This is a genomic window from Nocardioides thalensis (assembly GCF_013410655.1).
Taxonomy (GTDB): Bacteria; Actinomycetota; Actinomycetes; order Propionibacteriales; family Nocardioidaceae; genus Nocardioides; species Nocardioides thalensis.
In genome coordinates this window covers 2,884,196-2,938,710 of record NZ_JACCFP010000001.1, presented here as the reverse complement: position 1 = coordinate 2,938,710, position 54,515 = coordinate 2,884,196, and the positions used below count along the sequence as shown (strand labels likewise).

Here is a 54,515-nt window from a genome sequence, read left to right as displayed (position 1 = left end):
CGCGGTCTACGTCGCGACGCTCGGGACCGACGGGTGGCTCGGCTTCGTCAACGCCGGCGCGGAGGCGTCGATGGTGGGCGCCATCGCGGACTGGTTCGCGGTGACGGCGCTGTTCAAGCACCCGCTGGGGCTGCCCATCCCGCACACGGCCCTGATCCCCAAGCGCAAGGACGACCTGGGCAGGGGCCTGGAGGAGTTCGTCGGCGAGAACTTCCTCCAGGAGGACATCATCCGCGAACGCATCGACGCGGTCGGCATCTCCTCGCGGGTCGCCGGCTGGCTCGCCGTACCCGCGAACGCGCAGCGGGTCGTCGACGAGGTCGCCGACATCGCCGCGCTCGCGCTCGGGAAGGTGCGCGAGGACCACATCGCCTCCCTCGTCACCGACGCGCTGGTGCCCCGCTTCCGCGAGGAGCCGATCGCCCCGCTGCTGGGCGGGATGCTGGCCGAGGCGCTGGCCGACGACCTCCACCACGGCCTGGTCGACCTGACGCTGGAGGAACTGCACGGCTGGCTGATCGCCAACCCCGAGACCGTGCACGAGGTGCTGGGGGAGCGGGCGCCGTGGTGGGCGCCGCAGAGCGTCAACGAGTACGTCATCAACAAGGCGCACATCGAGATGGTGCGGTGGGTCGGCGAGATCCGTGTCGACCCGCACCACCGCGCCCGCAAGGCGCTCGACTCGATGCTGCACAAGCTGTCCGACGACCTGCTGTCCAACGGGCCGACGCAGGAGCGGGCCGAGCGGCTCAAGGAGCGGCTCCTCGACCACCCCGCCGTCATCAACACCGCGATCACGCTCTGGAACGCGCTGCGGCGCGCGCTCGAGGGGTCGCTCTCCGACCCGCAGGGGGCGGTCCACCGGCGGCTGATGGTCGAGGTCGAGGCCGCCACCGCGCGGCTCCAGACCGACGCCGCGCTGCGGGCGCGGCTCGACAAGGCCGCGGCGGACGCGGCCGTCTTCGCCGTCGACCGCTACGGCGCCGAGGTCACCGCGGTGATCACGCACACGATCGAGCGCTGGGACGGCAAGGAGGCCGCACGCCGGATCGAGCTGCACGTCGGCCGCGACCTCCAGTTCATCCGGATCAACGGCACCATCGTCGGCGGCCTCGTCGGCGTGCTCATCCACGCGATCTCGGTGCTGATCCACTGAATAGGCTGGGGCCATGCCCGAGCCCGTGGACGTCCCGATCAGCGACGACGTGATCCGCCTGGGTCAGTTCCTCAAGCTCGCCAACCTGATCGAGACCGGCTCGGAGGCCAAGCCGCTCATCCAGTCCGGGATGGTCCGAGTCAACGGCGAGGTCGAGACCCGCCGGGGGCGCCAGCTCCGCGAGGGCGACGTGGTGGAACTGGCCGGGCAGGCCGCCCGGGTCGCGCATGGCGACGTACCCGACGACCTGCCCTGGTGACTAGCTGACTCCGAGCAGGTCCACCACGAAGATGAGGGTCTCGCCGCCCTTGATGACACCGCCGGCGCCGCGGTCGCCGTAGCCCAGGTGGGGCGGGATCACGAGCTGGCGGCGGCCGCCGACCTTCATGCCCTGCACGCCCTGGTCCCAGCCGGAGATGACCTGGCCGACGCCGAGCTGGAACTTGAGCGGGGCGCCGCGGTTGTAGGACGCGTCGAACTCCTCGCCCGTCGAGTGGGCGACGCCGACGTAGTGCACCGAGACAGTGCTGCCGGCGGTCGCCTCCGCGCCGTCGCCGACGGTGACGTCGGTGACCACGAGGTCGGTGGGCGGGGTGGGGTCGACGAAGTCGATCTCTGGTTTCTCAGCCATGCCCGCAGCCTATGACGGGGCCGGGCAGGCCAGCTCCTCGCCCGGCCACGGCTCGACGCCGAGGTGCTCGGCGGCCAGGGCCCGGCCGAGGTTCCATTCCAGCCAGTCCTCGTCGGCCTCGGTGCGGCCCACGAGCAGGCAGTCGCGGATCTCCTCGGGTGCGTCGACGAGCGCCGGGACCGCGTCGTCGGAGAGCCCGTTGAGGTAGCCGGTGTCGATCTTGCCGGTCTCCGCGTAGCGGTCGAGGTTGCGCTCGGCCACCCACGCCTCCGGGTTGAGCGCGACGACGCCGAGGAACGCGACGGCGCCGGAGATCAGCGCGAAGCGTGGCAGCCACGTCGCCCGCAGCCGCCAGCCGGCGACGGCGACGGCCAGGACGAGCAGGCCGAGCCAGCCCTCGAAGACGTCGACCAGGAGCCGGAGCTCGGTGAAGCCGTAGGCCTCCTGGTAGACGTGCATCCGGTGGAGCGCGGACGCCACCACGACGAGGGTCTGGGCGCACAGCACGCCGAGCGCCGCCCGCAACCAGGCGCGGTCGGCGTACGTCGCCCGCGGTGCCTTGCGAGCGGCCGACCACACCACCAGCAGGGTGAGGGCCGTCGCGATCGTGAGCTGGCCGAAGCCCTGGTGCACGTAGTCGGCGTACGTCAGCCCGGTGGTGCGCTCGAGGTAGTCGTGGCCGCCGAAGATCACCGCCGCCTGGGCGATGAGGAACGCCGCGAACACCAGGTCGACGACCACCACCGGCGCCAGCCACTCGAAGCGGTGCGCGACCGGCCGTGGCTCACCCGGCGCGCGGTCGACGCGCGGCGGGTTCAGGGCGAGGTACGCCGCCGCGAGCACCACGCCGCCGACCGCGATCGTGATGAACGCGCGCAGCACGAAGGAGTCGAGGTCAGCGTCGGGCACGAGCGCGCCCGCCCACTCCGCGAACAGCGCGTCGGCCGAGGCGAAGAGGAGGCCGAAGACCAGCAGGCCGACCACCGACAGGACCACGGTGCGCAGCAGCGCGGCACCGTGGCCGAGACCCGTGAGCAGGGCGAGCGTGCGCCCGAGCCAGGGCAGCCCGCGGAGGCCGGCCAGCGGCCAGGACAGCCCGGCCACGACGAACCCGGGGAGGGTGCGGCCGCGGGTGACGCCGGCGACCATGAGGGTCCCGCCGGCGAGCAGCGACAGCGGGGTGAGCCACTCCGCCGCGCGGACCACCGGCACCAGCGCGAGCAGCCCGCACAGCCCGGCACACGCCAGCGTGAACGGATCACGGCGGTCGCGCGCCGCGCCGAGCACGACGGCGCCCGCGGCGAGGACCAGCAGCGTCCAGCCGAGGCCGACGTTGCGCTCGGGCAGCACGATCGCCGCCAGCAGGCCGACGCCGAGCGAGCCGGCGAGGAGCGAGAGCCGGCCCGGGGTGCCGTCGGGCCAGAAGCCGCCGAACAGGTCGTCGGAGATCGGGGGAGCGGGCGGGGACGGCCGGATCGCCGTCGCCGGTCCCTCGGGCACGGTCGTGGTCACGGGTGCCTCCTTCGGGGCGGGGCGGACGGGTGGCGTGAGGGGCAGCACGACGCGGGCGCGCGCGCCGGTCGCGCCGGGCGCCGGGTCGACGAAGCTGATCGAGCCGCCGTGCAGGTCGGTCACCCACCGGGCGATGGCCAGGCCGAGCCCGGTGCCGCCGCCGTCGGTCGCGCCGACGGTGCCGAACCGCTCGAAGACCCGCTCGCGGTCGGCCGGTGCTATGCCCTCGCCCTGGTCGGCGACCTCGAGCACGTAGTGGTTCGCGCCGCCGGGCTCACGCAGGGCACGCACGGTGACAGTGCCGCCGGCAGGGCTGTGCCGAGAGGCGTTGTCGAGCAGGTTGGCGACCAGCTGGTGGAGCCGGCCGGGGTCGGCGCTCACCACGAGGCCCGGCTCGACGTCGAGGTCGTAGCGCACGTCGCGACCGGTCGCCTCGGCGTCGGCGACGACGTCGGCGAGGAAGCCCGCCAGCGCGACGTCGGACGTCGCGAGCGGGGCCTTGCCGGCGTCGACCCGGGCGAGGTCGAGGAGGTCCTCGACGAGCTGCGAGAGCCGCTCCGCCTGCCGCACGGCGAGGTCGAGGCCGTCGGCGCCGCCGATGCCGTCGGCGAGGTTCTCCAGCACCGCACGCTGGGCCGCGAGCGGCGTGCGCAGCTCGTGGCTGACGGTCGCGACGAGCTCGCGCCGCTGCGCGTCGACGGTCGCGAGGTCGCGGGACATCGTCGTGAACGCCCGGGTCAGCTCCCCGACCTCGTCCCGCGACGTCGGCGTGATCCGCACGTCGTAGTCGCCCTGCGCCATCCGCCGGGCGGCTGCGGTCATCTCGCGCAGCGGGGCGGTCATCCCGAGCGCCAGCAGCTGCGTGACCGCGAGCGCCAGCGCGAGGGTGACCGGGAGCGTCAGCCACACCGACGCGCCCGCGGACCGGCCGGCGAGCGCGACGATCGCGGCGACGGTGGTGCTCGCCGCGACGAGCAGCCCGAGCTTGACCTTCAGGGAGCGGACGGCGGCGAGCGGCCTCGTCGTCACGGTCCGGTCCCGGGCTCGAGGGCGTAGCCGACGCCGTGGACCGTGCGGACGCGGTCGGCCCCGATCTTCGCGCGCAGGCCCTTCACGTGGCTGTCGACGGTGCGGGTGCCCGAACCGCCCGGCCAGCCCCAGACGTCGGCGAGCAGCCGCTCGCGGGTGACGACCGTGCCCGGCGCCTCGGCCAGGCACGCGAGCAGGTCGAACTCGGTGGGGGTCAGCCGCACCTCGTCGTCGTCGACCCAGACCCGCCGGGCCGCGGCGTCGATGCGCAGGCCGGCGACGTCGAGCGGCCGCCTGCCGTTGAGCTCGGCGGCACGGTCGACCCGCCGGAGCAGGGCGGCGACACGGGCGACCAGCTCGCGCATCCGGAACGGCTTGGTCAGGTAGTCGTCGGCGCCGACCCCGAGCCCGACGAGGATGTCGGTCTCCTCGGTGCGGGCGGTCAGCATCAGCACCGGCACCGGGCGCTCGGCCTGGATCCTGCGGCACACCTCGTGCCCGTCGAAACCGGGCAGCATCACGTCGAGCACCACCAGGTCGGGGGAGTGCTCGCCGAACGCGGCGACCGCGCCCGGTCCGTCGTACGCCGTGCGGACGTCGTAGCCCTCCGCGGTCAGCCGGTCGGCCACCATCTTGTTGATGACCGGCTCGTCCTCGACGACGAGGACCCGGCGGCTGCTGCTCATGTCAGCAGCGTAGGAGCGGTCTCCTGCGGATTCGGGGCGCGACCTGTGGAGGTTCTGTGCAGATCACATCTGGTGCACGTAGGAGTCGAGCTGGTCGCGCTCGAACTGCAGCTGGTCGATCTTGTGCTTCACCAGGTCGCCGATGCTGACGATGCCGACGAGCGCGTCGTCGGCGTCGCACACGGGGATGTGCCGAAACCGGCCCTGCGTCATCACGTGCATCACCTCGTCGAGCGAGTCGTCGGGCGAGCAGGTCTTCACGACGTCGGTCATGATCGCGCCGACCGTGTTGTTGATGACGGTGCCGTCGTGGTGGAGGTGCCGCACCACGTCGCGCTCGCTCACGATGCCGTCGAGGGAGGTGCCGTCGGCGCTCACGATCAGCGCACCGATGTTGTGGTCGGCGAGGGTGGCGATCAGCTCCTTGACCCCGGCGTCGGGCGCGATGGTGACCACGTCTTTGATGGCCTTGGCCTGCAGCACGTCTGCGATCCGCATGTGAGGCAGGTTACTCCGAGCGGACCGGCGGGTGCCAGGATCTCAGTCGTCGGTGGGACGGCGGTGGGCGCGCAGGTCGGACACCGTGCCCGGTCCGCTGGACGGCCAGTCGGGGTCGTCGCCACCGTCCGGGAGCGAGCCGATGAACGAGAGCGCGGCCTCGTGGAGGTGGCCGTTGGAGGCGAGCGCGTTGCCGCCCCACGGGCCGTCGGCGCCGTCGAGCGAGGTGAACCGGCCGCCCGCCTCGCGGACGATGATGTCGAGCGCGGCCATGTCGTAGACCTCGAGCTCGGGCTCCGCGGCCAGGTCAACGGCACCCTCGGCCACCAGCATGTAGGACCAGAAGTCGCCGTACGCACGGGTGCGCCAGCAACGGCGCATCAGCGCGAGGAAGTCCTCGCCGAGGCCGCGGTCCTCCCAGCCCGACAGCGACGCGTAGGACAGCGAGGCGTCCTCGAGCCGGCGGACGTCGGAGACCTCGCACCGGGTGGACTTCAGCAGCGACTTGCCGGTCCACGTGCCCTGGCCGACCGAGGCCCACCAGCGGCGCCCGAGCAGGGGCGCGGACACCACGCTGAGCACGACCTCGTCCTCGACCGCCAGTGCGATCAGCGTCGCCCAGACGGGCACGCCGCGCACGAAGTTCTTGGTGCCGTCGATGGGGTCGACGATCCAGCGGCGCTGCGAGTGGCCGGTGGTGCCCTCCTCCTCGCCGGTCACGGCGTCGCGGCTCCGGGCCCGCGAGAGGGTGCGCCGGATGCTCTCCTCGACCGCCTTGTCGGCGTCCGTGACCGGGGTCAGGTCGGGCTTGCTCATCACGTGCAGGTCGAGCGCCTTGAAGCGGGCCTGGGTGAGCGAGTCGGCGTCATCGGCCAGCAGGTGGGCCAGGCGCAGGTCGTCGGTGTAGTCGGAGGCCACGGGCTCACCCTAGAGCCCGCCGGCGATCGAGGGGCGAGCCCGCCTGCGACCGGCCTCGAAACCCCGAGCGATTTGGTGCACTCTTCAACCATGGAGATCAACGGCCTCCCCCTCCACCCGCTGGCGGTGCACAGCGCCGTCGTGCTCGCCCCGCTCGCGGCCCTCCTCGCGATCGCGTACGCCGTGCCGCCCTGGCGCGACAGGCTGCGGTGGCCGCTCTTCGCCGGTGCGTTGCTCGCGCTCGGCGCGGTGGTGCTCGCCTACTTGTCGGGCGACAGCTTCCGGGAGGCCAACGCCTTCTTCAACGATCCCGCGCTGCCCACGACCGAGAAGATCGACGACCACGAGGACTACGGCTGGATCCTGCTGTGGGTGACCGTCGGGTTCTCGGCGGTCGCCCTGCTCAACGTCGCGCTGCACAAGGTGGAGTCGCGGTGGATCAAGGTGCTGCTCGGCCTGGTCCTCGTCGCCGACGCGATCGCCGTGCTCGTGCTGGTCTACCTCACCGGCGAGGCCGGCGCGGACGCCGTGTGGGGAGAGGGGTACGCCGGCTGAGCCTGGCGTTCCCGCGACTGCCGGTGGCTCAGCCCGGGTCGCTCGCCGTCGCGAACACCTCACCGGTGAGGCCGTCGACCAGCTGCGTGCCCGCCGCGGCCGACTCGAGCGCCTGGAGCGCCACGGAACGCCGGTCGAAGGACCGGGCCTCGTCCTCAGGGTCGGGACCGAGGAGGAGCCAGCGCCGGGCGGCGGGAGCGCCGCGGGCGGGCCGGCCGGGATCGGGCTCACGGTCGGCAGGCTCGACGTACCTGGCGTGCAGCGCCTCCGCGAGTCGGGCCGCGCGAACCTTGCCGATGCCGGGGTGGCTCCGCACTCCCTCGGGCGCCGCGGCCGCCACCGCGGCGAGGCTGCCGTAGGCGGAGAGCAGGCTGCGGGCCATGGTCGTGCTGATCCCCGGGACGACCGACAGCATCGCCTCGGCCTGCGCCGACGGGTGCCGAGGTGCGCGGCGGGGGCCGTAGGCGGGGGCCGTCGGCCCGGCGCGCCGGGCCCGCTTCGCGAGCCGGGCGATCCACGCGGCGCTGTCGTCGGCGTCGAGGCTGTGCACGACGGTGAACCCGTCCTCGATCAGGCGGCACACCGCGCCCCGCCACGCGTCCTGGGCCATCCGGGGCTCGCCCTCCACGACGAGCACCGCCTGGGGGAACGCGGACTGCAGCCGCACCGCCTGGTCGAAGATCCGTCCGTCGCGGATCGACGCCCCGAGGTCGCTCGGCCCCTTGCGCTCGACCGCCAGGCCGGGCCCGAGCACGTAGTCGCCCACCGGCAGGTCGGTCAGTCGTACGTCGAGCCCGGCGGCGACCAGCGCCGCCGGGATCGTGCTCTGCCGCTCGCGGTGGTCGACCAGGACCGGACCTTCGTTCCCCACACGTCGACGCTACGTCGGCCCTGATGACGCCGCGGCGTCGAGGCGCCGGCTCAGTGGTCGACGGCCACCCGCACGCCGAGCGCGATCAGCACGACGCCCGTGAACCGCTCGACCAGCACCCGGACCCGCTCGCGGGACAGGAACCGGCCGAGCGCGCCGACGGCGAGCGAGAACACGCGCCACCACAGGATCGCGATCGCGAGGAACGTGCCGGCGAGGACGCTCGTCGTCGCGAACGGCTGCTCGCCCGACGACACGAACTGGGGGATGAGCGTCAGGAAGATGAGCGCGATCTTCGGGTTGAGGAGGTTGCTCATGAGGCCCTGCCGGAACGCCTTCTCCCGGCTCAGTGCTGGACCCGGCTCTGCTGCAGGCGCGGCCGCGTCGGGTGCCGGTCGGCGCGCGTGCAGCAGGGCCATGACGCCGAGGTACACCAGGTACGCCGCGCCGGCCAGCTTGATCACCGTGAACGCCGTGGCGGACGTCGCCAGCACCGCGGCCAGACCGATCGCGGACGCGGCGGCGTACCCGGCGATCCCGGTGCAGCACCCGAGGCCGGTCCACCACGCCAGCGATGCGCCGCCGCGGATGCCGTTGCGCAGCACCAGCGCCATGTCGGGTCCGGGCGTGAGCGTGAGCAGCAGGACGACGGCGAGGAACGGCACGAACTGGTCAGGCACGCCCCGACGGTAGCCCGCCCTGGAGCTTCAGTAGTCCGTGACCGACCGCGCCTCGAGCAGCCGCCGGAACGACGCCACCCGCTCCGGGTCGGCCTCGCCCTCGGCCACCGCCTCGTCGAGGCCGCACTCGGGCTCGTCGGCGGCGTGGGTGCAGCCGCGCGGGCAGGTCTCGGTCATCTCGTCGAGGTCGGGGAACGCCTCGATGAGGTTCTCCGGCTCGACGTGCGCGAGCCCGAACGACCGGATGCCGGGGGTGTCGACGATCCAGCCCGCGCCGTCGGGCAGCTCGAGCATGATCGCCGACGTCGAGGTGTGACGCCCGCGGCCGGTGACCGCGTTGACATGGCCGGTCTCGCGCCCCGCGTCGGGCACGAGCGCGTTGACGAGCGTCGACTTGCCCACGCCGCTGTGGCCGACGAGCACGGTCGTGTGACTCGCGAGCGCGTCGCGGACCTCCGCCAGGTCGCCGCCGCGCTGCGTGACCACCCACTTCACGCCGAGCGACCGGTAGGTCACCAGCAGCGTCTCGGGGTCGGCGAGGTCGGACTTCGTCAGCACCAGCAGGGGAGCGAGGCCCGCGTCGAACGCGGCCACGAGCGCGCGGTCGATGAGCCGCGGCCGCGGCTCGGGGTCGGCGAGTGCGGTGACCACGGCGAGCTGGGTGGCGTTGGCGACGATCGGCCGCTCGACGGGGTCGTCGTCGTCCGCCGTACGGCGCAGCATCGTGGTGCGCTCGCGGACCTCGACGATCCGCGCGAGCGAGCCCTCGTCGCCGGAGACGTCGCCGACGACCCGCACCCGGTCGCCGACGACCACGCCCTTGCGGCCGAGCGGGCGCGCCTTCATCGCGGTCACCACCCGGTCGTCGACGAGCAGCGTGAACCGGCCCCGGTCGACGGTGGTGACGAGGCCGTCGACGGCGTCGTCGTGGGAGGGGCGGTCCTTCGTCCGGGGGCGGGTACGGCGCCGCGGGCGCTCGTAGTGCTCGACGTCGTGCTCGCCGTACCTACCCGTCGGACGGCTCACAGGAGGCCGCTCCAGAAGGCGGCGAAGTCGGGGAACGTCTTGCTGGTCGTCGCGACGTTCTCGACGAGCACCCCCGGCACGGCGGCGCCGACGATGACGCCGGCGTGGGCCATCCGGTGGTCGGCGTAGGTGTGGAACACGCCGCCGGTCAGGGCGGCGGGCCGTAGCGACAGCCCGTCGGGGTGCTCGACGACGTCGGCGCCGATGCCGCCGAGCTCCTTCGCGAGCGCCGCCAGGCGGTCGGTCTCGTGGCCGCGGATGTGGGCGATCCCGCGCAGGTGCGACGGCGTCGAGGCGAGGGCGCACAGGGCGGCGACGGCCGGGGTGAGCTCGCCGACGTCGTGGAGGTCGGCGTCGAGGCCGACGAGGCCGCGATGACCGTCGGCCGGTCCGGTGACCCGGAGGCCCTCGGCGAGACGCTCGACCCGGCAGCCCATCTGCGCGAGCAGGTCGCGCAGCGCGTCGCCCGGCTGGGTGGTCGACGTCGGCCAGTCGCGCACGGTGACGGAGCCACCGGAGACCGCGGCCAGCGCCAGGAACGGCGCGGCGTTCGACAGGTCGGGCTCGATGGCCTCGTCGCGCGCCGCGATGGCGCCCGGAGCGACCGCCCAGCGGTTGGCGTCGCTGTCGTCGACGGCCACGCCGCGGTCGCGCAGCATCGCGATGGTCATCTCGACGTGGGGGAGCGACGGGACCGGCTTGCCGTCGTGGCGCACGTCGACCCCGTGCTCGAAGCGCGCGCCCGCGAGCAGCAGCGCCGAGACGAACTGCGACGACGCCGACGCGTCGATCACGACCGTGCCGCCCGGCACCGTGCCGGTGCCGTGGACCGTGAACGGCAGCGAGCCGCGCCCGCCGTCGTCGATGCGTACGCCGAGCGCGACCAGCGCCGCGAGCACCTCTCCGACCGGCCGGTTGCGCATGTGCGGGTCGCCGTCGAACGCGACGTCACCGTCCACCAGCCCGGCGACCGGCGGCACGAACCGCATCACGGTGCCCGCGAGCCCGCAGTCGACCTCGACCCGGTCCGCGGCCGCCGTCGACAATGGCGTCACGGCCCAGTCGTCGCCGGACGTGTCGACGTGAGCACCCATCGACGTGAGCGCGCGCGCCATCAGCTCGGTGTCGCGCGAGCGCAGCGCGCGGCGTACGACCGAGGGGCCGTCGGCCAGTGCCGCCAGCACCAGTGCCCGGTTGGTCAGGGACTTGCTGCCCGGCAGCGAGACCACCGCGTCGACAGGCTCGGTCGCGACGGGGGCGGGCCAGGGGTCGGCGGCAGCAGTACTCATCTCCTGCCGCATTCTGCCACCCTGAGCGCATGGGCACGCTCCGCCCGGACCCCGGCTTCGTCGGCCGCGGCGACGAGGTCGCCCGGTTGGCGGAGGTGCTGCGGGCGGCGCGCGAGGGCGGATCACCGCTCGCGCTGGTCCTCGGCGAGGCCGGGATCGGCAAGTCGCGGCTGGTCGGCCGGGTCGCCGCCGACGCGCGGGCGCAGGGCTACGACGTGCTGTGGACCGAGGCGGAGGAGGACGGCGGCCCGTTCTCCGCGCTGGCCGGCCTGAGGGTCGCGGGCACGGACGCGTCGGTCGACGGCTCGGATGGTGACCAGCGGTGGGACCGGCTCGAGGCGGTCGCCGCCGGGATCGCCGACCGAGCGCCGGTGCTCGTCATCGTCGAGGACCTGCACTGGGCCGACGCCTCCTCGCTCTGGGTGCTCGAGCGGTTGGCGCGGCACCTCGGCGGGGTGGCGGCGCCGGTGCTCGGCACGGCCCGGTCCGACGAGGCGACGCAGCCCCCGATGGCGCGGCTCATGGCCGCGGCCGACCCCGTCGTGCGGCTCGGCGGGCTGTCGGTGGAGGAGACGACCCGCCTCGCCGAGCTCGCGGCGCCGGGCGGCAGCGTCGACGGCGCCGCGCTGTGGGAGCGGACCGGCGGGGTCCCGCTGTTCGTCCGTGAGGCCGCGGTGCTCGCGGCCGAGAGTGGCGTCCCCGCGCTCGCGACCGGCGTGCTGGGGCGGCGGTTCGAGCGGCTGGGGGAGGCGAGCTGCCGAGCGCTCGCCGCCGTCGCCCTCGCGCCGGTGGGCACCTCCCTGGTCACGCTGGCCCGCGCGCTCGACCGCACGGTGGAGGCCGTCGTCGCGGCGGTCGACGTCGCGCGCGGTGAGGACCTGGTGGTCGACGAGCGCGGCGGGGGCGTGCGTTTCCGCCATGCACTCCTCACCGAGGCGGCCGCGGCGACGCTGTCGGTCGACGAGCAGCGCCGACTCCGGCTCGCGTTGGCCGACGCCCTCGAGGCCGACGCGACGGTCTGGGCCCGCGGCCAGGCGGCCCACCAGCGGCTGCTCGCCCTGCCCGCGGGCGACGTCGAGACCGCGGCGAGGTCCGCGCTCGCTGCGGTTGTCGAGACCAGGGCCGCCGGGCGGCCCTCGGAGGCCAGTGCGCTCGCGGCGGTCGCGGTCGCCGAGCTGGAGCCGTACGGCGCGGCGCCGCACCTGCGAGGAGGCCTGCTCGTCGAGCTCGGCGAGCTGCTCCTCGACTTCCGCGAGGTCGACCGGGCCAGGGAGGCGTTCGCCGCCGCGGTCGCGCTGGGCGGCGCGCTCGACCCGACGCTGCGAGCCCGCGCCGAGACCGGACGCTCCTTCTTCGTCAACCCGCTGGTGCCGGAGAGCGAGACCTTCGCGCGCCTCACCCGGGCGGACGCAGCCCTGCCGCCGGACGACAGCCCCCTGCGGGTACGGCTCCTGGGCCGCGTCGCGGCGACGAGCATCGCCGGACCGGCGGCGCGGGAGCGCGGGCGCTCGGCCGGGCGCGAAGCGGTCGCGATGGCGCGCCGGCTCGGTGATCCCCAGCTGCTCGTGCAAGCGCTCGCCGACCTGCACCTGGCGCCGACCAGCCCGGAGGAGTGGGTGGCGCGCGGCGACGCGGCCGACGAGATCGTCGCGCTCGGGGAGCGGCTGGGCCGACCCGACGTTGCTCTCCTCGGCTACGAGTGGCAGTTCGGCGAGCGTCTGGGCCGCGCCGACCGGCCCGGCGCCGAGGAGTCGCTCGGTCGGCTCGAGCTCTACTCCCAGCTCTCGCCCTCGCCGAAGTGGCGGATCGCGGCGGGCCTGCGGCGAGCGGTCCTGACGTCCCTCCGGGGCGATCGGGAGGGCGCGCTCCGCGTCCTGGACACCGAGTTCCTCTCCGCCCGCCAGTGGCTGCACCAGGACGAGCTCAACGGCATCGCCGTCGGGTTCCGCACGGCGGCCGCGCTCCAGCACGGCGTGGACGACCCGGTCCTGCGTGAGCAGTACGACGTGCTCGTCGACGCTGCCGCGTCGATCCCGGCGCCCTTCATCCAGGCCAGCCTCGCGCTCACGGCGTGGGTGATCGGTGAGGAGGAGCTCGCCCGCCGCCACCTCGCGAAGGCTGCGGCGTCGCTCGACGTGCTCGCGGTCGGGCTTGAGTCGCTCTACGGCCTCACGTCCTGCGGCCTGGTGGCCGCCGCGCTCGGCGAGGAGGGGATCGCGCGGGAGATCCGGCCGCTGCTCGAGCCGCACGCGGCCCGCCTCACGTCGGGGAGCAGCGGCGTGATCGTGCCGACAGCGACCGCTGTCGGGTTGCTCGCCGACGCGACCGGCGACGCGGAGGCCGCGGCGTCGTACCACGACCTGGGGATCGAGCTGGCCGACCGGGTCGGCTCCGTGGTGCTGGCCGACCGGTGCCGGGCGCTCGCAGGCCGGGCACAGCGACCCCCGGAGCGGACGGCCGCGCCCGGCTCCGCGAGCGTCGTGCGGAGCATGGACGGCTGGGTCTTCACCACGCCGTTCGGAGCGGCGACCGTCGAGGAGTCCCGCGGCCTGTTGCAGCTCGTCGAGGTGCTCCGCGCAGCGGGTCGTGAGCTGGCCGCGGTCGACCTGGCGGCGGGCGGTGGCGCACCCGTCGTCCAGCACGACCTCGGGCCGATGCTCGACGACCGCGCCAAGCGCGAGTACCGGGCGCGGATCGCCGACCTGCGCGAGGAGATCGACGACGCCGAGACGATGAACGACCCCGACCGGGCGACGCACGCGCGGCTCGAGCTCGACGCGCTGCTCGACGAGCTCGGTCGGGCGGTCGGCATGGGCGGCCGCGACCGCCCGCACGGCGCGACCGACGAGCGGGCGCGGGTCAACGTCACGCGCAGCATCCGCCGGGCGATCGCCGCGGTCGCCGCCCAGGCCCCCGAGCTCGGTGCGCACCTGGAGGTCTCCGTCCGCACCGGCCGGGAGTGCAGCTACCGCCCCGACCCCGCCGCGGCGCTCGCCTGGGAGGTCCGCGGCCGGCCCTGAGGCACGCCACACGCGGGCGGAACATCGTTCCGTGCCCGCGGAACGCCTCCGGGGCATGAACCTCTACCAGATGATCGCCGCCGACTGGCGGGTCCGCCTGCTCGCCCAGGTCACCTGCGCGCCCCGGCCGCGCCCGCGGCGCACCGACCGCCCTGTCGGCGACGTCGCGCCCTCGCCGAGGGGGCAGCGATGACCTCCGTGACGGCGGTGAGGGCAGGCACCGGTTCTGCGGACCGCACCAGCGTCGGCCGCGCGGTCCTCGGCGCGGCCGCGACGTGGGTGCTCTACGTCGTCCTCATCGCGACCACGTCCGCCGGCTACGAGCAGGCGCTCGCCGACGCTTCCGAGGACACCGGCACTGCCGTCAACCGGTTGCCCGCCGAGACCCTCGCCGAGATCGGGCAGGACCACCCGTGGAGCTTCCTCGCCAACGTGATGCTCCTGGTCCTCCCGGCGGCGCTGATCGTCGTCGCCCGCCGCGTGGCAGCTGTGACCGGCTCCCGGGCGGCGCTCGCCACCGCGTGGGTCGCCGCCGCCGTCTGGGCGTTCTACCTCCTGCTCCAGGTCGGCCTCCTGACGGATCCGGAGTCGCTGCCGCCGCTCACCCGCGACCTCGACGTCCTGACCGTCCCGCTCGTCTCGGCCGGCTCCGTGCTCTCGACGGCCTCGTTCGTGCTGGCCGCGGTCGCTCTCCGCCGCCGCGGCCACCGACCCGTCGCCGCTCTCGTCGCGGCAGCGGTGGCGATCCTCGCCGTCGTCGCGATGGCGATCACCCTGGTGACGTCCGGCTTCGAGGAGCCGATCGCCCCGATCGGCCTGTTCCCCGCGGAGCTGGTCCTCGGCATCGCGCTTCTGGTTGGCCGGCAGCGATGACCACGCAGCCCCGCCGGGCCCTCGACCTCGTGGTCGTGGGCGACCCGCTCGACCGGTTCGACCCCGAGATCGACACGACGCTCGGCGTGGTCGCTGCGGCGATCGCCCGCGGGCACCACGTCCGCGCGTGCCAGCCGTCCGACCTCGCGATCGTCGACGGCGCGGCGCTGGCCCGGACCTACGACGTGCGCCGCGGCGACACCCGATGGACCGCTCTCGACGACGCCGACGCGGTGCTGCTGCGCACCGAGCCGCCGGTCGACGGCGCCTACCTCGACGCCGCGTTCATCCTCGACCGGGTCGACACGGCGCGGACCCTGATGATCAACGATCCCCGCGGCGTACGCATTGCCAACGAGAAGCTGTGGGCGCTGGAGCACGCCGACCTCTGCCCGCCCACGCTCGTCACGTCGTCGGCCGACCTGATCGCAGAGTTCCTGCGCGAGCACCGGGAGTGCGTCGTCAAGCCGATCGACGGGTTCAGCGGGCACGGCGTGCTGCGTCTCGGCTACGACGACCCCAACACCGCGTCGATCGTCGAGCTCTCGACGGCCGGCGGGTCCCGCCAGGTCGTGGTCCAGCCGTGGCTGGAGCGGGTCCGGGAGGGCAACAAGCGGGTCTTCGTGCACGACGGCGAGCCGGTGGCCGCCGCGCTCAGGTTCCCCGTGGAGAACGGCGACTTCCGGATCGGGATGCCCGCCCGGATGGTGCCGCTCTCCGACCGCGACCGCGAGATCTGCGACCGGCTCCGGCCCGGGCTCCGCGAGCTCGGGCTCTTCCTCGTCGGCCTCGACGTCATCGACGGGCTGCTCGTCGACGTCAACGTCACCAGCTCCGGCGCGCTGCGCAAGTGCGACCGGCTCCTCGGCAGCACCCTGTGCGCCGACCTCGTCCAGCTCATCGAAGAACGCACCGACCGGAGGCAGTCATGACCACCGCCATCATCTGCATCGCCCTGCTCGCGGCCCTGCTGTTCGTGCTCGGCTGGAACGTGTCGCGGATCCGCGGCACGCGCGGCGACACGGGGGACCAGTTCCCGACCGCGCCCGACGACGCGCTGTTCGTCGCGATCCGCGCGCACGGCAACGCGACCGAGTACGTCCCGATGCTCGCCGTCCTCATCCTCGTCGTCGGGTCCCGCGACCCGGCGCTGTGGATGCTGGTGGTGGCGTGCGTGGCCGTGCTGTCGCGATACCTCCACGCCGCCGGGGTCCTCATCGCCGGGGACATGGCGGAGGAGAGCGTGCTCCGGTTCGCGGGCGCCGTCGGCACCATCCTCAGCGGCGTCGCGCTGGCGGTCGCCGCGGTCCTGGTGATCTAGCGATGGTCACGCGCACCCGGGTGCTCGGGGACGCGGTCGAGTCGCTCTTCGAGGGCTCGTACGCCGCGCCGCTGGTCGGCCTCGAGCGGGAGCTCTTCGCCTATCGGCACGAGGACCCCACCGCCGCCGTGACGATCGCGGACATGCGACCGCACCTGGCCGACGTGCCGGACGTGGCGTTCGAGCCCGGCGGACAGGTCGAGCTCAACCCGGGCCCGCAGCCCACCGCGGCGGCCGCGGTCGCCGTACTCCGGGAGCGCGAGCGCGCCGCCCGCGCCGCCCTGGCCGGTGCCGGCATCCACCTGGCCGCCGCCGGGCTCGACCCGTGGCGCAGGCCCGAGCGGATCGGCCTCCAGCTGACCTCGTCGCGCTACTGCGACCTGGACCGGTACCTCTCCCGACGGGGATCCGCCGGCCGGCGGTTCATGCGGCAGACCGCAGGCCTGCACGTGTGCGTCGACCTGCGACCCGGCGCCGAGGGTGTCGTGCAGTGGCGGGCGGCCAACCTCGTCGCGCCGGTGCTGGCGGCCCTGTTCGCCAACTCCCGGTACTGCGAGGGGCGCCGGCTGACCACCGACGGCGGACGGACCGCTGTCTGCCTCGCCACCGACCCGGCGCGCATGGCGTACGGACGGTTGGGACGCACCCGCGACGTGGTGGGGGAGTACGCCCGGTTCGCCGCCGCCGCGCCCACGCTGAGCGAGCGCTTCCGCGACGTCGACGCGCATCTGTCGACCCTGTTCCCCGCCGTCCGGCCGCGCGGCCGCTACCTCGAGCTCCGCTGCCTCGACTCGATGCCCGGCTCCGACCTGCCCGTCGCGGTCGCTCTGGCGTGGCTCCTGCTCGGTGTGCGGGGCGTGGACGACGAGGTCCTCGCCGGCCTCGACAGCTGCGACGTGCCCGCGCTGTGGGAGCTGGCCGCCGGCCCCGGGATCCTGCACCCGACGGCGCGCGGGATCGCCGTCAGGCTGCTGCGCATCGCCTCTGCCGCGGTCGACGTGCTGCCGCCGGGCGAGCTGCCTCCCGACGCCTGCGCCGGCCTCGCGGACCTGCTGGAACGCACCACCCGACAGCGGCGGTCGGCCTGACCGCCGCCACACAGAAGGAGATCGCCATGCCCTACGTCAGCATCATGGAGTGGCCCGCCGACTGGGAGACCCACCTCAAGATCGACGACGCCATCAACCGCGCCCTCGGGGGCGCGTCGCCCGCCGGCCACGTCCTCCACCTGGCCGGGCGCAGCGACGTCGGTGTCCGGGTCGTCGACGTCTGGGAGACCAGGGAGCACGCCGTCCGGTTCAAGGACGAGTACGCCGAGCCGGCCGTCACGTCGCTCGGCTTCGAGCCCGGGCCGCCGTCGACCCTGACCGAGTTCGACGTCGAGATCGTCCGGACCTGACGCCCCGGCCGCTGGCTCAGGTGTGCGCCGCCTTGAACGCCTTGGCCTCGAGCTTGGCGTCCTTGACGGCGTGCGCCGCCTCGCGGCGTACGTCCTTCGCCGTGTGGCGGGCGCGCCAGAGCAGCCCCGGCTTGCCGGCGGTGTCGCCGGCGGCGATCGCCAGGCCGCCCGCGAGCGCGGCGTTCTTGAGGAAGTGGGTCTGCTGGTCGGAGCGAACGGCCTTGTCCTGCGCCTCCCAGAACCGGTAGCGGGTCGCCGTCGACGGCACCAGGCTCGCCGCGAGCACGCCCGACGCCAGCCGCGGGAAGTGTCCGGTGGCCAGGGCAGCGCCGGCGACGATCTGGACCGCGCCGTTGGCGCGCACCCACAGGGTCGGGTCCTTGGGGACGGTGACGTTCGGTACGGCGCGCTGGGCGACCGGCTGCAGCTTCTCGGTCACCGGAGCGGCCTGCGCGGCCAGCGCGTTCGCGTTGCGGAGCGAGTCGACGCCGTTGGCGATGAAGTAGGACGCCAGCAGCGGACGGGCGAGCAGTCTGATCAGTGCCATGGGAGGTCGGTACCCCGTCCGATTAGATTGAACGCATGTGCGGCCGCTACGCATCCAGCCGGAGTCCGGACGACCTCGCCGAGGAGTTCGAGGTGGTCGACAGCCGCCTCGACAAGCCGCTCGCGCCGGACTACAACGTCGCACCCACCAAGGACGTCTACGCCGTCCTCGAGCGGCAGTCGAAGGAGCACCCGGACGAGCCGCCGGCCCGCCAGCTGCGCACCCTGCGCTGGGGGCTGGTGCCCTCGTGGGCGAAGGACCCGGGCATCGGCAGCAAGATGATCAACGCGCGGATGGAGACGGTCGCGGAGAAGCCGGCCTTCCGCAAGGCGTTCGCCGTACGGCGCTGCCTCCTGCCGGCGGACGGCTACTTCGAGTGGTACCCGACCGAGCAGAAGGGCAAGTCGGGCAAGCCGATCAAGCAGCCGTTCTACATCCACCCGGCCGACGGGTCGGTGATGGCGATGGCCGGGCTCTACGAGATCTGGAAGGACCCGACGCGCGACGACGACGATCCCGACCGGTTCCGCTGGACCTGCACCGTCCTCACGACCGACGCGCCCGACGAGCTGGGCAAGATCCACGACCGGATGCCGCTGCTCGTGACCCGCGACAACCGCGACGCCTGGCTCGACCCCGGCACCGAGAAGGACCGGCTGCTCGACCTGCTCGTGCCGGCCCAGCAGACCGGGTTGCAGGCCTACCCTGTCTCGCCGGCGGTCGGCAACGTCCGCAACAACGGACCGGAGCTGGTCGAGCCGCTTCCGCTGGAGGACTCGCTCCTGTGAGGATCGTCGGGTGACCACCGAGGAGCGCGTGATCCCCACTCCCCACGGCGAGGGCCTGCTGCTGACCGACCGCGCTCGCAAGCCGATGGCGACGCTCCTGCTGAGCCACGGCGCCGGCGGTGGCACCGATGCGCGCGATCTGGTGGAGCTCGCCAGGAGCCTCCCGCGGCAGGGCATCACGGTGATGCGCTTCGAGCAGCCCTGGCGCCGCGCCGGGAAGAAGATCGCCGGACCGCCCGCCTCCCTCGACGACGGCCTGCGGGCAGCCGCAGACAGCATCCGGGTCCGCAACCCGCTGATCGTCGGCGGCCGGTCGGCGGGCGCCCGGTCGGCGACCCGGTGCGCGAAGGACCTCGGCGCGCGGGCGTGCCTGGCGCTCTCGTTCCCGCTCCACCCGCCGGGCCGCCCCGAGAAGTCCCGCCTCGACGAGCTCGCCGCGGCCGGCGTACCGACGCTGGTGATCCAGGGGGAGCGCGACTCGTTCGGGCGCCCCGAGGAGTTCCCCGACCCGATGCCCGGGCACGTCGACTTCGCCGTGGTCCCCGAGGCCGACCACGGCCTCGCGGTCCCGAAGCGGGCCGCCATCACCCAGGACGTCGCGATGGACATCGTGGTCGAGTCGACCCTGGAGTGGATCGTGCGCGAGATCGTCGGCGACGGGAATGGTGCGTAGCCCGCGACGGTTGATCCGTTCATGATCGCCACGCTCGAGCGCCCGGTGGAGCAGCTCCCCGTAGGCTGGGGGGCGATGTCAGAGACCACCACCGACCACGTCGAGGAAGTCGACCTCGCGACCGAGACCCCCGCCGAGCGATCGGCGCGGTTCGAGCGCGACGCGCTGCCCTACCTCGACCAGCTCTACTCCGCGGCCATGCGCATGACCCGCAACCCCGCGGACGCCGAGGACCTGGTGCAGGAGACCTTCGCGAAGGCCTACTCCGCCTTCCACCAGTTCAAGCCGGGCACCAACCTGAAGGCCTGGCTCTACCGGATCCTCACCAACACGTTCATCAACTCCTACCGCAAGAAGCAGCGACAGCCGCAGCAGTCGATCTCGGGAGACTCCGGCGACGTCGAGGACTGGCAGCTCGCCCGCGCCGAGTCCCACACCTCCACGGGCCTGAAGTCGGCGGAGATGGAGGCTCTCGAGCACCTCCCCGACTCCCAGGTCAAGGACGCGCTGCAGCGGCTTCCCGAGGAGTTCCGCCTGGCGGTCTACCTCGCCGATGTCGAGGGGTTCGCCTACAAGGAGATCGCCGAGATCATGGGTACGCCGATCGGGACGGTCATGTCCCGCCTCCACCGGGGACGTCGCCAGCTGCGCGACCTCCTCTCCGACTACGTCCGCACCGGCGGCGACGCGCCCATCGAGGGAGGTGCGTCGTGAACATGTCCGGTGAAGGCGCCCACGGCCACGCGCACGACGACCCGTCCAACGAGGAGTGTGCCGACTTCCTCGAGCGGATCGTCCGGCTGATCGACAACGAGCTCGAGGAGGGCGACTGCGCGATCGTGCGCGCCCACATCGACACCTGCTCGCCGTGTCTCGAGCGCTACGACCTGCAGCGCACCGTGAAGGCGCTCGTCGCCCGGTCCTGCTCGGAGAAGGCACCCGCCGACCTCCGGGAGCGGGTCCGCGTCCAGATCGCCGCCGTGCAGGTGCAGATCACCGAGGGCTGATCCCGCGGTCCGGCGGGTCCGACCCCGGAAATTGCGGAACCCCCGCCACCACCCTCAGGTGGTCCGGGGGTCCGGGTCAGCGGCGCGAGACGCGCTCAGCTGTTGGGGCGCTTGCCGTGGTTGGCGCCCTTCTTGCGACGCGCGCGGCGCTTGCGGCCGGTCTTGCCCATGGTGATCTCCTCCAGGTTCAGGTCCGACCAGTCTCCCAGACCACGGCCGCTCGGCGTGAATCGGGCCGGCCTGTTGCGCGGTAGAACGGGTTTCGGCAATCGGCTGTGGCGGGCGTGACCGCTTGTTACGTTGCGCGCGTCTCCCTCCGCATCTCGGTGCCCACCTTGAGGTGTCCCATGCTCCGTCGCGCGATCACCGCCGCCGTCCTCGTCGCCGCGTCGGCCGGAGGTGTCCTCGCGGGGGCGGCACCGGCCTCTGCCGCGGGACCGTGGTACGTCAAGCCCACCGGCAACAACGCCGCCAACTGCCTGTCGCAGGCCACGGCCTGCGCCACGGTGACCGGCGCACTGGCCAAGCCGGGCTTCCAGGCCGGTGACACCATCAACGTCGATCCCGGCACCTACACGGACCGGCCGGTGCTCGCGAAGGCGGCCAAGATCATCGGCACGGGCCCGGGTGTCGTCTTCCGCGGTGCTGCCGGCGCGTGGGCCCTCGCGGTCAACACGACGGCCGTGCCCGGCGCGAACGTCGAGCTGCGCAACCTCACCCTCACGGCCGGCGGCTACGTGGCCGGCGGCGCCCTGCCGGTCGTCGCTGCCCACGTGTCCGCCGTCGACGTCCGGATCACCGACTCGTCCGCTGCGGTCGGCGGTGGCGCCTACGTGTTCTCGGGGTCGCTGCTGATGACCGGCGGCCGGGTCCAGGGAAACCGGGCCGTCGCCCAGGCGGCGAACCAGGGCTGGGGTGGCGGCGTCTACGTCGCCCCGGGCGCGGCGCTGAGCCTCGACGGCACGACCGTCGCCGACAACCGCGCCGATGCGTCCAACAAGTCAGCGGTCGCCGTCGGCGGTGGCATCGCGAGCGGCGGCCTCACCTCCATCGTCAACGCGCGACTCTCCAACAACACTGCGGTGCACCCCGGCAACAGCTCCTACGGCGGCGCCGTCTACAACGCCGGCCAGACGATGACGGTCAGCCTCACCGAGGTCGACGGCAACTCCGCCGCGATCGGCGGTGCCGTCAGCCTCGCTCAGCCCGTGGTCGCGAGCCGGATCGACGTCCACGACAACTCGGCCCTCGCCGGGGGAGCGTTCCACGCCGCGCACAGCCTCTCCCTCACCAACAGCCAGGTCGACGACAACCACGCCACCGTCAACTACGGCGGGGCGATCTACTCCACCGCGACCCAGGGCGTCTCGCTCGACAGCACCGAGGTGGCCGGGAACGAGGCCGCGGTGGCCGGCGGCGCGGTGATGTCGACCGCCGGCCCCACCGTCATCCGCAACGGCTCCCGGATCGCCGACAACAGCGCCCAGGTCGGCGGCGGCGTCTACAACTCCGGCGCCCTGACCGTGCGCGGCTCCGAGGTCGTCGGCAACGACGCGTCGTTCCAGGGAGGGGGCATCCTCAACGGGTCCGCCTCCGCCGCCGACGCCCCGACCGCGTTGCTCGTCGACGCAGATGTCCACGACAACTCCGCCGCTCTGGGTGGCGGTGGCATCGTCAACATCGCGAAGGCCACGCTCAGCGTGGACGGCGGCCGGATCGCTGACAACGTCGCTGCCGGTGGCGGTGGCGTCCTGGTGGCCAACGGCTCGACCGCCCAGCTCGACGGCACCGAGGTCAGCGGCAACACCGCGACCAGCCTGGGCGGCGGCGGCATCATCAACGCCGGTCGCACCACCATCCAGAGGTCCGCCCTCGACGCGAACGTCGCCGCCACCAACAACGGGCTCGGTGGCGCCGTCTACAGCGGCACCGACGTCGCCGGCGCCGTGACGACGTTCGACGTCGACGCGAGCACCATCTCGCACAACCAGGCGTACGCCGGCTCCGCGCTCGTCGCCTACTCGACCGGTGCGGGCGCGACCAACCAGACGACGATCGACGACACGACCATCACGGGCAACCTGAGCTCGTCGGTGTACGGCGCGATCGAGCAGGTCGGCCGTCCGGTGACCATCACCGACAGCACGATCACCGACAACGTCGCGGCAGCCGGTGGCGCGGGAGCGATCTACGCGGGCGCGCCCGCCGGCGGCGGCGTCAGCAACACGGTCTTCGCCGGCAACCTCCCGCGCGCGTGCCTCGGCCCGGTCGCGGGCAACGGCGGCAACTACGGCGGTCCCGGCCAGGCCGGGTGTGGGCTTACCCCCGCAGCGGATCCCCAGCTCGGTGCGCTGGCCGACAACGGCGGCCCGACCCTCACGCAGCTGCCCGGCCCGGCCAGCCCGCTGCTCGACGTGCTGACCTGCAGCGGGAGCAACCCCGACCAGCGCGGGGTGGCGCGCCCCCAGGGCGCGAAGTGCGACATCGGCGCGGTGGAGGCCGAACAGGTCGTCCCGACCGTCGACGGCCCCGCTCACGTCGACCTCGCGGTCGGCTCCTCGGCCGACCCGGCCGCCACGTTCACGAGCACCGGCTCGCCGCTGCCCGACCTGTCGGCGAGCGGCCTGCCCGACGGGCTGACGTTCACCGACAACGGCGACGGCACCGGCGCCATCAGCGGTACGCCGGCCGCGGGCACCGGCGGCGTGCACACCGTCACCGTGACCGCCACCAACGAGGCCGGCTCCGGTGACCACGACGTCGAGATCGAGATCGCCGAGGCACCCGAGCTGAGCGGGCCGACCTCGTCGACGTACGTCGTCGGCGAGCCCGGCGGCCCGGACGTCTTCGAGCAGGTCGGCGGCCACCCGGTCGCGACGCTGTCGACCGACAGCGACCTGCCGGACGGCGTCGCCTTCGCCGACAACGGTGACGGCACCGGCACCCTCGGCGGGACGGCGCAGCCGGCCACCGGCGGGCTCTACGACGTCACCATCGACGGCACGAACGGGGTCGCGCCCGACGCGACCTGGCCGTTCGCGCTGACCGTCAACGAGGCTCCGTCCCTGAGCGCCGCGGACGCGACGTTCCGGGTCGGCACTGCCGGGTCCGCCGCCCTCACCGTCGGCGGCTTCCCGGCGCCCACCGTCACCGCGACCGGCCTTCCTGCGGGCCTCGCGGTCGACGGCGCGGCGATCACCGGCACGCCCGCGGCCGGATCGGGCGGCGTCCACGTGGTCGACCTCACCGCGACCAACGGCGTCGGCGCCGACGCGACCGACAGCGCCACCATCACCGTCGAGGAGACGGCCTCCGTGGCCGGACCGCTGGAGGTGCGGATGGTCACCGGAACCGAGGCGTCGGTCTCGTACGCCGCGGCCGGCTTCCCGGTGCCCGCCCTGTCCGCGACGGGCGACCTTCCCGCCGGCGTGACGTTCGTCGACAACGGCGACGGCACGGCCACCCTGTCGGGGACCCCGACAGCGGGTGCGGTCGGGAGCTACCAGCTGACGGTCACCGCGGCCAACGGCATCGGCCAGGGCCACGCGATCGCGGTCTCGGTCGAGGTCGTGCCGCCGGTGCAGATCACCACCACGTCGCTCCCGGACGCCGCGTTCGGCACCGGCTACGACCGGGCCGTCCAGGTCGAGGGAGGCGCGGCGCCGTACACGTTCTCGCTCGCGGGCGGAGCCCTGCCCCAGGGCCTCAGCCTGGGCGACGACGGCCGGATCACCGGCACGCCGTCGGGCGCGCCGGGCACCTCGACGTTCACCGTCCGCGTCGAGGACGGCACCGGTCACGAAGACACCCAGCAGCTCTCGATCAGCGTCGGCAAGGGCGTCAGCTCCCTGGTCCCGGGGCCGGTCGTCGTCGTCGGCAACGTGCTGCTCGGCGGCAACCTCACCGCGACGCTGCTGGGCGGGCCCGGGACGCCGATCGCCGGCGCCACGGTGACGTTCCGCGCGACCAACGCGGTGCTCGGCAACCCGGTCGCGTGCACGGCCGTGACCGACGCCGACGGCATCGCCTCGTGCAAGCCGACGCTCGGCGGCCTGACGGCGATCCTGCTGGCGCCGTCGGTGACGATCTCGTGGCCGGGCGACAGCAGGTGGCTGCCGGCCACGGCCGTGGCGCCGAAGAAGCTCGGGCCGCCCGCACCCTGGACCTAGGAGCCCCTAGAGCCGGGAGAGGAAGCGCTCGGCGTCGACGACGACGCGCGTGACCTCTCCCGACCCGGCGAGCTTGCCCGGCTCGCCGTCGACCACGTTGCGCACCGCGACCGAGAACCGCCGCAGCCGCCCGTCGGCATGCACCACGCGCGCGGAGACCTCGACCTCCTGCCCAACCGCGCTCGCGGCCAGGTGCTGGAGCTCGACCCGCGTCCCGACGCTGGTCTGGCCGGGCCCGAGGTCGTCCTCGATCGCCGCGCACGTGGCCGCCTCGCACCAGGCGAGCAGCCGCGGGGTCGCGAGCACGGGCAGCGAGCCCGAGCCGAGGGCGAGCGCCGTGTCGTCGTCGCTGACGGTGAACCGGAGGATCGCGGTCACGGCTCAGATGCCGAACGTGTTGCGCGGGTAGGCCGCGTCGACGTCGGTGATCACGTTGACCAGGTAGGGCACGCCGCTGGCGAACGCCCGGTCCAGGGCCGGCCCGATCTGGCGCGGGTCGGTGACCGTCTCACCGGCACCGCCGAGCGCCTTGACGACCTCGTCGTACGCCGTGCGCTCGGCGAGGTCGGCGGCGACGTCGTAGCCGTAGAGCATCTGCATCGGGCCCTTCTCGAGCCCCCACGCGGAGTTGTTGCCCATCACCATGACCACCGGCAGGTTGTGCCGCACCAGGGTGTCGACGTCCATCAGCGAGAACCCGGCGGCGCCGTCGCCCAGCAGCAGCACGACCTGGGAGGACGGGCGAGCGATCCGCGCCGCGATGGCGGCGCCGAGGCCGGCGCCCAGGCACCCGTACGGACCGGGGTCGAGCCAGCAGCCGGGCATCTTCGGCTCGACGTACTTGCCGGCGAACGAGACGAAGTCGCCCCCGTCACCGATCACGACGGCGTCGGCGGCCAGCCTCGGCACCAGCTCGCCGTAGATCCGGGCGGGATGGACCGGGTCGGCCTCGGCGCCGAGGAGGTCGAGGTCGCGGGCGGTGGCCGCGGCGACGGTCTCCTGGAGGTCGCGGACCCAGTCGTGCCACCGCGGCTTCGACCCGCGCTCCAGGGCGGCCAGCAGGCCGTCGAAGACGGCGGTCAGGTCGCCGGACACCGACGCCGCGAGCTGCGCGTGCGGCGAGACCTGGTCGGGGGAGTCGGCCACGTGGACGACCTTGGCGGGGGAGTCCTCGGCGCCGAAGACGCCGTAGCCGAGTCGGAAGTCCAGCGGAGTGCCGACGACGACGACCAGGTCGGCGCCCTTGAGGGCGGCTCCGCGCGCCTTGGTGACGAGCAGCTCGTGGCCACCCGGTACGACGCCGCGACCCATGCCGTTGGTGATCGCCGGCACGCCGGCGGACTCGACGAACCGCAGTGCCGCCTCCTCGGCCCGGTCGGCCCACACGTCGGTGCCGAGGATGACGACCGGGCGGGCCGCCTCCGCGAGCAGCCCGGCGATCCGGTCGATCGCGTCGGTGTCGGGCGCGGCGCCGCGTCCCGCGTCGGCGCCGACGACCGGTACGACGCCGCCGCCGACGTTGAAGAACTCGTCCATGGGCACGTCGACGTACGCCGGGCCGCGGTGCGCGGACCGCGCGGCCGTGAACGCGTCGTGGAAGCCGGCGGCCACGTCGTTGGCGGTCGGCAGCGTGCGGGCGTGCTTGCTGACGCTCTCGACGATCGGCAGGTGGTCGATCTCCTGGAGCGCCCCGGTGCCCCAGCGGTTGTTGGGCGCGCGGCCGCCGACGACGACCATCGGCGAGCCGGCGAACTTCGCCTGCGCGATGGCGCTGACGCCGTTGGTGACCCCCGGTCCGGCCGTCAGCACCGCCAGGCCCGGGACCCGGGTCAGCTTGCCCGTCGCCTCGGCGGCGAACGCCGCGGTCTGCTCATGGCGGACGTCGACCAGGCGCATCGGGTGGCCGGCCTGCTCGGCCTTCACCGCGCCGTCGTACATCGGGAAGACGTGTGCCCCCGACAGGGTGAACATGGTGTCCACGCCGTGGGCGCGGGCGACGGCGACGGCGAGCTCGCCGGCGTGACCGGTGAGCTGATCGCTCGAGGGTGTGGTGGAGGTCATGCCCGGAGGCTACCGACGCCGGCGAGGGCGCTGGCCAGGAGTCTGGTCAGCGGCGGCCGAAGAAGCCCGGCTGCGCGGTGCGCAGCCGCTCGATCACGATGAGCAGGATGTCGGTGCGGCCGGGCGGCTGGTTGCGGCCGAGCGAGAGGTGGAGGTAGAGCGCGCGCAGGAACGCGTTGATGTTGGCGCGCGCCGGCGAACCCGGGCCCGACACGGACGCCGGCGCCTCGGCGCGCGCGATGTCGATGAGGTCGGCGGTCCAGGCCTCGACCCGGTCGAGCGGCACGATCCCGCGGTGCATGATCGAGAGCGACGCGAGCGCCAGCCGGTCGGCCTCGCCCGCGGACCACACGTCCGCCAGCGGGTTGGCGGCGCGCTCGCCGATCACCTCGAGCAGCACGGTGAGCTCGGCGCGCCGCAGGTGCGGCGACCGGCCGAGGGCGCCGATCGCGTCGGCGCCGTTGGCCACGGCGTTCGCCCACCCCTTCTCGGGGACGAAGCTGCGCAGGTCGCGCTCGGCGGTGAACCACGCCGCGAGCCGGTCGCCCCAGTTGAGCACCTGGTTCGGCGGCACGAGCGAGCGCTCGGTGTCGCGCTCGATGCACTCGGCGAGCACGAGAGCGGAGTGGCTGCGGCGGAAGACCGTGTCGGTGCCGGACTCGCCGATGCCGGTCATCAGCCCGGTGGCGATGCCGTCGCCGAGCCCGGGCAGGAGGTCGTCGTAGACCCCGGCGCTGATCCAGGTGGTCAGCAGCTCGAGGGCGAGTTCGACCCGGAGCGCCGGGTCGGGGCTGCCGAGCATCTCGGTCAGCTCGGCGGTGAGGTCGGTGATCCGGTGCTCGGCGGGCGGCCGGGAGTAACCGTCCCGGTGCAGGCGCGCCAGGAGCGACCAGTCAACCTTCGCCATGAGCGCCGTCCTGACCGAGAGAGGGTTCGCGAATAACGTGTGCCCCCGGCCACTAGATTAGCCGGTGTCCTGGACTGGTTGGAGGGGGGTGAGCGAATGCCTTCGCTCTCCTCCATCGCGCGCCGCCACACCGACCTCGACGACGACGACATCACCTGGTTGCAGCTGCTCCAGGCCGACTGGCAGATCATCGCCGACCTGTCGTTCGCCGACCTCATCATGTGGCTGCCCGACCGGCAGGGCAACGGGTTCTGGGCGGGCGACCAGCGCCGCCCGACGACGGGTCCGACGGCGTACGTCGACGACCTCGTCGGCACGTTCGCGCCCACCGGACGCCGGCCCCTCGTGGACCAGTCCTACGCCTCCGGGCGGATCGTCCGGGAGGGCGACCCCGAGTGGCGCGACGACGTGCCGGTGCGGGTCGAGGCGATCCCGGTGCGCCGCGCCGGCCGGGTGATCGCCGTCATCGGCCGCAACACCAACCTCCTGGGCGTGCGCACGCCGAGCCGGCTGGAGATCTCCTACCTCCAGACCGCCGCCGACCTGACGCAGATGATCGCCGCCGGCCACTTCCCGGCGCCGGGTCAGCGCAGCGACCACGCCGACTCGCCGCGGGTAGGCGACGGGTTCGTCCGCGTCGACGCCGACGGCCGGGTGGTCTACGCCAGCCCCAACGCGCTGTCCGTCTACCGCCGGCTCGGGCTCACCGGCGATCTCGCGGGGCACGCGCTGGCCGACCTGACCCGCGAGCTGGTGCCGCCGCGAAAGCGGCCCGACGAGGAGACGCTCAGCGCCGTGCTCGGGGGCCGGGCCCACCGGGACGCCGAGGTCGGGTCGGGAGTCCCCGACGGGGTCGCGCTGATCATGCGGGCGATCCCGTTGCGTCCGCAGGGCGAGCACATCGGCGCGGTCATCCTGCTGCGCGACGTCACCGACCTGCGCCGCCGCGACCGCGAGCTCGTCACCAAGGACGCGACGATCCGGGAGATCCACCACCGGGTGAAGAACAACCTGCAGACGGTGGCCGCGCTGCTGCGCCTCCAGGCGCGCCGGATCGAGTCGCCGGAGGCGACCGAGGCGCTCGAGGAGGCGGTCCGCCGGGTCGGCTCGATCGCCATCGTCCACGACATCCTGAGCCAGGCGGTGGGGGAGTCGGTCGAGTTCGACGACATCGCCGACCGGCTGACCAAGCTCGTCACCGAGGTCGGCGCGCTCGCCGGAGCCGTCCGGGTCAGCCGTGAGGGTGAGTTCGGCGTGCTGCCCTCGGAGCAGGCCACGACGCTCGCGATGGTGCTCACCGAGCTCCTCCAGAACGCCGTCGAGCACGGCTTCGCGGGCCGCGCCGACGCGGCCATCGTGGTGCGGGTGCGCCGCAGCGGTCAGGTGCTCGACGTGAGCGTCGACGACAACGGCACCGGCCTTCCCGACGGGTTCGACCCCGACGCGACGACCAGCCTCGGCCTCTCGATCGTGCGGACCCTGGTGGAGTCCGAGCTGGCGGGGCACCTCACGCTCGGGCGGTCACCGGAGGGTGGCGCGAGCGCGTCGATCAGCGTGCCGGTCGACTGAGCGCTCCGGCGGTCGGACTGTCAGACGATCAGACGGGGGTCCGGACGCGGGCGCGGGCGTTGCGGCGCTTGAGGGCGCGGCGCTCGTCCTCGCTGAGGCCACCCCAGACACCGTGATCCTGCCCGGCTTCGAGAGCCCACTGGAGGCACTGTTCGCGCACCTCGCAGCGTCGGCACACCTGCTTGGCCTCCTCGATCTGGAGGATGGCCGGGCCGGTGTTGCCGATCGGGAAGAACAGCTCCGGATCCTCGTCGAGGCATGCGGAACGGTGTCGCCAATCCATCGGTGGGAAATCCCTACTTTCATCACAGGCACGACGGCGCAGTCTGGTTGAGCACCGCGGGCATGCCGATCACCGCAAAAGTGAACGGTTTCACGATCGCGCCCTCAAGGGTTCCAAGGAAACGGGCGTGAATCAAGGGTTGAACATGGTCTGTTGTGTCACAGACAATCAGCGGTCGCCCAGCGCGGCCATGCTGTCGGGGTGGAGCAGGCCGGCCAGCGCGACGAGCGCGGACACCGCCATGATGACGGCCACGAAGACGACGTCGCGCACGCCCCACGCGAGGCCGAGGCAGATCAGCTGGGTCAGCATCACCGGGCCGCGGGCCCACGCCGTACGGCGCCAGAGCGCCCACGCCGCGGCGACCAGCAGCGCTCCGTAGACGCCGAAGAAGACCGCGTTGGACACGCCGACCGCGGCCCGCTCGGAGGAGACCTCGGCCAGCTGGAGCACCGCGAACAGCAGCACCCCAAGGCCCTGCACGGCGACGACCGAGACCGCGACGGTCAGCGGCGGTGGCACCTGTCCGCGCACGGGATCGACGCCGGGCTCGGTCACCTCGGTCACTCCGACTCCAGGCAGGCCCGCAGCTGGTCGAGCGTGCGGGTCAGCAGGCGGGAGACGTGCATCTGGGAGACGCCGATCTCCTCGGCGATCTGCGACTGGGTCATGTTCTTGAAGAACCGCAGCAGCAGGATCCGCTTCTCCCGCTCGGGCAGGCCCTCGAGGAGCGGCTTGACCGACTCGCGGATCTCGACCCGCTCCAGGCCCTCGTCGGCGATGCCGATGGCGTCGAGCATGCTCGGGCCGCCGTCCTCGGAGTCGTCGTTGCCCGCGTCGAGGGACAGCGTGGCGTAGGCGTTGCTCGACTCGAGACCCTCGACGATCTCCTCGACCGTGCAGCCGATCGTCTCGGCGATCTCCCGCGGGGTGGGGGAGCGGCCCAGGCTCTGGGTGAGGTCGGCGGTGGCTGCGGTGATCTGCATCCGCAGCTCCTGCAACCGCCGCGGCACCCGGATCGCCCAGCCCTTGTCGCGGAAGTACCGCTTGATCTCGCCGATGATCGTCGGCGTCGCGTAGGTGGAGAACTCGACGCCGCGGTCGGTGTCGAACCGGTCGACGGCCTTGATCAGGCCGATCGACCCGACCTGCACGAGGTCCTCGAACGGCTCGCCCCGGTTGCGGAAGCGGCGGGCGCAGTGCTCGACGAGCGGCATGTGGAGCGCGAGCAGCTCGTCGCGCGAGGCGGACCGCTCGGCGTCGGAGCCCGACGCGTCACGGAGCACGGCGAACAGCTCCGCGCTGCGGCGCCGCGTGGCGTCGACGGCGGAGGAGCCGCCGTCGCCCCGAGAGTTGACGGAGGTCATGTCAGCGTCCGGGCCCCTCAGCCTCGGCGAGCGACGAGCGGACGACCAGGCGGACGGCGTAGGTGCCGGGCACGCTCTCGATCGCCGCCTCCTCGGCGAGCGTGGCCAGCACCTGCCAGCCGAAGCTCTCGTAGTCGGGGGACGCCGGCGCGGCCGCGGTCGTGCTGATGAGCAGCGTGAGCTTCCCCGGGTGCAGCTGGAACCGGCAGTCGAGCTCGGCGCCCTCGTCGGCCTCGTCGAGGACCATGGCGACCGACTCGCTCACGGCGATCCGCAGGTCCTCGATGTCGTCGATCGTGAAGTCCAGGCGCGCGGCGAGGCCGGCCGTGAGCGTGCGGAGCACCGATGCGAAGGCGCCGTCGGCGGGCAGCCGCAGCTCGACCTGGGAACGGGCGTCGATCCCGTGGACGGTGCTCGTGTCGGACATGCACACTCCTCCGCTGCGCGGTCGACCCTCTGGCCGGGTCGCTCGGAATGGAGGTTACGCCACCGCGCCCAGCGCTGGGGCGCGGTGGGCGACACCCGCTACGGGCAGAGGATCGGGAGGATCTGGCAGAGCGGGTTCGGCGGCGTCGTCGCGGTCGGCGACCCGGTGGGCGTGCCGGTGGGCGTGCCGGTCGGCGTACCGGTGGGCGTCCCCGTGGTCGGCGTACCCGTCGGCGTGCCCGACAGGCACGCGTCGAGCGCGGCGTCGGCCCTGGTGATCTCGGCCTTGCGCTCCTCGAGGGCCCTCTGCTTCTTGGCGACCGTGGCCTTGCGCTGCGCGACCACCTTCTTCAGCTCAGCGACCCGCTGGGCCTGGCCCGCGTTCCTGGCTCGCGCGAGCGCCTCCCGGGCGTTGCGCAGCTTGCGCTTGGCTCGCTTCAGGTCGGTGAACGCCTCGTTCTTGGCGTAGATCGCGTCGTAGTAGGCCTCCTGCTCGTCGCCGCAGTCGACGCCCGCGGCGGCACCGGCCGGCTGCGAGCCCGCCTGTGCCGAGCCGAGGGCGACGGCGGTGCCGACGGCCAGTCCGACCGCGAGCACGACGCCCAGCAGCACCCTGAAGATCTGACGAGACATGACGTGACCGCTCCCTCCGGTTCATGCAACGCGGTGTCATCAGCGTCAACGAGCGGTGGGGCCGCGAGGCTACTTCCTGCAAGGGAGCGAAATCCGGTGCAACAAATGCACGGTGGCCGCGCTCCCTCCCGGGTTCGCGGCCACCGCTGGTGTGGGGGTGCTGTCAGGCAGCCGCCTGGCGTCCGAGGATGCCGCCGAGGAGACCGCCGAGCAGGTCGTCGATCAGGTCGCCGAGGCCGAGGGCCTCGAGGATCGGCTCGAGCAGGCCGGTCAGCGCCTCCGGGTTGGTCGGCAGGCCGCCGCCCTCGAGCGCGTCGCAGAGCGCCTGGAGGCCGGGGAGCTGCTCACAGACCTGGTCGAGCGGCAGCTCGGTCGGGACGCCCGCTCCGCCCATCGCCTCGCAGATCTCGGTCGTCAGCGGCAGACCGGTCCCGCACAGCGAGTCCAGCGTCGGGAGGCCACCGCCGAGCAGGCCGCCGAGCAGGTCGCCGATGCCGAGCGCGTCGAAGATCGGCTGCAGCAGGCCGGTCAGGGCCGCCGGGTCGGTCGGCAGGCCGCCGCCCTCGAGCGCGTCACAGAGCGCCTGGAGGCCGGGGAGCTGCTCACAGACCTGGTCGAGCGGCAGCTCGGTCGGGACGCCCTCGCCACCGAGCGCGTCGCAGATCCCGGCCGGGAGCGGCAGACCCGCGCCGCAGAGCGCGTCCAGCGACGGCAGGCCGCCGCCGAGCAGGTCGCCGAGGCCGGCCGCGTCGAGGAGCGGCTGGAGCAGGTCGGTCAGCGCGCCCAGCTCGGTGGGCAGGCCCGCCCCGCCTGCCGCGTCGCACAGCGGCTGGAGCTGGGGGACCGCGTCGCACAGCGCCTGGAGCGGGCTGTCGGCGCTCCCACCGGGGATCGCTCCGCCGAGCCCGTCGCAGAGCGCCTGCGGCAGCGGCGGGCAGAGGTCCTGGATCGGGCTGCCGGTGCCCCCGCTGTCCTGGCACTCGGCCAGGACCGCCTTGGCCGCCTGCACCGCGCGGTTCTGGTTGTGGACACGCCGGGTCAGCTTCCTGATCTGGCGGGTGAGCTTCTTCATCTTCCGCTTCAGCTTGATGACGCGGGCGCGGTTGTCGTTGGCCTTCGCGCGCCGCAGCTGTACGGCGGTGCGCTTCTTGATGCGCTTGGCCTTGGCGAGCTTCTGCTTGGTCGCCTTCCGCTTGGCGCGGATCGAGTCGAGCGTGGACTGCTCGGCCGAGCAGTCGGCGGCAGCACGCGTCACGCCGGCACTGGCCGGCGCGGCGTGGGCCGCGGACGTCGTACTGACGACGACCGTGGTCAGTCCGAGCGCGAGCGCGAGACTGACGAAGATCTTGAACACACAGCGGTACACCTGGGAGCCCTCCCCCCATCCATCCACGAGCGCCGTGCCGACCCTCCCTCAAGGGCCCGGCGTCGGGGTACGGGGCACATTGAACGCCCGGAAGGGCGTCTCGCGGGCGAAGTTGAGGATTTCCGCGACAAAAAGCGCACGAGCGCGGTGCCCGCAGGCACCGCGCTCGCGCGGGGAGGTCCGTCGCTGATCAGGGCAGCGGCAGGCCCGGGAGCTCCGGCAGGCCGGGGATCTCCGGGAAGCCGGGGAGGCCACCGCCGAGGATCGGGGCGAGCAGGTCGAGCAGGATCGCGGGGTCGGTCGGCAGGCCGCCGCCCGGCAGCTCCGGCAGGCCGGGGAGGCCGCCACCGCCGGCGAGGGCGTCGCAGAGCGGGTTGGCCGGAACGGCGTCGCAGAACATGTCGAGCGAGATGTCGGTCGGCAGGCCGCCACCGGGAATGCCGCCGGCGAGGGCGTCGCAGATCGCCTGCGGGAGACCGGCGTCGCAGAGCGCCTGGATCGGGCTGTCGCCGGTGATGCCGCCGTTGGCGCACTCGTCGTACACGGCCTTCGCGGCCTGGACGGCGCGGTTGCGGTTGGCCAGCTGGCGCTCGAGCCGGTTGACCTTGCGCTTGAGCGTCTTGACCCGCTTGGTCAGCTTGGCGATCTTGGCGCGGTTGTGGCTGGCCTTGGCGCGCTTCAGCGCCTTGACGGCGCGGTTCTTGGCGATGCGGGCCTGCTTGAGCTTCTTCTTGGTCGCGGCCTTCTTGGCCTTCGCGTCGGCGAGAGCGGACTGCTCGGCCGAGCAGTCGGCCGCGGCCGCGGCGGGGGTGGGTGCTGCCTGCGCCGAACCCGAGGTGGTGGCGAAGGTGATGCTCAGGCCGAGGGCCAGAGCAAGACTGACAAGGATCTTGGACAGGGTTCGGTACACGGTATTGCTCCCGGTTTCATCCACGATCGTCTCGGGAGGCCCTCCCTCAAGGGCCGGACGTCGGGGTCTGCACGGAGAAACGACACCGCTGCTGGCGAGTGACGCACGTCGCACAAACACGTGAACTGGTCTGGACCAGTCGGGACCCGGGAAATGCGACGAGCGCGGCGCCCGTCCGGGCACCGCGCTCGCGTAGGGAGGAAGGATTACGCCTTCTTGGTCTCCCAGAAGATCTCGGCGATCTCGTCGATCTTGGCGAGCAGCTGGTCGGCCACGTCGGCGTCGAGCGTGCCCTTGGTGCCCGAGGCGCCCGCGAGCTTGGTGGCCTCGTTGACGAGCGTGTGCAGCTGCGGGTACTTCTCGAAGTGCGGGGGCTTGAAGTAGTCGGTCCACAACACCCACAGGTGGTGCTTGACGAGCTCGGAGCGCTGCTCCTTGATGATCACCGCGCGGGTCCGGAAGTCGGGGTCGTCGTTGTCGGCGACCTTGGCGATGATCGCCTTGATCGACTCGGCCTCGATCCGTGCCTGCGCCGGGTCGTAGACGCCGCACGGCAGGTCGCAGTGCGCGGAGACCTCGATGGTGGGGGCGAAGAAACGCGAGAACATGCGGGTCCTTTCACGGATGGGTCTGGAAGCTGCTGACTGCGACACTACTCGTCGTGTCGAACCACGGATCCGCAGGTCGCCCGGAGGCTCCGGCCCGCTCCCGGTGGGGGTTCGCGGTGGTCCGGGGCGACTCGATGCGGCCGGCCCTGCGGCCCGGCGACCGTCTCCTCGTGAGGTACGGCGCCCGCGTCCTGCCGGGCCGCGTCGTGGTCGCGCGGTTCGCCGACGGGACGGTGGTCGTGAAGCGGGCCGTCGAGCGCCGGAGCGCCGGCTGGTGGCTGCTCGGCGACGCGCCCGCCGAGCTGGCGCCCGGCGCGGTGGACTCCCGACACCGCGGCCCGGTGGCCGACGACGACGTGCTCGCGGTGGCCGTGGCGCGGGTCTGGCCGCGTCCGCGACGCCTCTGAGCCGCTGTGACCGGGGTAACGGCGGCTCTCGTCTCACCGGGTCGTTCGGCGCGCGCCGGTGTGCCAAGATCATTCGTCGTGGCCGCAGATGTCCCGACCTCTCATCCCCGCGCGGGCGATCCCGTGTTCGACCTCCACGTCGGCGGGAAGCTCGAGACGGTAGCCACGGTCGACGTCTCCACGAAGGACCAGCTCTCGCTGGCCTACACGCCCGGGGTGGCGCAGGTGTGCGAGGCGATCGCCGCCGACCCGTCGTACACCCGCCACTACACGTGGGTGCCCAACACGGTCGCGATCGTCACCGACGGCACCGCCGTGCTCGGTCTGGGTGACATCGGCCCGGCGGCGGCGATGCCGGTGATGGAGGGCAAGGCGGTGCTCTTCAAGCAGTTCGGCGGCGTCGACGGTGTCCCGATCTGCCTCGACACGACCGACACCGAGGAGATCATCGAGACCGTCGTGCGGCTCGCGCCGAGCTTCGGCGGCATCAACCTCGAGGACATCTCCGCCCCGCGCTGCTTCGAGATCGAGGACCGCCTCAAGGAGCGGCTCGACATCCCCGTCTTCCACGACGACCAGCACGGCACCGCGGTCGTCACGCTGGCCGCCCTGGTCAACGCGCTGAAGCTGACCGGCCGCAACGCCGAGTCCACGCGGGTGGTGATCTCGGGTGCGGGCGCCGCGGGCGTCGCGATCGCGAAGATCCTGCTCGCGGCCGGCGTCAAGGACATCGTCGTCACCGACCGCAAGGGTGTCGTGAGCTCCGACCGCCACGACCTCACCCCGGTGAAGAAGCAGCTCGCCGAGCTCACCGCCGACCGGGTGGGCCGCAGCGGCACCCTTGCCGACGCGTTCCGCGGGGCCGACGTCTACATCGGCGTCTCCGGCGGCACCATCCCGGAGGAGATCGTCGCCACCATGGCCGACGACGCGATCGTCTTCGCGATGGCCAACCCGATCCCGGAGGTCCACCCGGACGTCGCCCACCGCCACGCGCGGGTCGTCGCGACCGGTCGCTCGGACTTCCCGAACCAGATCAACAACGTGCTGGCGTTCCCCGGGATCTTCCGCGGTGCGTTCGACGTGCACGCGAGCGCGATCACCGAGGGGATGAAGGTCGCCGCGGCCGACGCGCTGGCTGCCCTGGTGGGCGACGACCTGAGCGAGGACCTGGTCATCCCGTCCCCGTTCGACCCGCGGGTCGGCCCGGCCGTGGCGGCCGCGGTCGCCGAGGCCGCCCGTCGCGACGGGGTCGCGCGTCGATAGGTTGAACGCCATGTTCGCCGTCTACGCCGAGTCCTTCAGCACCGACGACCCGCTCAGCGGACTGGTGGTCGGGGAGCGCCCCGACCCCGTGGCCCCGGACGGCTGGACGACGGTCACGGTCAAGGCGGCGTCGCTCAACCACCACGACCTCTGGTCCCTGCGGGGCGTCGGCCTCAAGCAGGAGGCCCTGCCGATGATCCTCGGCTGCGACGCGGCGGGCCACGACGAGGACGGCAACGAGGTGGTCGTCCACGCCGTCGTGTCGAGCCCCGACTGGCACGGCGACGAGACGTTCGACCCGAAGCGGTCGCTCCTCTCCGAGCGCCACCAGGGCACGTTCGCCGACCGGGTGATCGTGCCCCGCGTCAACGTGGTGCCGAAGCCCGCCTCCCTCTCGTTCGAGGAGGCGGCCTGCCTGCCGACGGCCTGGCTGACGGCGTACCGGATGCTCTTCACCCAGGGCGGCCTCAAGGCCGGCGACAGCGTGCTGGTGCAGGGGGCCGGCGGGGGAGTCGCGACCGCCCTGATCGCGCTGGCGCGCGCCGGCGGGCTCCGGGTGCTCGCGACGAGCCGTGACGAGGCCAAGCGGGCCAAGGCGCTGGAGCTCGGCGCCCACGAGGTCTACGAGTCCGGCGAGCGGCTGCCGGCGAAGGTCGACGCGGTCATGGAGACCGTCGGCCGCGCGACCTGGGAGCACTCGATCCGGTCCCTGCGGCCGGGGGGCAAGCTGGTCATCAGCGGGACCACGTCGGGCCCGAAGCTCGACAACGCGATGCTCAGCCACATCTTCTTCCTCCAGCTCAGCGTCATCGGCTCGACGATGGGCTCGCGCAGCGAGCTGGCGTCGCTGGTGTCGATGCTCGACGCGACGGGCGTCCGCCCGCTGGTCGACCGGACGTTGCCGATGGAGGACGCCCGCGAGGGCTTCGCCGCGCTGGCCGCCGGCGACGTGTTCGGCAAGATCGTCCTCACCCGCTGAGAGACCCTGGTCACACCCGCCGCTCGCGGCGGCGGAAAACCGGTCGCCCGATGTCGGTGGCATCGGGAAGCATTGCGGTCGTTGCGCGGTTTGCGAACTTGTCGATCGATCGGCGATGAGAAATCGCCTCGCGGCATGTCGAAATCCGCAGCTCTCGTTCGTGGACTCGTCGAACGCCCCTTCCACCGATAGGACCCCTAGACATGACTGCGCCCATCGAGACCGGCGACATCGCCGAGTTCGAGCAGGAGTTCGCGACCTCCACGACCGCACCGGGCAAGACGCCCCTGGTGATCAAGCTGCTCGTCGCCGCCACGTTCGTCGTGATCCTCAACGAGACGATCATGATCAACGCCGTCCCCACGCTGATGGGCGACTTCAACGTCGACGAGTCCACCGCAGCGTGGCTCTCGACCGTGTTCATGCTGACGATGGCTGCGGTCATCCCGATCACCGGCTGGTTCCTGCAGCGCGTGACCACGCGGGCGGCGTACTCCGTCGCGATGGCGACGTTCGCCGCCGGCACGACGCTGGCGCTCGTCGCGCCCGTGTTCGAGGTGCTGCTGGCGGCGCGAGTCGTCCAGGCCGCCGGTACGGCGGTCATGATGCCGCTGCTGATGACGACGCTGATGACCGTCGTCGACGCGAGCGACCGCGGCCGGGTCATGGGCCAGGTCACGCTGGCGATGTCGTGCGCCCCTGCTCTCGGCCCCGCCGTCTCGGGCGTGCTGCTCAACATCGGTGGCTGGCGCGTGATCTTCGCCGTCGTGCTGCCGATCGTGGTGGTCGTCGCCCTGCTCGGCCTGCGCCGGCTCGAGAACGTCGGCGAGCCGCAGGCCGGGTCGGTCAGCTGGCTCAGCGTGGTGCTCGCGACCGCCGGCTTCGCGCTCCTCGTCTACGGCCTCAGCGAGATCGGCCACACGTCCGGCCTCGAGGTCGGGCTGTTCGCCGGCGGCGGTGCGCTGCTCGTCCTGCTGTTCGCCGTCTACCAGCTCCGGCTGCAGCGCGACGGCTCGCCACTGATGGACCTGCGCACCCTCAAGCACAAGTCGTTCACGATCTCGCTCCTGCTGATGTCGGCCGGCTTCATGGCCTTCCTCGGCTCGATGATCCTGCTGCCGCTCTACCTGCAGAACCCCGAGATCCGCGGCCTCAGCGCGCTGGAGACCGGTCTGCTGGTGATGCCGGGCGGCCTGGCGATGGGTCTGCTCGGCCCGCAGGTCGGCAAGCTCTACGACCGGTTCGGCTCGCGCCCGCTGGTGATCCCTGGCGCGGCCGGCATGGTCGCCGCGCTGCTGGCGCTCGCCCAGGTCTCGACCGACACGCCGCTCTGGCTGCTGCTGATCGTCCACGTCACGCTGATGGCGTGCCTGGCAGCGATCTTCACCCCGGTGTTCACCATCGGCCTGGGTGACCTGCCGCCGCAGCTCTACTCGCACGGCTCCTCGCTGCTCGGCACGCTGCAGCAGGTGGCCGGCGCGATGGGCACTGCGCTGATCATGGTCGTGATGAGCAACCGCTCCGACGACCTCGCCGCGAGCGGCACGCCGTTCGCCGAGGCGTTCGTCGGCGGCCTGCAGTGGGCGTTCTACGCCGGCGCGTTCATGGGCGCGGTCGTGCTCGTGCTCGCGCTGTTCCTTCCGGCGCGGGTCGACGCGCCGGCCGGCCACGGCCACTGACCGTCAGGCTGGTCGCCCTCCTCGGCGAGGAACTCGTCGAGGAGGGGCCAGCTGATCTCTGAGGCGCGCACGCCCGCGACCAGGCCGAGGTGGCTGAGGCCGTCGGCGGCGCGGTAGCGGGCACCCGGCACCACGTCGACCCCCGCACGGACGCAGGCGGCCGGGCCGATGTTGTCGGTCCGGCTGCCGACGAACAGCACCCGGGTGTCGACGTTCGCCAGGTCGACCGTCCGGTGCCGGCTCAGCTGCACGCGGCCCGTCGCCAGCTCGTTGCGGGCGAACAGGCGGGAGTGCATCTGGTTGTAGGCGCGGCCGGGGTAGCCCGGCATGGCGCTGATGAAGTCGTCGACGGCCTCGGTGCGGCCGAGGGTCTCGGGGTCGAGGATGTTGCGGGCGAGGTAGAGCGCCTTGGTCAGCTCGCGCTTCGGCGCCATCGCGCGGTACGACGTCCGCACGAGGTGGCGGGGGACGCCGCCCATCGCGGCGGTGGGAAGCGTGGTCAGCCACGTCCCGAGGTACTTGTCCGCGAGCGCGAAGCCCTGGACGGCGGGGTTCTTCGAGTAGTCGATCGGGGTCCCGAACGCCGTGATGGAGGAGACCGGCAGGTCGGGGTGGGACGCGGCCATGAGCAGGCTCATCGTGCCGCCGAGCGACCACGCCACGATGTCGACCCCGGCGCCGCCGTGGGCCTCGGAGACGGTGCGCACGGCGCCGGGGATGATGTCGTCGATCCAGTCCTCGAAGCCCATGCCGCGGTCGGCGAACGTGATGTCGCCGTAGTCGACGAGCCAGGTGTCGTGGCCCCGCTCCAGCAGGTGGGCCACCAGGCTCTGGCCGGGACGCAGGTCGTAGCAGCGCGTCGAGACCGCGAGCGGCGGCACGAGCAGCACCGGCCGCGCCGTGGTCGCCGGCGTCGTACGGCGGTAGCGCACGAGGCGGCGGTGGGGCGCGTCCGCGACGACCTCCGCCGGGAGACCGTCGTAGCCCTCGATGCCGTCGCCGAGGGGCGAGATCGCCCAGGCGTTGCGGGCAGCGGTGGCGAGGGAGGTCAGTGTCGGCGAGGGCACCCGGGGATTGTTCCCGGCGTCCGGACGCCGGGTCCACCGAACGTGACCAGCGTGACGCCGGCGCTCAGGTCGACGACTTCCAGTTGAGCGCGCCGATCATCAGCATCCGCAGCTGGGTGCGGGCGGTCGCGGCCGCGCGCCGCTCGGCGGCGGGCTCGGCCCCGGCGGCGATCAGCTCCTCGACCACGGCGACCATCAGGTGGACGATGAGCCGCGACACGATGCGGAGGTCGGCGTCGGACCAGGACCCCGTGTTGGGTAGGTGCGCGAGGTCGGTGGCCAGCTCCCGCTCGAAGAGCTCGATGCCGCGGGCGATCGCCTCGCGCACGGGGGCGGGGCCCGCGAACCGCTCGCGGGCGATGAACGCGAACTGGCGCTGCTGCAGCCGGACGTGGTCGACGAGGACGGCGACCGAGCTGTCGATGATGTCGCGGAACTGGGGGTCCGCCGTACGGCGCACGTCGCGCAGCATCGCGCGCAGCGACTCGAACGACTCCTCGACCAGCGCGAGCCCGAGCTCGTCGAGGGACTCGAAGTGGCGGTAGAACGCGGTCGGCACGACGCCGACCTCCTTGGCGACCTGCCGCAGGGAGAGCGCCGCGAGCGTCGTGTCGGCGCTGAGGGCGAGGGCCGCGTCGAGGATGGCGCGGCGGGTGCGCTCCTTGCGCTCCACGCGGGTCTCCGTCACGTGCTCGCTCCGCTCGCTGTCATCTACCCATCCTAGTCCGGTGAACATGTGTGCACCCTCACGTGCGCGGCCGTTGACCACGCCCCGTCGGGACCGGCAGGCTTGTCGGTGTACAGACGTACACTCAAACTCCGGCGGCCTTGGCCGCCGCCTACCTCCCGGAGGGGGAACCCGATGAGCATCGTCGCAGACGCGACCGGCCGGGTCCTACGCTCCCGCCTCGCTGCCGCGCTGACCGCGCCGCACGGCGTGGACCGCTACCTCGAGCTGATCGATCCGATGCTGGCCGCGCACGAGGTGCGCGCCCGGGTCGTCGAGATCACGCCCGAGACGCCCGGTGTCGCCACCCTGACCCTGCAGCCCACCAGCACCTGGCGCGGCCACCAGGCCGGTCAGCACGTGCTGGTCGGTGCCGACCTGCCCGCCTCCGCCAAGCGGACCACCCGCGCGTTCTCCATCTCCTCGGCCGCCTCGGCTCCCGGCGAGCGGTTCACGCTGACGATCCGCGCCCACGAGGAGGGCCAGCTGTCCAAGTTCCTCGTCCACGAGGCGCGCCCCGGCCAGCTGCTCCACCTGAGCCAGGCGCAGGGCGACTTCGTCCTCACTGAGAGCCCGGCCACGCCGACCAACCATCGGCTGCTGCTCATCACCGGCGGCTCGGGCATCACGCCCGCGATGTCGATGCTGCGCACGTTGCTGCGCGACGGCTACGACGGCCACGTCGGCCGCAAGGTCACCTTCCTGCACTTCGCGCGCAGCGCGGAGGACCAGATCTTCGCCGACGAGCTCGCCGCGATCGCCGACGCAGACAACGGCGTCGACGTGCACCTGCACCACGGCGACAGCCTGTTCAGCGAGTTCCTGCTGCGCCGGCTGGTCCCCGACTTCCGCACCACCGACACCTGGCTCTGCGGCCCTCCGGGCCTCGTCGAGCTGGTGACCGACGCCTTCGGGGACTCGCCGCGCCTCCGGATGGAGTTCTTCAAGCCCGCGACCGCCCGCGTCGGCCGGGGATCCGACGCCGTCGAGGGAGAGGTCTCCTTCGCCCGCTCCGGCGTGACCACGACCAACAACGGGGCGAGCCTGCTCGAGCAGGCCGAGGCCGCTGGCCTGAAGCCCGACTTCGGCTGCCGGATGGGCATCTGCTTCTCCTGCACCGCCCGCAAGACCAGCGGCACCGTCCGCAACGTGCTGACGGGGGAGGAGTCAGCCGCACCGGACGAGGACATCCGGATCTGCGTGACCACCCCCGCCGGCGACTGCCACATCGACCTCTGAGGAGAGACTCATGAGCACCACGACCGACGAGAAGACCTACCACGGACTCACCCACGACCAGATCGAGAGCTTCGGCGCGGAGCTCGACGCCATCCGCCAGCGGGTGATCGCCGACCTGGGCCAGGCGGACCGCGACTACCTGCTGAACATCCTCAAGTGGCAGCGCGGCCTCGAGATCACCGGCCGGGCGCTGTTCTACCTGCCGCCCGCCTGGCCGATCGCCGTGGGCGCGCTCAGCGTGTCGAAGATCCTCGACAACATGGAGATCGGCCACAACGTCATGCACGGCCAGTACGACTGGATGGGCGACCCCGACCTCAACTCGCGGATGTTCGACTGGGACACCGTCTGCCCCGGTGAGCAGTGGAAGTACTCGCACAACTACATCCACCACACCTACACCAACATCCTCGGCAAGGACCGCGACATCGGCTACGGGATCCTCCGCATGGACCCCGACCAGAAGTGGAACCCCTACTACCTGGGCAACCCGGTCTACGCGTTCCTGCTGATGGTGTTCTTCGAGTGGGGTGTCGCCCTCCACGACCTCGAGGTCGAGGAGATCGTCGCCGGCCGCCGAACCTGGAAGGACACCAAGCACCTCCACCGCGGCCTGATCCGCAAGATCCGCGGCCAGGTTCTCAAGGACTACCTGCTGTTCCCGGCGCTCACCGGCCCGCTGTTCCCGCTGACGTTCCTCGGCAACGCGACGGCCAACCTGGTCCGGAACATCTGGGCGTTCAACATCATCTTCTGCGGCCACTTCCCGGCCGGCGTCGCGAGCTTCTCCGAGGAGGAGACCGGCATCAACGAGGGCACCGAGACCCAGGGCATGTGGTACCTCCGGCAGCTGCTCGGCTCGGCCAACATCGCCGGCGGCAAGCTCTTCCACGTGATGAGCGGCAACCTGTCGCACCAGATCGAGCACCACCTGTTCCCCGACATCCCGGCGCGCCGCTACCCCGAGATCGCCGAGGAGGTGCGGGAGATCTGCGAGCGCTACGGGCTGCCCTACAACACCGGCCCGCTGCACAAGCAGCTGTTCAGCGTCGCGAAGAAGATCTGCCGCCTCGCCCTGCCCGGCGGCCAGCCGAAGGAGGCCGATGTGACCGGGGTCGCGCCCGCCCACCCCTTGGCGGCCTGATCCGGAGAGGGGACACTGGGCGCATGACCGACGGACCCGACCGCCTGACGAAGGGCGAGATCACCAAGGACGCGTTCCAGGCGACCGCCCAGGCGGCCGCGAGCACGGTGGGCGAGGTCGCCACGATCATCACCCGGGCCGTCGGCGACGTGGCCGGAGCGGTCGGCGGCTTCGCCACCGAGGTGTTCGAGATCCGGGACGCGTCGCGGCGTGCCGCGGAGCGGCACGACCCGGTGGAGTAGGTCCGGGATCGGCCTCAGTCGAACGCGAGGCGGAAGTCCTTCGTGCGGAACGAGCCGACCCTGCGCGCGCCGCTGAGGAACCCCAGCGGGCCGCCGCTGGCGAAGTGCCACCGCGCGCGGCAGGGGAGCGCCCGGGCCGTGCCGGCCATCACGATGTCGGCGTCGTCGGGGTGGTCGTCGATGCCGGGCTGCCAGACCTTGCCCTTCATCGGCACCCGCGGGGCGACCCGGGACACGTCGGTGAAGCTCGCCTCGACGATCGGCGTCCGCTCGACCGACGCCTGCCACGAGGTCGAGGTGAGCGGTCCGCGGAACGACGACTCGAGGTCGAAGTCGCACAGGTGCTTGGGGATCGCCCACAGCTCGCGGCCCCCGGCCACCGACGCCGGGGAGTCGACCCAGATGTCGGTGATGCTCACGAAACCCTTGCGCGGTCCGTCACCCAGGTAGCGGGCGGCCAGCAGCTCGGAGTACGTGAGCGGGCTCGGCTCGACGTACGACACGAACCCGACGGCGTACGTGCCGGCCGGCCGCGGCTCGCCCGTCGCCGTCCGCGCGTCCTCGCGCAGCTTGAACACGGACATCCACATCGAGCCGTGCATCTGCCAGGGAGCGGGGGGATAGGCGTGTCCGGTCACGACGGCGAGCGTACGGCGTCCGAGGCCGCCAGCAGCCCGTGCAGCACCAGGTCGAGCGTCTTGTCGATCAGCTCCTCGCGCTGCGGCGCCGGGAGGGTGCGGTAGGGCCCGTCGATCAGGAGCATGCTGAGCCCGTGGACCGCCGCCCACGGGCCGGTCTCCGCGCCCGGGCGGTAGGCGGGATCCAGCCGCCCGGCGGCCACCATGTCGTCGAGGACCGAGGACAGGAAGGCGTACGGCGCCGAGCCCGCCAGCCGCTCCTCGAGCGGCGGCAGGTCCTCGTCGTCCGCCGACGCACGGCAGAAGGCGGTCTTGAACAGGCCCGGCTGCCCGACCGCGAACTGCACGTAGCCCCGCCCGGCCGCGCGCAGCCGCGCGATCGCGACCTCCGCCGGGTCGGCATCGGCGGGCGGCTCCTCGAGCAGGTCGAGGATCACGGCGGCCATCCGGTCGTTGGCCTCGACCTTGGCGGCATGGAGCAGGTCGAGCTGGTTGTCGAAGTGCCGGTAGGTCGCCGTGGGCGTGACGCCGGCCTCGCGCGCCGCGGCGCGGATCGTCACCGCCTCGGGCCCGCCCTTCTCGGCCAGCGCCGCGGCGGCGCGCACGAGGGCGTTGCGGAGGTCGCCGTGGTGATAGGGGCGGTCGCGCGCCGTGCTCGTCATGGAGAATATGTTGACACCCGTGCACATCTATGCCAAGTTAACGTCCGTAAAGTTTACGACGTTCACATCGGGAGTCGGAATGTTCCACCGGATCGGCATCCTCGTCACCACCCGCGCCCGGCTGGTCCTCGCGGTCGGGCTCGTCGCCGTCGTCGCCGCGGGCGTGCTCGGCGTCGGCGCCTTCAGCAAGCTCCAGACGGAGGGCTTCGACGACCCCGAGTCGGAGGCGAGCCGCGCCGCGGCGGTGCTCTCCGACCAGTTCGGGGGGTCGGCCGACTACATCTTCGTCGTCTCCGCCGACGGGGGGACCGTCGACGACCGCGACGCCGCGCGCGCGGGTCGGGCGCTGACGGACGAGATGCTCGCCGACGACAGGCTCGCCGACGTCACGTCGTACTTCCAGGCCGGGGTGCCGTCGATGCGCTCGACCGACGGGGCGCACGCGCTGATCACCGCCGACGCGGCCGACGACGCCGACACGGCCGAGGTCCTCGACGACTACTCGGGCGACCGCGACGGCGTCACCGTCCGGATCGGTGGCCCCGAGGCGACGGGGGAGGAGATCGGCGCCACGATCGGGGGCGACCTCGCGCTCGCGGAGAGCATCGCGATCCCGCTCATCCTCTCCCTGCTCGTGCTCGCGTTCGGCAACCTCGTCGGCGCCCTGGTCACCCAGGCGGTCGGCATCGCCGCGATCCTCGGCACGTTCGCCGAGCTGTCGATCCTCGGCTCGCTCACCGACGTGTCCATCTACGCCATCAACCTGACCACCGGCCTCGGGCTCGGTCTCGCCGTCGACTACGGGCTGCTGATGGTCGCCCGGGTCCGGGAGGAGCGGGCGCGGCGCGACCACCGGGACGCGGTCGTCCGCGCCGTCGAGACCGCCGGACGCACGATCGTGTTCAGCGCGACCACGGTCGCGGTCGCGCTCGGCTCGCTCCTGGTCTTCCCGCAGTACTTCCTGCGCTCGTTCGCGTACGCCGGCATCGGGGTCATGCTCATCACCGCGTTCGGTGCGGTCGTCCTCCTCCCCGCGGGGCTCGCCCTGCTGGGCGACCGCATCGACCGGTGGCGGGTGCCCGGTGTCCGCGGCATCCGCGGCGAGGAGGCCCCGACCTGGGCGCGCCTCGCGCGGTTCGTGATCCGCCGGCCCCTCGTCACCGCGATCCCGGTCGTCGCCGGCCTGCTGCTGATGGCCGCGCCGCTGCTGGGCATCTCGTTCGGCACGCCCGACGACCGGGTGCTGCCCACGAGCGCCGAGAGCCGGCAGGCGGGCGACGTCCTCCGCGACGACTTCTCCGGCGACGGCAGCAACCCGATCGAGGTCGTCACCACCCGGACCGTGGCCGACGACGACCTCGCGGCGTACGCCGCCGCTGCCTCCGAGCTGCCGGACGTGGTCCGGGTCGACACCCGGCTCGGCAGCTTCGCCGGCGGCACCACGAGCGACCAGGGCCCGGTGCCCGCCCCCCAGGCGCCGGAGGTGACGGCGGAGCGCATCTCGGTCGTGACCGACCTCGACACCCGCTCCGACGGCGCGCGCGACCTGGTCGACGCGGTGCGCGACCTGCCGGGCCCCGCAGGAGCCGAGACGCTCGTCGGCGGCGGCACCGCCGAGCTGCATGACAACCTCGCCTCGATCGGGTCGCGGCTGCCGGTCGCGGTCGCCTGGATGGTAGTGACCACGCTGGTGATCCTGTTCCTCTTCACCGGGAGCGTGGTGCAGCCGATCCGCGCGCTGGTGCTCAACGCGCTCGGGCTGTCGGCAACGCTGGGCGCGATGGTGTGGGTGTTCCAGGAGGGCCACCTCAGCGAGGTGCTGGGCTTCACCCCGCTGCCGATGGACACCAGCATGATGGTGCTGCTCTTCTGCGTCGCGTTCGGCCTCTCGATGGACTACGAGGTCTTCGTGATGGGCCGGATCAAGGAGATGCGCGACGCGGGCCTCGGCAACGAGGAGGCCGTCGTCCACGGCCTCGCGCACACCGGGCGGATCGTCAGCACGGCGGCCGCTCTGATCGCGATCAGCTTCTTCGCGTTCGTCGTGAGCGACGTCAGCTTCATCCAGTTCTTCGGGCTGGGCACCGGGCTCGCGATCCTCATCGACGCGACCATCGTGCGCGGGATCCTGCTGCCGGCGGGCATCCGGCTCCTCGGCGACGCCGCCTGGTGGGCACCGCGGCCGCTGGCCGCGCTGCATCGCCGGTTCGGTCTGAGCGAGACCGTGCCCGAGCCGGCCCGGGAGCCGGTGCCCGTGGAGGCCCCCGCCTGAGTCAGCGCGGCACGACGTGGTCCGCTGACCGCTCGATCGCCGCCGCCACGTCGATGACGCGGGCGGCGGCGATGTGCGGCTTGTCGACCTCGCGGGCGACGTACTTCGCGATGAAGCGGCGCAGCTCGCCGTCGACCCCCGCGGCCGCCTGGGTCAGCGAGGCCCGCAGCCCCTGCGCCTTCAGCCGTACGACGACCGCGTCGGCGCGCGGGGGCGTGACGTCGACGAAGATCGACAGGTCCGCGTGTGCGTGGGCGGTCAGCCGCAGGGGCACCTCGACCTCGGCGTCGAACCGCTGCTTGTCCATGGTCAGGTCGAGCACGAACGACAGCGAGGCGGGCAGCGTCACGTCGAACGTCATCGGCGAGACGCCGACCCGATGCCCGGTCGCCTCCCCGATCGTGCCGGTGGCGTGCACCTTCGCGAGGCGCCCGGGGCCGACGCCGAGCGGGCCCAGCTCGATGGGGCGGCCGCCGAGGACGTTGACCCCGGCCAGCACGCGCTCCAGCGTGACGGCCTGCTCGAAGAACCGCTCGCCCCACCCGGCGTAGTCGACCCGCGGAGCCTCCGGGCCGACGCCGTCGTCAGCGTCCATGCCCGGAGGCTACTGCGTTCAGTCGACCGGCGGCGGGGGCGTCAGGAAGTTGGCGTACAGCAGCCGGTTGGGGGACGCCTTGCCACGGTCGCCGACGACGCCCCAGGTCGAGTTGTCATGGATCGCGCGGGTGACGTCGACGGGCGTGGCGCTCGGATAGGCCTCGAGGTAGAGGGCCGCGACCCCGGCGACGTGCGGGGAGGCCATCGACGTCCCGCTGTGCTTGGCGTGCGCCCAGCGCGACCGGATGTCGACGGAGTCGACGCCGACGCCGGGAGCGAAGATGTCGACGCACCTGCCGTAGTTGGAGAAGTCGGCCTTGCGGTCCTCGCGGTTCGTCGCACCGACCGTGATCGCCAGGGGCGTCCGGGCCGGGGAGTAGGAGCAGGCGTCGTCGTAGGCGTTGCCGGCGGCGACGACGAACGTCACCCCGGTGTTGATCGCCGCAGTGACGGCCTGGTTGACCGCGCGGGTGTCCCGCGCCCACCCGCCCAGGCTCATGTTGGCGACGGCCGGCCCGGGATGGGCGGCATGGTGCCGGGCCACCCAGTCGATGCCCTTGATGATCTTGCTCCAGCTGCCGAAGCCGCCGCAGTTGAGCACGCGCACGGGGACCAGCTGGACGTCCGGTGCGACGCCGTAGGTCTCCCCGCCGACGGTGCCCGCGACGTGGCTGCCGTGCCCCATGCAGTCGTTGGTGCCCTCGCCGTCGTAGACGGAAGTGAAGCCGCTGGTCACGCGTCCCGTGAACTCCGAGTGGTCGGCACGGATGCCGGTGTCGATGACGTAGGCGGTCACGCCGGCGCCGGTGCGTTCGTAGTGGTAGGTGCGGTCGAGCGGCAGCTGGCGCTGGTCGATGCGGTCGAGGCCCCAGCGCGCCTGCGACCGGTCGCCGGCGACACGCACCCGCTGGTCGGCCTCGATGTAGGCGACGGCGGGGTTGCGCCGGAGGGCAGCCACGGCACGCTCGGGCAGCGTCGCGGCGAAGCCGGTCAGCGCCTCGCCGTACGACGACAGCACCCTGCCGCCCAGCGTCGCGACCGAGGCGCGGGCGGAGCGGGCGGTCCGGCGGGATGTCGTGTCGCGCAGCACGACGATGTACTGCCCGTCGATCCGGCTCGGGGCGTCGAGGCCGAGCACCGGCGCGACCGGGTCGCCCGGGCCCTCCGCGAGGGCCTGCGGGCCGGCGGCGACCGCCATGGGGGCCGCGGCGGTCGCGAGCAGCGCGGAGGTGGCGACCAGGCGCCGGAGACGGAGGGACATCGTTGACTCCCGGGAGACGGAGGGCGTGGGCGGTGAGTGCGTCGCGCCCGACGACAGCCTGCCCCGAGCGGTGGACTCTAGACGTAGACGCGCTGGCCTCGACGTCGGTTGCCCGACCGTGTGGGAAAGCGCGCCAGGACCTCAGTCCTCGGGGTCGTCGAGGCGCGCCAGCCAGGTGGCGAACCGCTCGACCGCCACCTCGAACTCCGGGTGGGTGTCGACGAACTCCTGGAGCCGCTCGCCGAGCCACGCCAGGGTGACCTCCTCGTCACCCCGGCGCTGCTGGAGCTCCTCGATGCCGCGATCGGTGAAGTACATCGATCAGGCGAAGGCCTCGCCGATCAGCACCTTCGCCTCCTCGAGGTGGCGCTTGGCGGTGCCGACGGCGGTGGTCGACGACGCGGCCCGGGTGATCGGCTCGACCTCGCGGCCCAGGTGCGGCACCACGTTGAGGTAGTAGCTCGGCCACGGCCCCTGGTTGAAGGGCTCGTCCTGGACCCACCGGACCTTGGCGTTCGGGTACTTCGCGAGCTCGGCCTTGAGCGCCTCGGTCGGCCAGGGGTAGAGCTGCTCGACGCGGACGATCGCGACGTCGTCGCGCTCGGACTTCGTGCGCTCGACCACCAGGTCCCACGTGAGCCGCCCGGAGACCAGCAGCACGGTCGACACCTTGCCGGGGTCGACGGTGTCGTCTCCGATCACCGGCCGGAACGAGCCCTCGGTGAAGTCGGACGGCTGCGAGGCCGCCTCCTTGCGCTTGAGCATCGACTTCGGCGTGAACACGATCAGCGGCTTGTGCTCGTCGCCGAGCGAGTGGCTGCGCAGCAGGTGGAAGTGCGAGGCCGGCGTCGACGGCTGGGCGACCACCATGGCGTCGTCGGCGCAGAGCGTGAGGAACCGCTCGATCCGCGCCGAGGAGTGGTCGGCTCCCTGGCCCTCGTAGCCGTGCGGCAGCAGCAGCACCACGCCGCTGTCCTGGCCCCACTTGGTCTTCCCGGCCGAGATGTACTCGTCGATGACCGTCTGCGCGCCGTTGACGAAGTCGCCGAACTGGGCCTCCCACAGCACCAGGGCCTCGGGACGGGCGACGGAGTAGCCGTACTCGAAGCCGAGGGCGGCGTACTCCGACAGCAGGCTGTCGTAGACGAAGAACTTGGCCTGGTCGTCGCTGAGGTTGCTCAGCGGCGTCCACTCGCTGGCGTTGACCCGGTCGATGATCGTCGCGAACCGCTGCACGAACGTGCCACGCCGCGAGTCCTGGCCGGCCAGCCGGACCGGGCGGCCGTCCATCAGCAGCGAGCCGAACGCGAGGATCTCGCCGGTGCCCCAGTCGATCGGGCCGTCGGTGATCGCGGCCGCGCGGCGCTGCAGCTGCGGCATCACCTTCGGGTGGACGGTGAAGCCGTCCGGCGGCGTGACGTAGGCGTCGGCGATCATCTTGAGCGTCTCGAACGGGACCGCCGTCTTGGCCTCGCCCTCGGGCTTGTCCGGGTAGTCGGGGACGGTCGTCCACGCCGACGGCGAGGTCGTGGCCTCGCGCACCTCGGTGAACACGCGCTCCAGCTGGGCCTGGTAGTCCTTGAGGACCTGCTCGGCCTCCTCGATCGTGATGTCGCCGCGACCGATGAGGGACTCGGTGTAGAGCTTGCGCACCGAACGCTTCTGCTCGATCAGGTCGTACATCAGCGGCTGGGTGTACGACGGGTCGTCACCCTCGTTGTGACCGCGGCGGCGGTAGCAGACCAGGTCGATGACGACGTCGCTGTGGAACGCCTGGCGCCACTCGAACGCGAGCCGCGCGACCCGGATGCACGCCTCCGGGTCGTCGCCGTTGACGTGGAAGATCGGCGCCTGCACCATCCGCGCGACGTCGGTCGCGTAGAGCGAGGAGCGCGACGAGCCGGGCGAGGTGGTGAAGCCGACCTGGTTGTTGATGACCAGGTGGATCGTCCCGCCCGTGCGGTAGCCGCGCAGCTGCGACAGGTTGAGCGTCTCGGCGACCACGCCCTGGCCGGCGAAGGCGGCGTCACCGTGCAGGAGCAGCGGCAGCACCGGGAACTCGGCGCCCTTGTCGAGGACGTCCTGCTTGGCGCGGGCGATGCCCTCGAGGACCGGGTCGACCGTCTCGAGGTGCGACGGGTTCGCGGCGACCGAGACCTTGATCGTCTCGCCGGTGCCGGCGACGAACTCGCCCTCGGCGCCGAGGTGGTACTTCACGTCGCCGGAGCCCTGGACCGTGCGCGGGTCGATGTTGCCCTCGAACTCGCGGAAGATCTGGTTGTAGGACTTGCCGACGATGTTGGCCAGCACGTTGAGCCGGCCGCGGTGCGCCATGCCGATCGTGACCTCGTCGAGGCCCGCCTGCGCGGCTGCCTCGGCGATCTCGTCGACCACCGGGATGGTGGTCTCGCCACCCTCGAGCGAGAACCGCTTCTGGCCCACGAACTTGGTCTGGAGGAACGTCTCGAACGCCTCGGCCTGATTGAGCTTCTGCAGGATCCGCAGCTGCTCCTCGCGGGGCGGCTTGGTGTGCGGCTGCTCGACCCGCTCCTGGATCCAGCGACGCTGCTCGGGATCCATGATGTGCATGTACTCGATGCCGATGGTGCGGCAGTAGGAGTCGCGCAGGATGCCGAGGATGTGGCGCAGCTTCATGAACCGCCGGCCCGCGCCGCCGAACTCGCCGGTCGGGAACTCGCGGTCGAGGTCCCACAGGGTCAGGCCGTGCGACTCCACTCGCAGGTCGGGGTGGCTGCGCTGCTTGTACTCCAGCGGGTCGGTGTCGGCCATCAGGTGACCGCGCACGCGGTAGGCGTGGATCAGCTCGAGGATCCGGGCCTGCTTGTCGATCTCGTCGTCGTGGGACGTCGCGACGTCGGTGTTCCAGCGGATCGGCTCGTAGGGGATGCGGAGCGAGCGGAAGATGTCGTCGTAGAAGCCGTCCTCGCCGAGCAGGAGCTGGTGGACCCGCTTGAGGAACTCACCCGACTGCGCGCCCTGGATGACCCGGTGGTCGTAGGTCGAGGTGATCGACATGACCTTGCCGATGCCGCTGCGGGCGATCGCGGCCTCGGAGGCGCCCTGCCACTCCGCGGGGTACTCCATCGCGCCGACGCCGATGATCGCGGCCTGGCCGGCCATCAGCCGGGGGACGGAGTGGACGGTGCCGAGACCGCCGACGTTGGTGAGGCTGACCGTCGTGCCGGAGTAGTCCTCCATGGTCAGCTTGTTGTCGCGCGCCTTGCGGATCATCTCCTCGTAGGCGGTCCAGAAGCCGGCGAAGTCCATCGTCTCGCAGCCCTTGATGGAGGGCGCGACGAGCTGGCGGGTGCCGTCCTTCTTCTGCTGGTCGATCGCGAGGCCGAGGTTGATGTGGGCCGGCGTCACCATGGTCGGCTTGCCGTCGATCTCGGCGTAGGAGTTGTTCATCTCCGGCAGCGACTTGAGTGCGCGCACCAGGGCGTAGCCGATGATGTGGGTGAAGGAGACCTTGCCGCCACGCGCGCGGGCGAGGTGGCTGTTGATGACGATGCGGTTGTCCCACAGCAGCTTGACCGGGACCTGGCGCACCGAGGTGGCCGTCGGGACGCTCAGCGAGACGTCCATGTTCTTCGCGGTCGCCGCCGGGATGCCGCGGAGCACGGTGTAGGTCGGCTCGTCCTTCGCGGCGGTCGGCACCGGCCGGGGCGCGTCCTTCGGCGTCGGCTTGGACTCCGGGCTCCTCGGCGGGGTCGGGGTGGTCTTCGAGGCCGGGCTCACCTGCGGGGCCGGCGTGGCCTTGGGGACCGGGCGCGCGGCGGGCTGGGCGGGTGCTGCGGGCTGGGCCGGCGCGGCCTGCTGGGGCGCGGCCTTCTGGGGCGCGGCCTTCTGGGGCGCGGCCGCCGGCGCAGCTGCGGGCTGGGCGGGGGCCTGGCTGGAGCCGTTGGCCGGGTTGGCACGGAAGTAGTCGGCCCACTTCGGGTCGACGCTGTCGGGATCCGCGGCGTACTGCTCACGGAGCTCCTCGACGAGCCAGGCGTTGTCGCCGAAGTCGGCCGGCGGGCCGCCGTTCTGGGAATCCGACGGGGTGGACTGCTGGCCTGACGACTGCGGCACGACTTGCTTCGCCTCTTCCGGATCGAGATGGGGGCGCGAGTTGACTGAGACTCCGCACCAAGGCTAGTCCCAAGGCGAAGCAAATGCCGCGTCCGGACCACCCTTTGGGGCAGGGTGTAAGCCGGTAGGGGTCCAGGCCTGTCGACCCGCTCGTCGGAAACCCGGAGGAACGACATCCGCTCGCGTACGAATTCGCTGATCCTGCTGCTCGGGCTGCTCCTCGTTTTCTCCCTTTCCACGGGGTGTTCCGGCGACGAACCGGACGAGCCGACCCCCAGCGGCGCGCCCGCCGAGGCACGGACCGTGGACACGAAGGCGAAGGTGAGCGAGATCACCGGCGCGTTGTCCAAGAAGGAGCGCCAGCGTGTCGTGAAGGGCGTGACCGAGGCGGTCGACCGCTGGTGGGACGCCGCCTACCTCTCCGACAGCGAGAACCCGTTCCCGGGGTTCACCCCCGGGGCGGCGAAGCTCGCCCGCGGCGACGCCGACCTGATGACCGGCGCCCGGCTCCTCGACGGAGCCACCGCCGTCGCCACCCGCCGCCGCGTCACGCTCGACGTGCTCGCGGTGAAGAGGCGGGCCGTCGGGGTGACCGCGGGGGTCCTGCTGGTCCTGGAGTCCGGAGACGGCGACAAGAGGTACGCGGTGCGCGGCACCGTCCAGCTCGAGCGCGACAAGGCCGAGTGGCGGATCTTCGGCTACCGGATCAGTGCCGGTCCCGAGCAGCCGCGGAAGGAGAAGAAGCGGTGAGTGTCGTACGACGGGCGCTGCGCAGCGCCGTACTGGCCGCGATCCTCGGGGTGGCCCTCGTGGTCGTCCCGGACAGCGGCGTCCACCCGATGGAGTCGGCTCTGGTGAAGGTCGAGGTGGCGGAGGGCGTCGACATCGGCGACCTCGCGCACGGCGAGGACGTCATCACGTTCCTCGCCGTGGGCTCCGACGCACGGCCGGGGGAGGACATGCTCCGCACCCGCGGCGACGCGCTGCACATGATCTTCCTCAACACCAAGACCGGCGCTGCCGCCGACATCGGCATCCCCCGCGACTCCTACGTCCCGATCCCGGGCGCCGGGTCCGACCGCATCAACGCGGCCCTCTACTACGGCGGGCCCGATGCGCTCGGCCAGGCGGTGGGCAACCTGGTCGGCGTCCAGCCGGACTACGTGTTCGTGACCCGGTTCCTCTACTTCCAGCACATGATCCAGGACATCGGCGGCGTCACCGTCGACAACCCGCGCGCGTTCGCCGACGCCTACATGCGGCCGGAGGGCTTCGCTGCGGGCGAGATCCACCTCAACGGGCAGGGGGCACTCCAGTTCGCCCGGGCGCGCAAGGAGCTTCCGGGCGGCGACTTCGACCGGTCCGCCAACCAGAGCCGGATCATCGCCGGGATCCAGCGCAAGATCCGCGACCACCAGGACGACAAGGGGTTCATCGCCCGTGGGGTGCTGTCGGTGATGGA

56 protein-coding genes (2 of these 56 running past the window's edge) are annotated in these 54,515 nt (G+C 72.7%); 26 read left to right on the top strand and 30 right to left on the bottom strand.

Annotated features, from left to right (window positions below; all coding sequences use genetic code 11):
• Together HNR19_RS14360 and HNR19_RS14355 are read left to right on the top strand one after the other, a co-directional pair.
• Positions 1-1,156, top strand: partial view of a DUF445 domain-containing protein gene (locus HNR19_RS14360; RefSeq protein WP_246303517.1) — the 3' portion only. The gene continues 104 nt to the left of window position 1, outside the view; only the last 1,156 of its 1,260 coding nucleotides appear in the window; the start codon falls outside the window, past its left edge; its stop codon occupies positions 1,154-1,156.
• Between the two features lie 13 nt (positions 1,157-1,169).
• On the top strand, positions 1,170-1,415 hold the full coding sequence (locus HNR19_RS14355) for an RNA-binding S4 domain-containing protein (RefSeq protein ID WP_179668557.1): 246 nt from the start codon (positions 1,170-1,172) through the stop codon (positions 1,413-1,415).
• On the opposite strand, the gene HNR19_RS14350 is transcribed toward HNR19_RS14355, so the two are convergent.
• From HNR19_RS14350 to HNR19_RS14330, 5 genes are all read right to left on the bottom strand, one after another.
• Positions 1,416-1,787 (bottom strand): FKBP-type peptidyl-prolyl cis-trans isomerase, encoded by a 372-nt coding sequence (locus tag HNR19_RS14350; RefSeq protein WP_179668556.1) that lies wholly within the window; start codon positions 1,785-1,787, stop codon positions 1,416-1,418.
• 9 nt (positions 1,788-1,796) lie between these two features.
• Positions 1,797-4,328 carry a DUF4153 domain-containing protein gene (locus tag HNR19_RS14345; RefSeq protein WP_179668555.1) on the bottom strand — a complete coding sequence of 844 codons (2,532 nt, stop codon included), beginning with the start codon at positions 4,326-4,328 and terminating at the stop codon, positions 1,797-1,799.
• Complete coding sequence (locus tag HNR19_RS14340; RefSeq protein WP_179668554.1) at positions 4,325-5,014, bottom strand: response regulator transcription factor; 690 nt, start codon at positions 5,012-5,014, stop codon at positions 4,325-4,327. The genes HNR19_RS14345 and HNR19_RS14340 overlap by 4 nt, the downstream gene beginning before the upstream one ends.
• 63 nt (positions 5,015-5,077) lie before the next feature.
• The gene (locus tag HNR19_RS14335) at positions 5,078-5,512 is read right to left on the bottom strand and encodes a CBS domain-containing protein (RefSeq protein ID WP_179668553.1); all 435 of its coding nucleotides are present in this window, start codon (positions 5,510-5,512) and stop codon (positions 5,078-5,080) included.
• 42 nt (positions 5,513-5,554) lie between these two features.
• Positions 5,555-6,430: an inositol monophosphatase family protein gene (locus HNR19_RS14330; protein ID WP_179668552.1), complete on the bottom strand. Its 876-nt coding sequence runs from the start codon at positions 6,428-6,430 to the stop codon at positions 5,555-5,557.
• A 90-nt stretch (positions 6,431-6,520) separates the two neighbouring features.
• On the opposite strand from HNR19_RS14330, the gene HNR19_RS14325 reads away from it, so the two are divergent.
• Complete coding sequence (locus HNR19_RS14325; protein WP_179668551.1) at positions 6,521-6,985, top strand: DUF2231 domain-containing protein; 465 nt, start codon at positions 6,521-6,523, stop codon at positions 6,983-6,985.
• A gap of 28 nt (positions 6,986-7,013) precedes the next feature.
• On the opposite strand, the gene HNR19_RS14320 is transcribed toward HNR19_RS14325, so the two are convergent.
• Genes HNR19_RS14320 through aroA form a run of 4 tightly spaced genes read right to left on the bottom strand, consistent with a single transcriptional unit; the run spans position 7,014 to position 10,851 of the window.
• The gene (locus HNR19_RS14320; protein ID WP_179668550.1) at positions 7,014-7,856 is read right to left on the bottom strand and encodes an ERCC4 domain-containing protein; all 843 of its coding nucleotides are present in this window, start codon (positions 7,854-7,856) and stop codon (positions 7,014-7,016) included.
• A 50-nt stretch (positions 7,857-7,906) separates the two neighbouring features.
• Positions 7,907-8,536 (bottom strand): LysE family transporter, encoded by a 630-nt coding sequence (locus tag HNR19_RS14315; RefSeq protein WP_179668549.1) that lies wholly within the window; start codon positions 8,534-8,536, stop codon positions 7,907-7,909.
• Positions 8,537-8,563: 27 nt separating this feature from the next.
• A complete protein-coding gene (gene rsgA / locus HNR19_RS14310; protein ID WP_179668548.1) occupies positions 8,564-9,562 on the bottom strand; it encodes a ribosome small subunit-dependent GTPase A in 999 nt (332 codons plus the stop codon).
• Complete coding sequence (gene aroA, locus HNR19_RS14305; protein WP_179668547.1) at positions 9,559-10,851, bottom strand: 3-phosphoshikimate 1-carboxyvinyltransferase; 1,293 nt, start codon at positions 10,849-10,851, stop codon at positions 9,559-9,561. Before aroA ends, rsgA begins: the two co-directional genes overlap by 4 nt.
• A 29-nt stretch (positions 10,852-10,880) precedes the next feature.
• Here aroA and HNR19_RS14300 point away from each other — a divergent pair, with 29 nt between their 5' ends.
• The 7 genes from HNR19_RS14300 to HNR19_RS14270 are packed head-to-tail and all read left to right on the top strand — an operon-like array spanning position 10,881 to position 17,464.
• Entirely contained in the window at positions 10,881-13,871 is a 2,991-nt protein-coding gene (locus tag HNR19_RS14300; protein WP_179668546.1) for an AAA family ATPase, read from the top strand.
• Positions 13,872-13,902: 31 nt separating this feature from the next.
• Entirely contained in the window at positions 13,903-14,064 is a 162-nt protein-coding gene (locus HNR19_RS14295; protein ID WP_179668545.1) for a hypothetical protein, read from the top strand.
• Complete coding sequence (locus tag HNR19_RS14290; RefSeq protein ID WP_179668544.1) at positions 14,061-14,744, top strand: hypothetical protein; 684 nt, start codon at positions 14,061-14,063, stop codon at positions 14,742-14,744. Before HNR19_RS14295 ends, HNR19_RS14290 begins: the two co-directional genes overlap by 4 nt.
• Positions 14,741-15,676 (top strand): ATP-grasp domain-containing protein, encoded by a 936-nt coding sequence (locus HNR19_RS14285; protein WP_179668543.1) that lies wholly within the window; start codon positions 14,741-14,743, stop codon positions 15,674-15,676. Before HNR19_RS14290 ends, HNR19_RS14285 begins: the two co-directional genes overlap by 4 nt.
• Complete coding sequence (locus tag HNR19_RS14280; protein ID WP_179668542.1) at positions 15,673-16,065, top strand: MAPEG family protein; 393 nt, start codon at positions 15,673-15,675, stop codon at positions 16,063-16,065. Before HNR19_RS14285 ends, HNR19_RS14280 begins: the two co-directional genes overlap by 4 nt.
• A 2-nt stretch (positions 16,066-16,067) precedes the next feature.
• Complete coding sequence (locus HNR19_RS14275) at positions 16,068-17,153, top strand: glutamate-cysteine ligase family protein (protein WP_179668541.1); 1,086 nt, start codon at positions 16,068-16,070, stop codon at positions 17,151-17,153.
• A gap of 26 nt (positions 17,154-17,179) precedes the next feature.
• The gene (locus HNR19_RS14270) at positions 17,180-17,464 is read left to right on the top strand and encodes a hypothetical protein (protein WP_179668540.1); all 285 of its coding nucleotides are present in this window, start codon (positions 17,180-17,182) and stop codon (positions 17,462-17,464) included.
• A 16-nt stretch (positions 17,465-17,480) separates the two neighbouring features.
• On the opposite strand, the gene HNR19_RS14265 is transcribed toward HNR19_RS14270, so the two are convergent.
• Entirely contained in the window at positions 17,481-18,011 is a 531-nt protein-coding gene (locus tag HNR19_RS14265; RefSeq protein ID WP_179668539.1) for a DoxX family protein, read from the bottom strand.
• A 35-nt stretch (positions 18,012-18,046) separates the two neighbouring features.
• Between HNR19_RS14265 and HNR19_RS14260 the strand changes: the two genes are divergently transcribed.
• The 4 genes from HNR19_RS14260 (at position 18,047) to rsrA (ending at position 20,479) form a co-directional block, all read left to right on the top strand.
• Positions 18,047-18,799 carry an SOS response-associated peptidase gene (locus HNR19_RS14260; protein WP_179668538.1) on the top strand — a complete coding sequence of 251 codons (753 nt, stop codon included), beginning with the start codon at positions 18,047-18,049 and terminating at the stop codon, positions 18,797-18,799.
• A 10-nt stretch (positions 18,800-18,809) separates the two neighbouring features.
• Complete coding sequence (locus HNR19_RS14255; protein WP_179668537.1) at positions 18,810-19,472, top strand: alpha/beta family hydrolase; 663 nt, start codon at positions 18,810-18,812, stop codon at positions 19,470-19,472.
• 75 nt (positions 19,473-19,547) lie between these two features.
• On the top strand, positions 19,548-20,186 hold the full coding sequence (locus tag HNR19_RS14250; protein ID WP_179668536.1) for a sigma-70 family RNA polymerase sigma factor: 639 nt from the start codon (positions 19,548-19,550) through the stop codon (positions 20,184-20,186).
• 2 nt (positions 20,187-20,188) lie between these two features.
• Positions 20,189-20,479: a mycothiol system anti-sigma-R factor gene (gene rsrA, locus HNR19_RS14245; protein ID WP_179668535.1), complete on the top strand. Its 291-nt coding sequence runs from the start codon at positions 20,189-20,191 to the stop codon at positions 20,477-20,479.
• A gap of 95 nt (positions 20,480-20,574) precedes the next feature.
• Here the strand turns inward: rsrA and HNR19_RS23715 are convergent, their stop codons facing one another.
• Positions 20,575-20,649, bottom strand: coding sequence for a 50S ribosomal protein bL37 (locus HNR19_RS23715; RefSeq protein ID WP_370249596.1), 75 nt, complete (start codon positions 20,647-20,649; stop codon positions 20,575-20,577).
• Between the two features lie 177 nt (positions 20,650-20,826).
• Between HNR19_RS23715 and HNR19_RS14240 the strand changes: the two genes are divergently transcribed.
• A complete protein-coding gene (locus HNR19_RS14240; RefSeq protein WP_179668534.1) occupies positions 20,827-24,648 on the top strand; it encodes a putative Ig domain-containing protein in 3,822 nt (1,273 codons plus the stop codon).
• 6 nt (positions 24,649-24,654) lie between these two features.
• Here the strand turns inward: HNR19_RS14240 and HNR19_RS14235 are convergent, their stop codons facing one another.
• The 3 genes from HNR19_RS14235 to HNR19_RS14225 are packed head-to-tail and all read right to left on the bottom strand — an operon-like array spanning position 24,655 to position 27,616.
• Positions 24,655-25,026, bottom strand: coding sequence for a thioesterase, FlK family (locus HNR19_RS14235; protein ID WP_179668533.1), 372 nt, complete (start codon positions 25,024-25,026; stop codon positions 24,655-24,657).
• 3 nt (positions 25,027-25,029) lie between these two features.
• A complete protein-coding gene (locus tag HNR19_RS14230) occupies positions 25,030-26,709 on the bottom strand; it encodes an acetolactate synthase (protein WP_179668532.1) in 1,680 nt (559 codons plus the stop codon).
• A gap of 46 nt (positions 26,710-26,755) precedes the next feature.
• Complete coding sequence (locus HNR19_RS14225; RefSeq protein WP_179668531.1) at positions 26,756-27,616, bottom strand: DUF2785 domain-containing protein; 861 nt, start codon at positions 27,614-27,616, stop codon at positions 26,756-26,758.
• A 96-nt stretch (positions 27,617-27,712) separates the two neighbouring features.
• On the opposite strand from HNR19_RS14225, the gene HNR19_RS14220 reads away from it, so the two are divergent.
• Entirely contained in the window at positions 27,713-29,185 is a 1,473-nt protein-coding gene (locus HNR19_RS14220; protein WP_179668530.1) for a sensor histidine kinase, read from the top strand.
• Between the two features lie 28 nt (positions 29,186-29,213).
• Here the strand turns inward: HNR19_RS14220 and HNR19_RS14215 are convergent, their stop codons facing one another.
• The 8 genes from HNR19_RS14215 to sodN all read right to left on the bottom strand — a co-directional run bounded on the left by HNR19_RS14215 (position 29,214) and on the right by sodN (position 34,778).
• Entirely contained in the window at positions 29,214-29,468 is a 255-nt protein-coding gene (locus tag HNR19_RS14215; RefSeq protein ID WP_179668529.1) for a WhiB family transcriptional regulator, read from the bottom strand.
• Positions 29,469-29,636: 168 nt separating this feature from the next.
• Entirely contained in the window at positions 29,637-30,035 is a 399-nt protein-coding gene (locus HNR19_RS14210) for a hypothetical protein (RefSeq protein WP_179668528.1), read from the bottom strand.
• Positions 30,032-30,835 (bottom strand): RNA polymerase sigma factor SigF, encoded by an 804-nt coding sequence (locus tag HNR19_RS14205; RefSeq protein WP_179668527.1) that lies wholly within the window; start codon positions 30,833-30,835, stop codon positions 30,032-30,034. The genes HNR19_RS14210 and HNR19_RS14205 overlap by 4 nt, the downstream gene beginning before the upstream one ends.
• A 1-nt stretch (position 30,836) precedes the next feature.
• The gene (locus HNR19_RS14200; RefSeq protein WP_179668526.1) at positions 30,837-31,262 is read right to left on the bottom strand and encodes an ATP-binding protein; all 426 of its coding nucleotides are present in this window, start codon (positions 31,260-31,262) and stop codon (positions 30,837-30,839) included.
• A 98-nt stretch (positions 31,263-31,360) separates the two neighbouring features.
• Complete coding sequence (locus HNR19_RS14195; protein ID WP_179668525.1) at positions 31,361-31,894, bottom strand: hypothetical protein; 534 nt, start codon at positions 31,892-31,894, stop codon at positions 31,361-31,363.
• Positions 31,895-32,057: 163 nt separating this feature from the next.
• Positions 32,058-33,260, bottom strand: coding sequence for a BAR domain-containing protein (locus tag HNR19_RS14190; protein WP_179668524.1), 1,203 nt, complete (start codon positions 33,258-33,260; stop codon positions 32,058-32,060).
• Between the two features lie 190 nt (positions 33,261-33,450).
• Positions 33,451-34,170, bottom strand: a complete 720-nt coding sequence (locus HNR19_RS14185) for a hypothetical protein (protein ID WP_179668523.1) — start codon at positions 34,168-34,170, stop codon at positions 33,451-33,453.
• A 206-nt stretch (positions 34,171-34,376) separates the two neighbouring features.
• Positions 34,377-34,778 carry a superoxide dismutase, Ni gene (sodN, locus tag HNR19_RS14180; protein WP_179668522.1) on the bottom strand — a complete coding sequence of 134 codons (402 nt, stop codon included), beginning with the start codon at positions 34,776-34,778 and terminating at the stop codon, positions 34,377-34,379.
• A 53-nt stretch (positions 34,779-34,831) separates the two neighbouring features.
• On the opposite strand from sodN, the gene HNR19_RS14175 reads away from it, so the two are divergent.
• The 4 genes from HNR19_RS14175 to HNR19_RS14160 all read left to right on the top strand — a co-directional run bounded on the left by HNR19_RS14175 (position 34,832) and on the right by HNR19_RS14160 (position 39,109).
• On the top strand, positions 34,832-35,185 hold the full coding sequence (locus HNR19_RS14175) for a S24/S26 family peptidase (protein ID WP_343047192.1): 354 nt from the start codon (positions 34,832-34,834) through the stop codon (positions 35,183-35,185).
• Positions 35,186-35,263: 78 nt separating this feature from the next.
• Positions 35,264-36,451: an NAD(P)-dependent malic enzyme gene (locus tag HNR19_RS14170; RefSeq protein WP_343047191.1), complete on the top strand. Its 1,188-nt coding sequence runs from the start codon at positions 35,264-35,266 to the stop codon at positions 36,449-36,451.
• A gap of 10 nt (positions 36,452-36,461) precedes the next feature.
• Positions 36,462-37,430, top strand: coding sequence for a zinc-binding dehydrogenase (locus tag HNR19_RS14165; protein WP_179668520.1), 969 nt, complete (start codon positions 36,462-36,464; stop codon positions 37,428-37,430).
• A gap of 203 nt (positions 37,431-37,633) precedes the next feature.
• A complete protein-coding gene (locus tag HNR19_RS14160; protein WP_179668519.1) occupies positions 37,634-39,109 on the top strand; it encodes an MDR family MFS transporter in 1,476 nt (491 codons plus the stop codon).
• On the opposite strand, the gene HNR19_RS14155 is transcribed toward HNR19_RS14160, so the two are convergent.
• Together HNR19_RS14155 and HNR19_RS14150 are read right to left on the bottom strand one after the other, a co-directional pair.
• Positions 39,019-40,176, bottom strand: coding sequence for an alpha/beta fold hydrolase (locus HNR19_RS14155; RefSeq protein WP_343047190.1), 1,158 nt, complete (start codon positions 40,174-40,176; stop codon positions 39,019-39,021). The genes HNR19_RS14160 and HNR19_RS14155 overlap by 91 nt on opposite strands.
• A 64-nt stretch (positions 40,177-40,240) precedes the next feature.
• On the bottom strand, positions 40,241-40,864 hold the full coding sequence (locus tag HNR19_RS14150; protein WP_343047189.1) for a TetR family transcriptional regulator: 624 nt from the start codon (positions 40,862-40,864) through the stop codon (positions 40,241-40,243).
• 174 nt (positions 40,865-41,038) lie between these two features.
• On the opposite strand from HNR19_RS14150, the gene HNR19_RS14145 reads away from it, so the two are divergent.
• The 3 genes from HNR19_RS14145 to HNR19_RS14135 are packed head-to-tail and all read left to right on the top strand — an operon-like array spanning position 41,039 to position 43,528.
• Positions 41,039-42,142, top strand: coding sequence for a flavin reductase family protein (locus HNR19_RS14145; RefSeq protein WP_179668517.1), 1,104 nt, complete (start codon positions 41,039-41,041; stop codon positions 42,140-42,142).
• Between the two features lie 10 nt (positions 42,143-42,152).
• Positions 42,153-43,286 (top strand): fatty acid desaturase family protein, encoded by a 1,134-nt coding sequence (locus HNR19_RS14140; RefSeq protein ID WP_179668516.1) that lies wholly within the window; start codon positions 42,153-42,155, stop codon positions 43,284-43,286.
• Between the two features lie 23 nt (positions 43,287-43,309).
• Positions 43,310-43,528, top strand: coding sequence for a hypothetical protein (locus tag HNR19_RS14135; RefSeq protein WP_179668515.1), 219 nt, complete (start codon positions 43,310-43,312; stop codon positions 43,526-43,528).
• 14 nt (positions 43,529-43,542) lie between these two features.
• On the opposite strand, the gene HNR19_RS14130 is transcribed toward HNR19_RS14135, so the two are convergent.
• Positions 43,543-44,166, bottom strand: a complete 624-nt coding sequence (locus HNR19_RS14130; protein ID WP_179668514.1) for an acetoacetate decarboxylase family protein — start codon at positions 44,164-44,166, stop codon at positions 43,543-43,545.
• Complete coding sequence (locus tag HNR19_RS14125) at positions 44,163-44,828, bottom strand: TetR/AcrR family transcriptional regulator (RefSeq protein ID WP_179668513.1); 666 nt, start codon at positions 44,826-44,828, stop codon at positions 44,163-44,165. The genes HNR19_RS14130 and HNR19_RS14125 overlap by 4 nt, the downstream gene beginning before the upstream one ends.
• 79 nt (positions 44,829-44,907) lie before the next feature.
• On the opposite strand from HNR19_RS14125, the gene HNR19_RS14120 reads away from it, so the two are divergent.
• Positions 44,908-47,100 carry an MMPL family transporter gene (locus tag HNR19_RS14120; protein ID WP_179668512.1) on the top strand — a complete coding sequence of 731 codons (2,193 nt, stop codon included), beginning with the start codon at positions 44,908-44,910 and terminating at the stop codon, positions 47,098-47,100.
• Position 47,101: 1 nt separating this feature from the next.
• Here the strand turns inward: HNR19_RS14120 and HNR19_RS14115 are convergent, their stop codons facing one another.
• The 4 genes from HNR19_RS14115 to HNR19_RS14100 form a co-directional block, all read right to left on the bottom strand.
• On the bottom strand, positions 47,102-47,695 hold the full coding sequence (locus HNR19_RS14115; RefSeq protein WP_179668511.1) for a hypothetical protein: 594 nt from the start codon (positions 47,693-47,695) through the stop codon (positions 47,102-47,104).
• A gap of 18 nt (positions 47,696-47,713) precedes the next feature.
• Entirely contained in the window at positions 47,714-48,958 is a 1,245-nt protein-coding gene (locus HNR19_RS14110; protein WP_218910259.1) for a S8 family peptidase, read from the bottom strand.
• 141 nt (positions 48,959-49,099) lie between these two features.
• Positions 49,100-49,276 carry a DUF6104 family protein gene (locus tag HNR19_RS14105; protein WP_179668510.1) on the bottom strand — a complete coding sequence of 59 codons (177 nt, stop codon included), beginning with the start codon at positions 49,274-49,276 and terminating at the stop codon, positions 49,100-49,102.
• Between the two features lie 3 nt (positions 49,277-49,279).
• Positions 49,280-53,053, bottom strand: a complete 3,774-nt coding sequence (locus tag HNR19_RS14100; protein ID WP_179668509.1) for a multifunctional oxoglutarate decarboxylase/oxoglutarate dehydrogenase thiamine pyrophosphate-binding subunit/dihydrolipoyllysine-residue succinyltransferase subunit — start codon at positions 53,051-53,053, stop codon at positions 49,280-49,282.
• A 303-nt stretch (positions 53,054-53,356) separates the two neighbouring features.
• Here HNR19_RS14100 and HNR19_RS14095 point away from each other — a divergent pair, with 303 nt between their 5' ends.
• Positions 53,357-53,803, top strand: coding sequence for a hypothetical protein (locus HNR19_RS14095; protein WP_179668508.1), 447 nt, complete (start codon positions 53,357-53,359; stop codon positions 53,801-53,803).
• Positions 53,800-54,515, top strand: partial view of an LCP family protein gene (locus HNR19_RS14090; RefSeq protein ID WP_343047188.1) — the 5' portion only. The gene runs 205 nt beyond the window's last position; 716 of the gene's 921 nt are visible here — the first part of the coding sequence; the start codon lies at positions 53,800-53,802; the stop codon falls past the right edge of the window. Before HNR19_RS14095 ends, HNR19_RS14090 begins: the two co-directional genes overlap by 4 nt.

What these genes read in the sequence shown, in the direction of transcription:
- HNR19_RS14355 (WP_179668557.1), top strand. Translation starts at nt 1,170, where the DNA reads ATGCCCGAGCCCGTGGACGTCCCGATCAGCGACGACGTGATCCGCCTG.
- HNR19_RS14350 (WP_179668556.1), bottom strand. Translation starts at nt 1,787, where the DNA reads ATGGCTGAGAAACCAGAGATCGACTTCGTCGACCCCACCCCGCCCACC.
- HNR19_RS14340 (WP_179668554.1), bottom strand. Translation starts at nt 5,014, where the DNA reads ATGAGCAGCAGCCGCCGGGTCCTCGTCGTCGAGGACGAGCCGGTCATC.
- HNR19_RS14335 (WP_179668553.1), bottom strand. Translation starts at nt 5,512, where the DNA reads ATGCGGATCGCAGACGTGCTGCAGGCCAAGGCCATCAAAGACGTGGTC.
- HNR19_RS14325 (WP_179668551.1), top strand. Translation starts at nt 6,521, where the DNA reads ATGGAGATCAACGGCCTCCCCCTCCACCCGCTGGCGGTGCACAGCGCC.
- aroA (WP_179668547.1), bottom strand. Translation starts at nt 10,851, where the DNA reads ATGAGTACTGCTGCCGCCGACCCCTGGCCCGCCCCCGTCGCGACCGAG.
- HNR19_RS14300 (WP_179668546.1), top strand. Translation starts at nt 10,881, where the DNA reads ATGGGCACGCTCCGCCCGGACCCCGGCTTCGTCGGCCGCGGCGACGAG.
- HNR19_RS14290 (WP_179668544.1), top strand. Translation starts at nt 14,061, where the DNA reads ATGACCTCCGTGACGGCGGTGAGGGCAGGCACCGGTTCTGCGGACCGC.
- HNR19_RS14285 (WP_179668543.1), top strand. Translation starts at nt 14,741, where the DNA reads ATGACCACGCAGCCCCGCCGGGCCCTCGACCTCGTGGTCGTGGGCGAC.
- HNR19_RS14280 (WP_179668542.1), top strand. Translation starts at nt 15,673, where the DNA reads ATGACCACCGCCATCATCTGCATCGCCCTGCTCGCGGCCCTGCTGTTC.
- HNR19_RS14275 (WP_179668541.1), top strand. Translation starts at nt 16,068, where the DNA reads ATGGTCACGCGCACCCGGGTGCTCGGGGACGCGGTCGAGTCGCTCTTC.
- HNR19_RS14270 (WP_179668540.1), top strand. Translation starts at nt 17,180, where the DNA reads ATGCCCTACGTCAGCATCATGGAGTGGCCCGCCGACTGGGAGACCCAC.
- HNR19_RS14265 (WP_179668539.1), bottom strand. Translation starts at nt 18,011, where the DNA reads ATGGCACTGATCAGACTGCTCGCCCGTCCGCTGCTGGCGTCCTACTTC.
- HNR19_RS14260 (WP_179668538.1), top strand. Translation starts at nt 18,047, where the DNA reads ATGTGCGGCCGCTACGCATCCAGCCGGAGTCCGGACGACCTCGCCGAG.
- HNR19_RS14250 (WP_179668536.1), top strand. Translation starts at nt 19,548, where the DNA reads ATGTCAGAGACCACCACCGACCACGTCGAGGAAGTCGACCTCGCGACC.
- rsrA (WP_179668535.1), top strand. Translation starts at nt 20,189, where the DNA reads ATGTCCGGTGAAGGCGCCCACGGCCACGCGCACGACGACCCGTCCAAC.
- HNR19_RS14240 (WP_179668534.1), top strand. Translation starts at nt 20,827, where the DNA reads ATGCTCCGTCGCGCGATCACCGCCGCCGTCCTCGTCGCCGCGTCGGCC.
- HNR19_RS14230 (WP_179668532.1), bottom strand. Translation starts at nt 26,709, where the DNA reads ATGACCTCCACCACACCCTCGAGCGATCAGCTCACCGGTCACGCCGGC.
- HNR19_RS14225 (WP_179668531.1), bottom strand. Translation starts at nt 27,616, where the DNA reads ATGGCGAAGGTTGACTGGTCGCTCCTGGCGCGCCTGCACCGGGACGGT.
- HNR19_RS14220 (WP_179668530.1), top strand. Translation starts at nt 27,713, where the DNA reads ATGCCTTCGCTCTCCTCCATCGCGCGCCGCCACACCGACCTCGACGAC.
- HNR19_RS14215 (WP_179668529.1), bottom strand. Translation starts at nt 29,468, where the DNA reads ATGGATTGGCGACACCGTTCCGCATGCCTCGACGAGGATCCGGAGCTG.
- HNR19_RS14205 (WP_179668527.1), bottom strand. Translation starts at nt 30,835, where the DNA reads ATGACCTCCGTCAACTCTCGGGGCGACGGCGGCTCCTCCGCCGTCGAC.
- HNR19_RS14200 (WP_179668526.1), bottom strand. Translation starts at nt 31,262, where the DNA reads ATGTCCGACACGAGCACCGTCCACGGGATCGACGCCCGTTCCCAGGTC.
- HNR19_RS14195 (WP_179668525.1), bottom strand. Translation starts at nt 31,894, where the DNA reads ATGTCTCGTCAGATCTTCAGGGTGCTGCTGGGCGTCGTGCTCGCGGTC.
- sodN (WP_179668522.1), bottom strand. Translation starts at nt 34,778, where the DNA reads ATGTTCTCGCGTTTCTTCGCCCCCACCATCGAGGTCTCCGCGCACTGC.
- HNR19_RS14165 (WP_179668520.1), top strand. Translation starts at nt 36,462, where the DNA reads ATGTTCGCCGTCTACGCCGAGTCCTTCAGCACCGACGACCCGCTCAGC.
- HNR19_RS14160 (WP_179668519.1), top strand. Translation starts at nt 37,634, where the DNA reads ATGACTGCGCCCATCGAGACCGGCGACATCGCCGAGTTCGAGCAGGAG.
- HNR19_RS14145 (WP_179668517.1), top strand. Translation starts at nt 41,039, where the DNA reads ATGAGCATCGTCGCAGACGCGACCGGCCGGGTCCTACGCTCCCGCCTC.
- HNR19_RS14140 (WP_179668516.1), top strand. Translation starts at nt 42,153, where the DNA reads ATGAGCACCACGACCGACGAGAAGACCTACCACGGACTCACCCACGAC.
- HNR19_RS14135 (WP_179668515.1), top strand. Translation starts at nt 43,310, where the DNA reads ATGACCGACGGACCCGACCGCCTGACGAAGGGCGAGATCACCAAGGAC.
- HNR19_RS14125 (WP_179668513.1), bottom strand. Translation starts at nt 44,828, where the DNA reads ATGACGAGCACGGCGCGCGACCGCCCCTATCACCACGGCGACCTCCGC.
- HNR19_RS14120 (WP_179668512.1), top strand. Translation starts at nt 44,908, where the DNA reads ATGTTCCACCGGATCGGCATCCTCGTCACCACCCGCGCCCGGCTGGTC.
- HNR19_RS14115 (WP_179668511.1), bottom strand. Translation starts at nt 47,695, where the DNA reads ATGGACGCTGACGACGGCGTCGGCCCGGAGGCTCCGCGGGTCGACTAC.
- HNR19_RS14110 (WP_218910259.1), bottom strand. Translation starts at nt 48,958, where the DNA reads ATGTCCCTCCGTCTCCGGCGCCTGGTCGCCACCTCCGCGCTGCTCGCG.
- HNR19_RS14105 (WP_179668510.1), bottom strand. Translation starts at nt 49,276, where the DNA reads ATGTACTTCACCGATCGCGGCATCGAGGAGCTCCAGCAGCGCCGGGGT.